Here is a 56,064-nt window from a genome sequence, read left to right as displayed (position 1 = left end):
AAGCCCCCAACCAATGTTTTCGGCGGTCCCGGGACGGGAAAGGAGGAGACCCCCTCGGGGCCCGCCGCGCTCACCGTCAGCCGTTCGCGGCGCGCCGCTTCCTGGCCGCGACCGCGAGGATCACGCCGGTGCCGATCGTGCCCGCAGCCGCCGCGAGCAGCGCCGTCAGTCCCGCACCGGTGACCGGCAAGCTCGGCAGCTTGGGACCGCCGGGGTAATTCGGCACGGTTCCCGTTGTGCCCGTGCCGGTTGCGGTCGGTTCCGGCATCGGGACCGAAGGCTTCGCGTCGTCGCTCGTCGGCTCCTCCCCAGGCTCCGAAGGGCTCTCCGAGGCCGGAGTCGAGGGCTCCTGCGAGGAAGGCTCCTGCGAGGAAGGCACCTCTTCCACCGTCACCCGCAGCTCGGCCGGTTCGGTCGCGATCGCCCCGGCCGCGTTCGTGAACACGGCCCGGAACAGCCAGCCGTCGTGCGCGGCACCGATCTCGGTGCGCAGCACGGTCGCGTCCGCGCCCTCGATATCGTGGAACGCCAGGTCGTCAGGGGCCTTCGTCTGCCACCGCACCGACGCTTCCTGGTCGGCCGCCGCCTCGAACACCGCCTCGGCGGTCCCGTCGGGGCCTTCGACCGGCACGGCCGCGTCGGCCGGATGCGCGGTCACACCGGGGGAGACGGCCGCCCGGTCGAACCGGGCCGTGCCCGGGACGCTCCCGGCGTCCCGCCACGAGGTGACGACCGCGTGGTCGGCGGTCACCGCGATCGGCGCCGTGAACCCGCCGCCGCTGAGGGTGAACCGCGACCGGACCGCACCCGTCTCGTCAACGGCCGCATGCGAACCCGCGCCGTAGTTCTTGACCCACAGCAGGTCCTCGTCGAACGCCGCCGTCAACGTGGCCGAGGCGATGCCCAGGTCCCGCCGCTCCGGCTCCAGCGCAAGCACACCGTCCTCAATGGAACCGAACTGCACCGACGAGGACTTGCCCGGGTCGCTCCGCACGACCGCGACCCGCTCGCCGGAGACGGCCAGCGCCACCGGCGACAGGTTCCCGACCTCGGCCGCAGGGCGGTTCGTGCCGCTGCCCGCGACCTCCTCGACCACGAGCTGCCCGTCAATGAACTTGAGCCGCAGCATCGTCGGGTCGTAGAGCGCCTGGTTGGCGGCGTTCCGCGCGAGCTTCCTGGCCAGCAGGAGCGAGCCGTCGCCGAGCGGCACGAACGCGCTGGCGCCCGCCTCGCTGTAGTACGCGTTGTAGTTCCAGCCCGCGACCTGCGGCAGCGCGTACTCGCTTCGGGCCCAACCGGTCTCGTCGCGCTGCCACGCGTACAGGTACTGGACGCCGCCGGTCCGCACCCGCAGGTACAGCCGCGAGGCCGCCGGGTCCCACACCAGCGCGCCGCCGAGGACGGCGTCCGCCGGGAGCGAGTCGACCTTCTGCGGCGCATAGGTTTCCGCATCCGGCTGCCACGTGAGCGCCCACATTTCCGGCGTGGTCCCGGTGGCCGCCGTGTACAGGGTCGCGCTCGCGGGGTCGAATGCGGCGAGCGAGGCGCCGGCGGTGAGGCCGGTCCCGAAGGCCCCGCTGTCGCCGACCGGCTGGAGCGTGTCGGCGTCGAGGGCCTTGGCGAAGGCCGTCCAGGTCGGCGGGATCTCGTTCACGGCGTGCACGATCCCGTTGGCCTCGTCGGGGAACAGGTAGTTCGCCTTCGCCCAGGACCCGGTGTCGGTGAGGGCCGCGGTCTGTTCCATGAGGACGGTGCCAGGTTCGGTCCACTCCTCGTCGAAGTCCGGCAGCCCGCCGGGGCCTTCGTAGGCCATGGTGACCGGGTCCATGACGGCCCCGGCCTGGTACGAGCCGAAGACGGGAACGCCTGCGGGGTCGAGGAAGGCGGGCACGGCGTCCCAGGCGGTCGTCCCATTGCCGGTGTCGGGGGTGACGCCGCGCAGGTCGAGGTCGACGAGGTCGACCACCCCGAGGTCGTCTATCGGCGGGACGTCGTCGCCGGTGCCGAGCGGGCGCTGGTGGACGTGCGCGGAGAGCGTCTGGCGCTCCTTGTCGATGACGAGCCGCACGTCGCTCAAGGTGAGGTCGAGGGCGCAGTCCTCGGGGGTGCCGTTCGGGTAGTGGCCGCAGTGGCCGACGTATCGCACCGTGCCTCCGAAGTGGAGGACGGTGGCGCCGGTCGCCTCGTCGAAGGTGCCGTCGGCCAGAGGGAACGTGATGATCCCGGCCGCGTCGGCGGTCGCGCCATCGGCCGTGGCCATGTTCTCGGGGCCGACGTAGGTGCGCCAGGACTGGCGCAGGCCCCACGTGAGGGAGCCGGTGCCGACGGCCGCCGGTTCGGCCTCGGCCGGGGCGGTGGCCAGGAGCAGCGGGGCGGCGAGCGCGGCGATGAGGGCCGGGATGGCAGCGGCACGGCGCAGGCGCCGGAACCGTTGGGCGGTGGTCGCTTTCATCTTGGTGCCGTTCAGAGGAGACGGGCGGGGCCCGGCCCGCGGGAGTGCTCGCGGGCCGGGCGGTGGGGGTGTTTCGCTAGAACTGCAGGTCGACGCTGTCGAAACCGACAGGGGCGCCCGCGGGCGGCCAGGAGGTGTACTCCGAGACCTGGATCTGGCACACGTCGGCGTAGCAGTCGGTGGTCGCCTGGGTCGGCGGGAGGCCGGAGAAGCTGGAGTTCGTGTAGGTGTCGTCCACCTTCACCGTGGCCGACCAGGTCCCGCTGGAGTTGACCTGGATCGGGTACTGGCTGCCCGCGGCGTTGCAGTCCGACGCGTTGTAGCCGCCCGAGGTGAAGTCGCACTGCGCGACGGCGACGAAGTTGCCGGGGGTGCCGGTGCCGGTGAGGGTGACGTTCTGGTCGTCGACCACCGAGAGCGGGGAGCCGGGGGTGGTGATGACGGTGGCGGCGTTGGCGGGGGTCGCGGCGCCGAGGACCAGGGCGGCCGCGGCGGCCGCGCTGAAGGCCCAGCCGGCGGCGCGGCGGTAGCGGGGGTTACGGGTGTCATGACGGAATGCCATGCGCTCCACTCTCTTCTATACAGTGGAGTCGGCCTTGCGGCCTCGTCCTCATCTGATGGGCCGGACGGCGGGTGCCGTCCGGTGGCGGAGCCGCGAGGCGGCCGGGGCGAGGTCTGTGGAAAGTGCTCGCCCCGGCGCTTCGAACCGTCGACTGCCAGGCCTCCGTTCGACTCCGGGCGCCTACCGTCCGCAGGGGACTGTGCGGGCGCCCAGGAAGACCATAGCGGCATCCGCATATTTAGGCAAGCCTTACCTAAGATTCCGATCCTGTGATGCGCAATGTGATTACGCCGCTGCGGAACGTGTCGGACTCGACCTGGCGGCGCACCCGCTGTACAGCGGATGCGGTACACCGGACGCCGCGCTGAGCCGACGCCGCCGAGCCCTCGCGGACGAAGACTTGAGACCTCCCACTGACCTTCAGAGAGGCCTGCTCATGTCTGCAATTGCCCGCTGGTGCTACCGGCGGCGGCGAACGGTCCTGACCGGCTGGATCGTCCTCCTCATCGGCCTCGCCGCCGCCGCGCTCAGCGCCGGTTCCGCGTTCACCGACGTCGCCGAGCTGCCCGACAGCGAGTCGTCCCAGGCGTACGCGCTCCTCGCCGAGGCCGGAGGCGGCACCGGCACCGAGAACGGCACCATCGTCTGGCGCACCGAGGACGCGGCGATCGACGACCCCGCCGTCCAAGCCGAAGTCGCATCGATGCTCGAAGCCGTCGCCGCCGAACCCGGCGTCGCGGCCGTCGTCAGCCCCTACGAAGCCGGGGCTGAAGCCCAGGTCAACACCGAAGAGAACACCGCCTACGCCACCGTCGCCCTCACCGAGGACGCCGACATCGACGCGATCCGCGCGACCGCCGAAGACCTCGGCGGCTCCTACGAGGTCGGGCTCGGCGGCCAGGCCTTCACCGAACTCCCCGAACCCTCCCAAGGCACCGAGATCGTCGGCGTCCTCGCCGCGTTCGTGCTCATGTTCCTGGTGTTCCGGTCCGTCTGGGCCTCCGTGCTGCCGATCATCACCGGCGTCGTCGGCGTCGGCGCCTCGCTCCTGACCGTCATGCTCGGCGCGCACCTCGTCGACCTCTCCGCCACCTCGCTGACCATGGGCGCGCTCATCGGCCTCGGCGTCGGCATCGACTACGCGCTCTTCATCGTCAACCGCTACCGCAAGGCCCTCATGGCAGGCGCCACGGTCCCCGATGCGATCGCCAAGTCGCTCAACACCTCCGGCCGCGCCGTCGTCTTCGCCGGACTCACCGTCGTCATCGCGCTGCTCGGCATGGTCGTCGTCAATCTCGGGGTGCTCACCGGCATGGCCCAGGCCGCCGCCGTCACCGTGCTCTTCACCGTCGCCGCCGCACTCACCCTGCTCCCGGCCCTGCTCGGCATGATCGGCCACCGCGCCCTGTCCAGACGCCAGCGCGCCCGCCTCCGCACCTACGGCAGCGCCGAAGCAGCCCCGCCCATCGTGGCCTCCGCCTGGGCCCGGATCGTCGGCTGGGCGCCGCGCGGCATCGCCGTCACCGGCCTGATCGTCCTCATCGCGCTGGCCGTTCCGGCCCTGAGCATGCGCGTGGGCAACTCGGACGCGAGCAGCGACCCGGCCGGGTCGCACGGCCGCGAGTACTTCGACCTGATGTCCCCGGCCTTCGGCGAGGGCTTCGACGCCACACTCGTCGTGGTCGCCGAGACCCCGGACGCGGCTTCGGCGGCGGCGTTCGACGCGCTGGTCGCCGACATGAGCGGCGTCGAGAACGTGGCGGCGGTGTCGGCCGCGCCGGTCCAGCCGGGGCAGACCGTCGCGGTCGCCGCGGTGACGCCGGAGACGAGCGCCCAGACCGAGGAGACGCAGCACCTGGTCGAGGCCTTGCGCGGCGAGGTCATCCCCGCTGCCGAATCCGGGACTTCGCTCGAGGTGTACGTCGGCGGCGAGGCCGCCACGAACCTCGACATCGGCAACGCCCTGATGGACCGGCTGCCGCTGTACCTCGGCCTGGTCGCCGTGCTCGGGTTCCTGCTGCTGGCCGTCGCGTTCAGGAGCATCCTGGTGCCGCTGATCGGCGCCTTGACCAACCTCGCGACCATCGCCGTCGGCCTGGGCGCGATCACCGCGATCTTCCAGTTCGGCTGGGGCTCAGAGCTGCTGCAGGTCGGCACGGGCGCGCCGGTGATGTACATCGTGCCGGTCGTCGTGGTCGGCGTCCTGTTCGGACTCTCGATGGACTACCAGGTGTTCCTGGTCAGCCGGATGCACGAGGAGTGGGGCCGCACGAAGGAGCACCACGGCTCCGTCGCAGTCGGGATGCGCGAGACCGGGCAGGTCATCGCCGTGGCCGCCGCGATCATGCTGTGCGTGTTCGCCTCGTTCGGGTTCTCCGGCGAGCGGATCGTCTCGGCGATCGGCATAGGCCTGGCGATCGCGGTCCTGGTCGACGCGTTCGTGGTGCGACTCGCGCTGGTCCCTGCGCTCATGCACCTGATCGGGCCCCGCACCTGGTCGTACCCTGGGTGGGCCGAACGCATCACGCCGCACCTGTCGGTCGAGGGCGCGCCCGAGCCGGGCCGCGCCGAGGCCGAGCGGCCGTTCGCCGCGGCCGGCGCCTACCGCGGCCGCCATGAGGAGACCAGATGACCGCACGCTCGGGCCTCGCCCGGCTGGCACGCTCCATCGCCGGGGCGGGACGCACTGCGCGTCCCGCCCCGGCGGGCCGTGCGCTCACCTTCGGGGTGCTGGCGCTGATGCTGGTGACCGCGTCGCTGAGGACCGGCGTGTTCGCGCTGCCCGGCCCGGACCTGGTCGCGATCACAGTGGCGGCCTGGCTGCCGCTGCTGCTCCGCGAGCGCTGGCCCCTGCCGGTGCTCGCGGCCACCGTCGCCGTCGAGGCCGTGCACCTGGTGTTCTTTGTCGACACGGCTTCGGTGGAGTTCATATCGATCGGTGCCTACCAGCCGGTGCCGTTGGCCACGATGACGGCGGCGTTCACCGTCGCCTCGCGGCTGCCGTGGCGCATCGGCTGGACGGCCGGGGGATCGGCCGGGGCCGTGCTGTTCCTCGTGGGGATCTTCAGCCAGTCGGGCCCGATCCTCACCACCGACCTGGCGGTGGTGAACCTCGTGTTCATCGCAACCGCAATCGGGGCGGCGGTCTACGGCCGCACCGAACGGCTCGAACGCGAAGCGGCCGAACGCGAGAACGACAAGCGCGAAGCCGTCGTGGCCGAGCGGATGCGCATCGCCCGCGAACTCCACGACGTGCTCGCCCACAACCTGACGCTGGTGAACGCGCAGGCCGGGGTCGCCGACTACCTCCTGCGCACCGACCCCGCCGCGGCGGCGACCGCGTTGCGCGACATCACGAAGCACACCGGCAACGCGATCGACGAGCTGCGCGCGACCGTGGGGCTCCTGCGCTACGGCGACGAAGGGCCCGAGGACCGGCCGGAGGCGGCGCTGCGGCCGGTGCCGGGGCTCGACCGGCTCGATGAGCTGCTGGCCTCGTTCCGGGGCACGGGCGCGTCGATCGGGGTTGTCGAGACCGGGACGGCCGTGCAGTTGGGCCAGCAGGCCGACTTCGCCGCGTACCGGATCGTCCAGGAGGCGCTGACGAACGCGGCCAAGCACGCCCCCGAAGCGCCCGTCACCGTCCACTTCGACTGGTCAGTGCACCGGCTCGACCTGCGCGTCACCAACCCCGCCGGGACCACCGGCGCACCGCCTACCGCCGGGACCGGGCACGGCCTCATCGGCATGCGCGAGCGCGTCGAGGCCGCGGGCGGCACCCTGACCGCCGAGCGCCTGCCGGGGGAGTGGTTCGAGGTCCACGCCATGCTTCCCATCGCCGAGAAAGGCACCGACACATGACGATCCGGGTCATCCTCGCCGACGACCAGGCACTGCTGCGCGCCACGTTCAAGCTCCTCCTCGACTCCACTGAGGACATCGAGGTGGTCGGCGACGCCGCGACGGGCGCCGAGGCGGTCGATATCGCGGGCCGCCTGCGGCCGGACCTGATCGTGATGGACCTGCGCATGCCCGACATGGACGGCATCGAGGCGACCGCGCGCATCACCGCCGACGAACGCCTCGCCGACGTGAAGATCCTGGTCCTCACCACCTTCGAGACCGACGACCTGATCCTCGCCGCGCTGCGGGCCGGGGCCTCGGGCTTCCTCGGCAAGGGCGCCGACCCCGAGACCCTGATCGCCGCGATCCGCACGGTCGCCGCGGGCGAGCGCCTGCTGTCCCCGAAGGCCACCAGCGCCCTCATCGAACGCCTCGTCGCCGACCCGGAACCGGTGGCGGCCAAACACATCCCCGGCATCGAGGACCTGACCGACCGCGAACGGGAGATCACCGTCCTCGTCGCCGCCGGGCTCTCCAACGCCGAGATCGGCGACCGCCTCTTCATCAGCCCGGCCACCGTGAAGACCCACGTCAACCGCGCCCAGGCCAAGACCCGCGCCCGCGACCGGGCCCAGCTCGTCGTCTTCGCCTACGAATCCGGCCTCGTCCGCTCCGGCGGGTCCTGACCAGCGCCAGAGCGACCGACTCGTAACACCTGGCCGCGGGCCCCTCCATCGACCTAGACTCGGCCCTGCGGCGGACCCGCAGGGCCGAGCCGCAATCTGACGAAGGAGTCAACCCGTGCCCGCCGACCAGCCGTCCCCCGCCACCGCGGCCCTGGGACGGCTGTTCGCGCTCCTCGCCGCCGACGCCTCCGAAGACCAGCTCGACGAACCCGCCCGCGACCTCCAAGGCGCCTCCGCCGCCGACCGCGCCGCGGTCGCCGAGGCCACGGCCGTGGCCCGCACGATCCGGCGTACCCTCGTGCAGCGCCGCCGCCGCGAAGCCGAACTCGCGGCCCTGTTCGACACCGCGGGCGACCTCGCGGCGCTGCGGAACCTCGACTCCGTCCTGCGCGCCATCGTCCGCCGCGCCAAGACCCTCCTCAACGTCGACGTCTCCTACCTGAGCCTCCAGGACCCCGCCGCAGGCGACACCTACATGCGGGTCACCGACGGCTCGGTCTCCGCGAAGTTCCAGCGCCTCCGCATCGGCCTAGGCGAAGGCCTCGGCGGGCTCGTCGCCGAGACCGCACTGCCCTACGCCTGCCCCGACTACCGGCACGACACCGTCTTCCACCACACCGGCCCCATCGACGAGGCCGTCACCGAAGAAGGCGTGCGCGGCATCGTCGGCGTCCCGCTCCGCGTCGGCGAAACGGTGATCGGCGTGCTCTTCGCCGCCGACCGCACCCCGCGCGACTTCACCCCCGACGACGTCGCCATGCTCGTCTCCCTCGCCAACCACGCCGCCGTCGCCATCGAGAGCGTCCGCCAGCTCGAAGAGACCCGCGAGACCCTGCGCGACCTGCGCGAAGCCGCCGAGACCTCCGCCCGGCTCAACCGGATGCTCCGCCGCGCCGAAGCCGCCCACGACCAGCTGACCGGGCTCGTCCTGCGCGGCGGCGACGTCGCCGACCTCGCCGCCGAAGCGGCCGGGCTCTTCGGCGGCCCCATCGGCATCTACGACGCCGCCGGAGCCGAACTCGCCCGCTCCGGAACCGGCCCGGTCCGCTTCGCCGCCACCGGCGTCGACGACTCCCAGTCCGGCCGCGGCGCCGTCCTCACCGACGGCATGTGGGTGTGCGCGGCCATGGCCGGACCGGAACGCCTCGGCGGCATCGTCCTCGGCGGCCGCGCCGACCTCAGCGGCGAGGACAAGCGCCTGTTCGAACGCACGGCGCTCGTCACCGCCCTACTCCTACTGCTCCGCCGATCCGTCGCCGACGCCGAAGACCGCGTGCGCGGCGAACTCCTCGACGACCTCCTCACCGAATCCGCCCGCCGCAACGGCTCCAGCCTCGCCCTGCGCGCCGGGAAACTCGACGTCGACCTCCACCGCTCGCACGCCGTCCTCACCCTCGACTGCGACGCCGCCGTCCGCCCCCGCCTCGCCTCCGAAGCGAAACGCCTGGCCCGCAGCGAACACGGCCTCGCAGGCAGCCGCGACGGCAGGCCCGTCCTCGTCCTCCCCACCGACGACCCGGGCGCGCTGGCCGACCGCCTCGCCGCCTGGTTCGAGCGCGCGGCGGGCGGGCGCATCACCGTGGCGGCCTCGGCCGCCGTCTCCGGCCCCGACCGCCTGCCCGGCGCGTACGACGAGGCCGCCCGCTGCCTCGAAGCGATGCTCACCCTCGGCCGGAAAGGCCAGGGCGCCAGCATGGAACAGCTCGGCTTCGTGGGCCTGCTCCTAGGCGAAGCGGACGGCGTCGCCGTGTTCGTGCGCCGCACCCTCGGCCCGATCCTCGACTACGACGCCAAACGCGGCACCGACCTGGTCGGCACCCTCGAGGCGTACTTCGCGTGCGGACGCAACCTCGCCAAGACCCGGACGGCACTGAACGTGCACGTCAACACCGTCTCGCAGCGGCTCGAGCGCATCGCTGCCGTCCTCGGCGAGGACTGGGCCGGACCCGAACGTTCCCTTGAGATCCAGCTCGCCCTGCGCGTCCACCGGCTCGCCGCGAACTGACCTACCTGGCGCGCAGCACCATCGCGTCGCCCTGGCCCCCGCCGCCGCACAGTCCCGCCGCGCCGACCGCACCGCTCGGCAGCCGCCGCGACAGCGTCTGCACCAGCCGGGCCCCGCTGGCCCCCAGCGGATGCCCGAGCGCGATCGCCCCGCCGCCCGGGTTGACCCGCTCCGGGTCGACGCCGAGCGCCTCGACCGACGCGAGCGCGACCGCCGCGAACGCCTCGTTGATCTCCACGACCTCCAAGTCGCCCAACGCGACCCCCGCGAGCCCGGCGGCCTTCGCGATCGCGTTCGAAGGCTGCAGCAGCAGCGAGGTGCCCGGCCCGGCGACGCTCCCGTACGACAGGATCTCCGACTCCCACTCCAGGCCCAGCTCCTCGGCCCTCGACCTCGTGGTGAGCACGAGCGCCACCGCGCCGTCGTTCATCGGCGACGAGTTCCCCGGCGTGAGCATCCCGCCCGGCGCGAACGACGACCGCAGCCCCGCCAGAACCTCCAAAGAGGACTCGCGCGGGCCCTCGTCGGCGTCCACGACCCCCTTGCGGGTCTCGACCGCGACGAGCTCCGCCGCCCGCGCCGCCGCGTCCTTGGCCGCCTTCTCCTGCGAACCCAGCGCGAACTCGTCCTGCGCGGCCCGCGTCAGACCCGCCTCGCGCGCGTCCCGCTCGGTCGCCGCACCCATCGCGATGCCCTCGTACGCATCGGTGAGCCCGTCGAACGCCGTATGGTCGAGCATGGTGACCTCGCCGTACTTGAACCCGCGCCGCGACTGCGGCAGCAGGTGCGGCGCCCGGCTCATCGACTCCATGCCGCCCGCGACGATGAACTCGCAGTCGCCCGCCCGCAGGAACCGGTCCGCGATCGCGATGGCCGTCATCCCCGACAGGCACACCTTGTTCACCGAGAGGCTCGGCACGTGCATCGGCACCCCGCCCGCGACCGCCGCCTGCCGGGCCGGGTTCTGACCCGTCCCCGCCGGGAGCACATGCCCCATGAGCACCTGCCCGACCCGCTGCGGCGCGACCCCGGCCCGCGCCAGCGCGGCCCCGATCGCGATGCCGCCCAACGCGGGCGCGCTCACCTCGGCGAGCGCGCCGTTGAACCGCCCGATCGGGGTCCGGGCGGCGGCGAGGATGACGGTGGTCTCGGTGCGGTTCACGGTTCCCATTCCCGCATAGTAGGAAAGCCGCCGCGAAATCGCCATAGACCGCGACCCCATAGTTCCGGGCCCCCTTGTGTGCGCGGGAGCCACTGCGCGAGCCTCCCGGGCCGGGCAATATTGCCTGCGACGCTACGATCTCCGGGCCGTTCGGCGGCCCGAACCAGAGGGAGGTGACCGGTGGCCAGCGATGTCCTCTGGGTTCCGAGCGGCGACGCCGCCAACATCGACCGGTTCGCCGCATGGCTGACCGCTCGCACCGGGGAGCACCTGCCCGCCTACCAGGACCTGTGGCGCTTCTCGACCGAGCACCCCGCGGCCTTCTGGGGCGCGGTCTGGGAACGCTACGGACTCGGCGGGCCCGTCCCCGAGGACCGCGTCCTCCCCGACCCCGCGATGCCCGGCGCCGCCTGGTTCCCCGACGAGCGGCTGAACTACGCCGAAGCCGTGCTCGCCGCGCCCGGCATGGCCGACACCGACATCATCGTCAAGGCCTACTCGGACACCCGCGAGACCTTCGAATGGTCCTTGGCCCGCCTGCGGACCGAGGTCGCCCGCCTCCGCACCGGCCTCCTCGACGCCGGAGTCCGACGCGGCGACCGCGTCGCCGCCTGGATGCCGAACGTGCCCGAGACGTATGCGCTCGCGCTGGCCGCCGCCGCGATCGGCGCGGTGTTCACCTCGTGCGCGCCCGAGTTCGGGGCGCGGGCCGTGATCGACCGGCTCCGCCAGGTCGAACCGTCGATCCTGTTCGTCACCGACGGATACCGCTACGGCCGCAAGGAGGTCAGCCGCGCCGAGGACATCGCGCAGGTCGTGGCCGCGCTCGACGTGCCCGTCACGGTGACCTTCCCCTATCTCGGCGACGGCACCGCGGTCGGCCAGCCCTGGGACGAGTTCGCCTCTGCTGCAGGCGGGCTCGCGTTCGAGCCCGTCCCGTTCGACCACCCGCTGTTCCTCCTGTACTCCTCGGGCACGACGGGCCTGCCGAAGGCGATCGTGCACTCCCACGGCGGGATCGCGCTGGAGCACGCGAAGATGCACGGCCTGCACCACGACCTCGGGCCCGGCGACCGGTTCTTCTGGTACTCCACCACAGGCTGGATGATGTGGAACTACCTCGCGTCCGCGCCCCTGGTCGGGGCCTCGATCGTCACCTTCGACGGCGCGCCCGATCCCGAAGGGCTCTGGCGGCTGGTCGAGGACTCCGGCGCGACCTATTTCGGCACCTCCGCGCCGTTCCTCATGGCCTGCCGCGACCGCGGCGTCGTGCCGAAGGACCTCGCGGATCTGTCACGCCTGCACGGCATCGGCTCGACCGGTGCGCCCCTGCCCGCCGCGGGCTTCGACTACGTCTACGAGTCGGTCTCCGCGACCGCGCAGCTGCAGTCCCTTTCCGGCGGCACGGACCTGTGCACCGGCTTCGTCGGCGGCGCACCCACGGTGCCGGTGCGGCGCGGTGAGCTGTCGTGCCTGTGCCTGGGCGCGAAGGTGGAGTCCTTCGACGCCGAAGGGAACCACGCGATCGGCCGCGAAGGCGAACTCGTCATCACCGCGCCCATGCCGTCGATGCCAGTGGGCCTGTGGGGAGACGAGGACGGGAAGCGCTACCGGGAGGCCTATTTCGACGCGTTCCCCGGCGTGTGGTGCCACGGCGACTGGATCACCGTCACCGAACACGGATCGGCGGTGATCTCCGGCCGCAGCGACGCGACCCTCAACCGGGGCGGCGTCCGCATGGGCACCGCCGAGTTCTACGCGGTCGTCGAGTCCGTTGCGGGCGTGGCCGACTCGCTCGTGGTGCACCTGGACGAGCAGGACCGGCTCATCGTCTTCATCGAAGCCGAGTCCGAACTGGACGACGACCTGCGGCGGATGGTCAACGCCCGCATCCGCGCCGAGCTCTCGCCGCGCCACGTTCCCGACGCGATCATCGCCGTCCCCAAGATCCCGCGCACGCTCACCGGCAAGAAGCTCGAAATCCCCGTGAAGCGCCTGCTCAACGGCGCGCCGGTAGACGAAGTGGTCGCCAAGGGCGCCCTCGCCGATCCGGCGGCACTCGACGCGTTCACCGGCATCCTGGAGCGCTAACGCGCGGAGGCAGTGTCACACCCTGGTCCTATGATCTTCAGGAACCCCGCTTCCGCGAAGGACCGAGATGACCGAACCCATTGCCGCGCAAGAAGATCAACTCATCCTGCCTGACAGCTGGGCCGCCCTGGTCCTGCCCAGGCGCGGCAACACGGTCCGCCGCCCCATTGAACTGAACCCTGAATCGCCCGCGCACATGGCCGCCCAGATCGAGGCCTCGCGCGCCGCCATCGAAACCGCCCTGGGCCTCGACGGCGGCGACCCGCGCCGCTCCGCCGCCGGGCTCGCGCACCTCAACGGCGAGCCGAACCCGGTGGGCGCGGCGGCCGTGGCCGCCCTCCTGCGCTACACCGAGCGGTACAGCGTCGTCTTCTCCTACGGCAAGGAGCGCACGCTCATGGGCCAGGAGCTGTTCGCCGCCTGGGTCATCGAGCACGGCCTGCCGTTCGCCGTCGCCGCCGCAGTCGAAGACATGTGCACCGAGATCGACTGGGAACCGGCGCGCCAGTCCGGGCACAACCTGCCCGCCATCGCCGAGAGCGGTGCGGACTCCTTCACCTGGAACCTGTGGTCCGACCCCGACGGCCCGCTGCTCCTCGCCCGCGGCCTCCTCGCCGAAGCCCCGGAAGGCGACTACCGCCTCGTCACCACCTTGGTTGCGGCCCACCGGGAAACCCCGCTCCAGCAAGCCGCCGCCGCGATCCTCCTTCCCAACGAGCTCGACTGGGTCGCCGACGCGTGCCGCGCCCGGCGCGACTTCTACGCGAACCCCCGGATCGAACTCGCGGTCTGGTCCATCGTCAGCACCGCCGAGCACCTGGGGCTGTGGATCTCCAGCCTGAGCCCCCGCTACATCAACCCCGGGACCGTCGCCGCGATCGTCGCCAACCTCGGGACCGGCGCCTTCGACCTGCTGACGGGCACGATCGAACGCGGCACGCGGGACGCCGAACTCCGGTCGCTGCTGTACGAGGCGATCGCCCTCCTGCCCGCCGACGCCGCCGCCTCCTACCTGGTCCGCCACGCCGACGAGCCCGAAGTCCTCGCCAGCCTCAAACGCGCGGCCGAACTCCACCCGCGCCACTTCGCGCGCGGCATCGCCGCTGAAGGCGCCGAGGCCCCTCCAACGGTCCGTGTCCGCATCGCGGGCATCCTCCACAATTCCGGCCACGACCTCCCCGAAGTCCTGAAGGGACTCGGCGACCTCGAACGCGCCGTGGTCGACGGCATCCTCGCCGAGGCCGCGCCGCCCGCCGCGAGTGCCGAAGACCTGCCCGCCGCGCTCCGCTCGCCCGCCTGGGCCGAACGAAAGCGCCGCCGCGCCCCCGCCCCCGTCGACGGCCTCCAAGCCCCCGAAGGCACTGAACTCGTCTGGGCCCCAGGCGAACGCGAAGCGATCCTCGTGAAGGAACCCGGATTCGCCTCCTGGGACGAGGACGCGTTCTGGGCCTCCGACAGCGACCACGGCTTCGGCCTCACCGAGCACCTGCGCGGCCGCCTCGCCCGCAGGGGCACCGCCGAAGTCCCGGCCGTGCTCGCGAAGCTCGCCACCGCCCCGAAGTACGCGAGCGCCCTCGTCCCGATCCGCAGCCGCGAGGCCGCCGCGCTCGCCGCCGACTGGTTCGCCCGCCTCAAATCCGCGCGCGCCCACGCCACGGACTGGCTCGACCGCCACCGCGAGCACGCCGTCCCCCTGCTCGTCCCCAGCGCGTTCGGCGCGGACAAGCGCCAGCGCGACGGCGGCGAGGCCGCGCTCCGCTACCTCGCCCGCCGCCTCGGCGACGACGCCCTCCTCGCGGCCGCCGAGCCCCAGGGCCCCGAAGCGCTCGCGCGCCTGCGCGAGCTCCTCGCCACCGACACCCGCATCCCCCTCGCCGCCGCATCGAAAACGGGCGAATGGGCCGACCCGCTGCTCCTCCCGCCGATCATGCTGCGCGGCAACGAACAGGCCCTGCCGACCGAGACCGTCCGGCACTTCGTCGCGGCCCTCGCGCTCTGGACGCCGCGCCTGCCGTTCCCCGGTGTCGACGACTTCGCCGAAGCCTGCGATCCGGCTTCCCTGCAACGGTTCTCGATCGCCCTGTTCGACCTGTGGATACGCTCGAACTCCCCGAGCAAGGACTCCTGGGTGGTCGACCAGCTCGGCGCGTTCGGCGGCGACGACGCCGTAGTGGCCCTCGCCCCGCGCATCCGGCAGTGGCCCGGCCAGAGCCAGACCGAGCGCGCCCTCCTCGGCCTCGAAGTCATCGCCCACATCGGCACCGACGCCGCGTTCCGGGAACTCCGCGCCCTCCACATGCTCGACAAGTTCCCCTCGGTCACCGCCCGCGCCAAGGTCCTCGCCGACCGCGTCGCCGCCGCGCGCGGCCTCGACTTCTGTCAGCTCACCGACCGGCTCGCCCCCGACCACGGCATGACCGACCCCGCGAACCTCGTCTTCGACTACGGCAAGCGGCAGTTCAGCCTCCGGTTCGACTCGCTCCTCACCCCGCAGCTCCAAGACGACGCGGGCAAGCTGCGCCCGCGCCTGCCCAAGCCCGGCCTCCGCGACGACGAGACGGTCGCCAAACCCGCGTTCCTCCGCTGGCGGACCCTCGTCAAGAAGGTCGAGGACACCGCCGACGAACGCGCGCGACTCCTTGAGGCGCAGATGCTCTCGGGCCGCGTCTTCACTCGCGACGACCTCCGCGTCCTCGACGCCCACCCGATCACCGGGGCCTTCACCCGCCGCCTCGTCTGGTTCGCGCGCGGCGCGGGCCTCCGCATCGCCGAAGACGGCGGTTTCGCCGACGTGGACGACCGCGAGTGCGACCCGGGCGACGAGATCCGCCTGGCCCACCCCGCACTCCTCGGCGACGACACCGCCGCCTGGATTCGGATCTTCGCCGACTACCTGCTCATCCAGCCGTTCGACCAGCTCTCCCGGCCGGTCCCCGTCTTCACGGCGGCAGAGCTCGACACCGGCCGCCTCACCCGCTTCGACGGCTTCCAAGGCGACTTCGGCACCCTCGGCGCCCGCTTCGGGTGGACCGAGCTCAACGGCTCACCCGAAGGCGGCGAAGGCTGGGGCTGGCACCTGCAACGTGAACTCCGCGGCGGTCACCTCCTCGCCGACGTCGACCCCGCGCCCGAGGCGTACACCCCCGACCGCGACACCGTCCACACCGTCACCAACGTTCGCCTGCAAGCGAACCGCAACCGCCACCCCGACCACGCCCAGCCACTCCCGGCACGCGACCTCGACCCCGTGACCGCAGCGGAACTCCTGGCCCGCCTCACCGGCCTCACGACCGCGTAGCGGCTCAGGCGGCGAGCAGCGTCTTCAGTTCGGGCGCTTCGACGTTCGCGCCGAACACGGGCGTGCCCGGCTCCATGCGGGCGCCCTCGGCGAGGGGACCGGCGATGACGGGATCGAATCCCAAGGCGTCGACCAGGTCCGCGACGGCGGCGAGGTCGGCGTCGTCGTCCCCGGCGATCGCGATGGCCTTGCGGCCCGGCGCACCGGAAGGGCGGGCGCCGTCCTCGAGATCGTGGTAGCCCATGTGGTTGAAGGCCTTGACGAAACGATCGACCGCGAGGTGCTTGCGCAGGAACTCGCTGGAGGACACGCCGGGGTCGAGGACGCGTTCGCGCGGGCCGTCGACCTCCCACCAGTGGTTCATGGCGTCGACGACGAGCTTGCCGCCGAGGCTGGCGGCCGGGATCGTCCGGTACTTGCCGAGCGGGAGCGCGAGGACCACGAGGTCCGCGCGCTCGGCGGCCTCGGCGGCCCGGACCGCTTCGGCGCCGGGCGTGAGGACTTCGACGGTGAGGGCGATCTTCTGCGGATCGCCCGAACCGGCGACGAGCACCTGGTGGCCGGCCTTGAGCGCGAGCCGGGCCAGGACGGTCCCGACCTTGCCCGCGCCGAGGATGCCGATCGTCTTGGCGTCCATCAGGACTCCTCGGCGAGGAGTTCGCGGACGAGCGGGATCACCTTGGTGCCGTAGAGCTCCACGGCACGGAGCCGGTCGCTGGCCTTGACCGAGCCGCCCGCGGAGTAGATGAGGTCGAAGCGGCCGACGTCGAGCCCGCGGATGGCCTTGGCGACCTTGCGGGCCACCGTCTCGGGCGATCCGATGTAGAGCGATCCGTGCTCGATCTCGTGCTCGTACTCGTCGCGGCGGACCGGCTGCCAGCCGCGCAGCTTGCCGATGCGGTCGCGGACCTCCTTGTAGCCGGGCCAGAACAGCTCCTTGGCCTGCTCGTCGGTGTCGGCGATGAAACCGGGGGAGTGGAGCCCGACCGGGTAGGCGGTCGTGCCGAGCTGCGCGGTCGCGCGCCGGTAGAGGTCGACGTAGGGCGCGAACCGCTCGGGCGCGCCGCCGATGACGGCGAGCATGAGCCGGAACCCGTACTGGGCGGTGCGCACGACCGACTGCGGCGACCCGCCGACGCCGACCCAGGTGCGCAGGCGCCCGGACTCGGTCTTGGGAAACACGTCCTGGTCGACGAGCGGGGCGCGCTGGGTGCCCTTCCAGGTCACTGGCTCCTCGTCGAGGAGCTTGTGGAAGAGGTCGATCTTCTCCTCGAAGAGCGCGTCGTAGTCGGCGAGGTCGTACCCGAACAGCGGGAACGACTCGGTGAACGAGCCGCGGCCGAGGATGATCTCGGCGCGCCCGTTCGAGAGCGCGTCGACCGTGGCGAACCGCTGGAAGACCCGGACGGGGTCGTCGGAGCTGAGCACGGTCACGCCCGAGGAGAGCCTGATGCGCGAGGTGCGCGTGGCGATGCCTGCGAGGACGGTTTCGGGCGTGGAGATCGCGAACTCGGGGCGGTGGTGCTCGCCGAGGGCGATGACGTCGATGCCGGTCTGGTCGGCCAGGACCGCTTCGTCGACGGTGGCGCGGATGGCCTGGGCGAATGTGGTGATGTTGCCCTGGTCGTCGCGGGGCAGGTCGCCGAAGGTGTCGATGCCGAACTCGATGTCGTTCATGTCTGCAATCGTAGGAACGTCTAGATGATACGTCAACTAAATGGTGCCGAGTGTGACGGACGACCGCCGCGGTACTGCCTCAATGTCCGTTTTCCAGGGCGTCCAGGCGTTCCCGGGCGGCGGCCGGGGCGGCGGCGTGGGCGTCCATGTCCGCCCAAGGGTCGGCCTTGCGGGCCAGGCGCCTGCTGATCGAGTCCGCGGTGTAGCCGTTCGGGGTGGAGCGGCCGAGCTCGCTCCAGTCGAGCGGGGTCGCGACGGCCGCGCCGGGCCGGGCGCGCAGCGAGTAGGGCGCGACGAAGGTCTGGCCGTGGCCGTTGCGGTTGACGTCGAGGAAGATCCGGTCGCCGCGTTTGTTCTTGCGCTGCGCGGTGGTGAGCCGGTCGGGATCGGCGTCGGCGAGGCGGTCGGCGAGGTCGCCCGCGAGGCCGCGCACGGACGCGAAGTCGGCCGAGCGGTCGAGCGGCGCGACGACGTGGTACCCGCGCCCGCCCGTGGCCTGCAGATACGGCGTCAGCCCGACCTCGCGGTAGAGGTCGCGGGCGCGCCGCGCGACCGAGTGGAGCTCGGCGACCGGGACCTCCCCGGGCGGGTCGATGTCGACCACGAGCCGGTCGGGGCGCTCGATGTCGTCGGTCGTGGCGGTCCAGATGTGGAACTCGATGGCGAGCAGGTTCGCCAGGTACAGGAGCGTCGCGGCGTCGTCGCACACCACGTACTGGACGTTCCCCTCTGAGCGGCGCAGCGGGACCTCGACGGTGCGCACCCATTCGGGCACGCGGCCCTGCGGGTGCTTCTGGAAGAACCCGTCGGACCCGATCCCGTGCGGGAAGCGCAGCAGTGTGAGCGGCCGCCCGGCCAGGTGGGGGACCATCGCTTCGGCCACGGTGGCGTAGTGGAGGAGCATGTCGCCCTTGCTGACGTGGTCCTCGGGGAACAGCTCCTTGTCGATGCTGGTCACGTTGATGTCGTGGTCGGCGACGTGCAGTGTCGGTGCCATCAGCTCGTCTCCTTGACGACGTCGCGGGCCGGTTTGTCGGTGCGCTCGCCCCGGTAGCGCGGGTGGCGCAGCATCCCGTCGGGGGTCCATTCGCTGAACCCGACCTCGACGACGGGCTCGGGGCGAATCCAGTGGGCGCCTTTCTCGCGCACGGGGTCGGCGAACGGGTTCTCGTGCTGCGCCAAGGCATCCATGCGCTTGCGCAAGTCCCGTAGCGTCCGCTCGTCGTACCCGGTCCCCACTTTCCCCGCGTACCGCAGCGTCCCGCCCCGGTCGTGGTACCCGACGAGCAGCGCCCCGAACCCGGCCCGCGTGCCCTGCGGGTCGGTGAAGCCGCCGACCACGAACTCCTGGTCGCGCACGCACTTGAACTTGAGCCAGTCCTTCGACCTGCCCGACCGGTACCGCGAGTCCGCGCGCTTGGCGATGACCCCTTCCCAGCCCTTCTCGCAGGCCTGCGCGAAGTACGCCTCGCCGTCGGCGTTGCGGTGCACGGAGAACCGCAGCGGGTCGCGGAACGCGAACGCGCGCCGCAGGAGCTGTTTGCGGTCCCGCAGCGGCAGCCCCGCGAGGTCGACGTCCGCATAGGACAAAAGGTCGAACAGGTAGTAGTAGACGCCGACGCCCGTGGCGGCGATGCGCTCGGCGCCGGTGAGGTGCATGCGGGCCTGGAGGCGCGCGAAGCTCATCGTCTTCCCGTCGAACGCGACGATCTCGCCGTCGGCGGTGAACGCGGGGGCGCCTTGCGCGTCGAGCGCGGCCACGAGTTCGGGGAACTGCTCGGCGAGCCGGTTCCCGTTGCGCGACCACAGCTCCGTGCTGCCGCCGTCCCTCACGGCCAGGGCCCGCATGCCGTCGAGCTTGCGTTCGAACAGCCATCCGGCGCCTGAGAAGCGGCGCTCGGTGAGCGTCGCGAGCATGGGCTCCCGGAAACCGGTCGGCATGCCTCGAAGGTACCCAACTCACGAGCAAATATCACGTATTGTGCTCTCATCGTGACCGTGGGTGTCATGCTGTGACCATGCCTGCGATCTGGACCGGAGTGATCGCGTTCGGGCTGGTGAGCATCCCCGTCAGCCTGCGATCGGCCACGTCCAACCACGACGTCTCCATGCACCAGTACCACGCGGCCGACGGCGGCCGCATCCGCTACCAGAAGGTCTGCGAGCTCGACGACGAGGTCGTGCCGGCCGGGGACATCGTCAAAGGCGTCGACCACGAGAGCGGCGAAGTCGTCCTCCTCGACGACGACGAACTCGAGGACCTGCCCGTCAGCTCCTCGAAGACCATCGAGGTCGTCCAGTTCGTCAGCAGCGACCAGATCGACCCCATCCACTACGAGCGGTCCTACTACGCCGACCCCGGCAAGGCCGCCGGGAAGCCGTACGTGCTCCTGCGCGAAGCCCTCGAGGAGTCCGGCAAGATCGCGATCGTCAAGGTCGCCCTGCGCCGCCGCGAAAGCCTCGCGGCCCTGCGGCCCCGCGACGAGATGCTCGTCCTGCACACCATGCTCTGGCCCGACGAGATCCGCGCCCCCGAGACCGGCGGCCTCGAGAAAAGCGAGGCCCGCAAGCAGGAACTCCAGATGGCCGCCACCCTCATCGACGCCATGACCGGCGACTTCGACCCCGAGGAGTACAGCGACGACTACCAGGAGGCCCTGCGGGCCCTCATCGACGCCAAGGCGCGCGGCGGCAAGCGGCCCGCCAAGTCCAAGGCCGAATCGCCCAAAGCCAAGGTCATCAGCCTCATGGACGCCCTCCAGAAGAGCGTCGAGGCGAAGGAGACCGGCCGCAGGCCCGCCAAGAAGACCGCGAAGAAAGCCGCCAAGAAGTCCACCGCGCGGGGGCCCGCTGCGAAGAAGACCGCGAAGCAGACCGCGGCCCGCAAGCCGAAGAGCGCCTGAGCCGTGAACAGCCTCGAATCCGCGCGCGACAGCGCCGCCGCAGACCGGTACCCCTTGCCGGACTGGAAGGTCGACACCAAGTTCAAGCAGGACCTGACGTTGGCGGTCGCCGACGCGATCGGCGACGCCCTCATGTCGTGGCCCGCGGACCTCACGGTGAAGTTCCACGCCGAGCGCGTCACCGCCGCCGTCCGCACCGCGCTCAACCCGCACCTGGACTGGCTGCACGACAGTGTGACTGACGGCTTCAGCTACCCCGGCGACGTGCTCGTCTCCTACGTCACCCAGCTGACCTTGACCCGCCCCGGCGAGCACCTGGACGTCGAGCACTACCGCGAACTGCTGCGCTCCTTCCGCGCCCACCTCGTGATGCAGGCCCACAAGTACTAGTCAGGTGCCTTGCGGCCGTTGACGATACGCGCTCGGCGTCAGGCCATGGTGCCGGTTGAACTGGCGCGAGAAGTACATCGGGTCGTCGAAACCCGTCTCGCGCGCGATCGCCGCCACGGCCAGATCCGTGCCGTCGAGCAGCTCCCGGGCCCGCGCCATCCGCAGCTGCACCTGGTACTGGAGCGGCGAGACGCCCAAGTGCTCGCGGAACAGCGCGCTCAACTGCGACTGACTCAACCCCACCATCGAAGCGAGCGCCGCCACCGACGTGCGCCTCGGCGCGGTCGCCCGCAGATGCTCGACCGCCCGCTCCAGAGGGCTCAACTGCGAACCGGGATTGCGGCGGCCCGTCGCGACCACATGCGCGAGCGCATGCCAGGCCGCCCCCGACCCCCGGATGAGCGCCGCGCTGGTCATTCCCGCGTCGAGCGCGTCGATGACCTGCGAAACCAGGCTCGCGACCGGCGCCGGGTCCCGCAGATGCGTCACCGGCCCGCCCGCCGCCTCATGCGCCGCCCGCACCAGGCCAGCCGCGTCGGCGCCCGCGAAATGCAGCCACCACAGCGTCCACGGATCGTCCTGGGCCGCACCGTACGCATGGGCCCGACCGGCGGGCAGGAGCACCACGCCCCCGCGCGACACCGGGAACCGCGCGCCCCCGACCTCGCACCAGCCCGCGCCGCCCGTGCACACCAGCAGCAGGTGCTCGGCCGCGCCCCCAGGCCGCGACCGCCCGTGCCGCGCGGCATGAGGGAAGTACCCGGCATCGGTGACCAGGAGCTTCCCCGTCACCGGGTGCCGCAGCGCCTGCTCGACAGCAGCGCGGGGGACCACGAGCATCCGCTGCCCCGCGAAACCCTCGCTGATCGGTGGTTCGTCCATACCCGCCATTGAAATGACCATAGGCACCGCATGTCAAGCCCGCATAAGGTCGAACACATGCCGAACGAAGAGTCGAGGATCGTCCTACCCCCAGCCCCGGCGGCCCTCGCGGACCGGCCGGTGAAGGCCTGGCGCGAACCCGTCGCCATCGACTCCTACGCCCCCGCCGCACCCGACCGGTACCCCGCCTACCTGGACCAGCGCGTCTACCAGGGCTCCTCCGGCGCGGTCTACCCGCTGCCGTTCATCGACGCCGTGGCGCGGGAGAAGGCCCCGCGCGACTGGGACGCCATCCACCTCGAGAACGCGTACGTGCGGCTCATGGTCCTCCCCGAACTCGGCGGCCGCATCCACATCGGCCTCGACAAGACCCGCGGCTACGACTTCTTCTACCGCAACGACGTCATCAAACCCGCCCTCGTCGGCCTCGCCGGGCCCTGGGTCTCCGGCGGCGTCGAGTTCAACTGGCCCCAGCACCACCGGCCCGCCACGCACCTGCCCGTCGAGACGCTGATCGAGTCCGAAGAGGACGGATCGGTCACCGTCTGGTGCTCCGACCACGACCCGTTCGCGCGCATGCAGGGCATGCACGGCATCAGGCTGCGCCCCGACTCAGCGCTCATCGAACTGCGCGGGCACCTCGTCAACCGCACCGACGAGGTCCAGACCTTCCTGTGGTGGGCCAACGTCGCCGCCAAAGCGGGGGAGGACTACCAGTCGTTCTTCCCCGCTGATGTGCGGGTCGTGGCCGACCACGCCAAGCGCGCCACCACCACTTTCCCTGCGGCCCAAGGGCATTACTACGGCGTCGACTATCCGGGGCGCGGACCCGGCGGCGACAGGCTCGACTGGTACCGCAACATCCCGGTCCCTACCTCGTACATGTGCCTCGGCACCGAGGACGACTTCTTCGGCGGCTACGACCACGGTGCAGGAGCCGGGTTCGTGCACTGGGCCGACCACCGGATCGCGCCCGGCAAGAAGCAGTGGACCTGGGGCAACGCTCCGTTCGGGTGGGCGTGGGACGCGCACCTGACCGATGACAGCGGTCCGTATGTGGAGTTGATGGCCGGGGTGTTCACGGACAACCAGCCCGACTTCGCGTTCCTGGCGCCGGGGGAGACGAAGACGTTCTCCCAGTACTGGTACCCGATCCAGGAGATCGGGCCGGCGCATCAGGCCACATTGGATGCGGCGGTGAGCTTGGAGGTCAGGGCCGGGGCCGGGGCCGGGGTCGAGGGATTGCGGGCACGGATCGGCGCGGCGGTGACTGCGCCGCGCGCCGGCGCGCGGGTGGTGCTGCGGGCCAAGGGTCAGGTGTTGCACGAGGTCGTGACTGATCTGGCGCCCGGCTCGCCGTATGTGGAGGAAGTCGAGTTGGCGGAGGGGCTCGCGGAGACGGACCTGGAGCTGGAGGTCGAGCACGGCGGGGAGGTACTGGTGGCTTGGCGGCCTAGGGCGGCGTCGGGGGAGTGGGGCGCGACGGAGTCGAAGGAGGCCCGGCCGGTCGAGGCTCGTGCGGCGGAGCCGAAAGCGCCCGCCGTCGAGCCCGCGACCGAACCGCCTGCGCCTGAGGCGATCCCGTCGACCGACGAGCTGTACCTGACCGGCCTCCACCTCGACCAGTACCGCCACGCGACCCGCTCGCCCGAGCCGTACTGGCACGAAGCGCTCCGCCGCGACCCCGGCGACGCCCGATGCAACACCGCGCTGGCGGCCCGTCTCGCCAGCGCCGGGCGACTCTCGGAAGCGGAGGCGCATCTGCGCACCGCTGTCGAGCGGCTGACCCGTCGTAACCCGAACCCGCGCGACGGCGAGGCGCACTACCGGCTCGGCGCGGTACTGGCCAGGCAGGGGCGTGAGGCCGAAGCCGTTGCGGCCTTCGGGAAAGCGGGCTGGGATAGTGCCTGGGCGGATGCGGCCGCCGTCGCGACCGCCCGGCTCGATCTCGCTGCCGGTCGCGACGCGGAACCCGGGCTACGAGAGGTCGTCGCCCGCAGCCCGCGCCATACGCAGGCCCGGAACCTCCTGGCCGTCGCGGTGCTTCGCCGCGACCGCGAGGACCGCAACGGCCGCGAGAACCGGGGCGACGGCGCCAGCGCAGCCCGAATCGTTCGCGACACCTTGCGCGACAACCCGCTCGACGCGTGGGCCCGCGACCTCGCGACGCGTTTCGGCCTTGACGCCGAGCAGACGGCGGACCCTGCGCCTGCTCCGCCGACGAGGCCGACTTCCGACCCGACGATCGCCCTCGACATCGCCCTCGAATACCGCGCGATCGGCGAGGACGAAGCCGCCATCGACTCCTTCGCGAACGCCGCCAGGCTCGCCCCCGCCGCCGGGCAGGTCAATGTCGCTCCTCTCGCATGGCTCCACCGCGCCGACCTCGCCTTCGAGCGCGGCGACGAGGCCGCCGCCGAGCTTGCGCTGCAAGTGGTTCGCGACCTCGACCGCACCTGGTGCTTCCCGACGCGCACCGAGGACGACGCCCTCGCCCGCTTGCGCGAGCGCCGCCCCGACGACCCGGTCATCGCCGGTCTCGCCGGGCACCGTCTCTACGCGGCGGGCCGTCAGCGCGAAGCGATCGCTGCCTGGGAGATCGCCGCTTCGACGGGCGATCCGGTGGTGCTCCGCAATCTCGGCGTCGCCGCCTACAACGTGGAAGGCGATCCGGAACGCGCCGCGCGCTGGTACGGGCGCGCCCGCGCCGCCGCGCCCGACGACGCGCGGCTGCTGTACGAGGCCGACCATCTCGACGCCCGGAGGGGCGTCAGCCCCGAGAAGCGCGTTGCAGCCCTGGAGGATCGGCGCGATCTGGTCGATTCGCGGGACGACCTCGCGGTGCAGTTCGCCGAGCTCCTCAGCGCGGTGGGCCGAGCAGCCGACGCGCTCGATGTGCTTACCGGCCACGCCTTCCAGCCGTGGGAGGGAGGCGAAGGCCGAGTCCTCGCGGCCTGGGAGGTTGCCCACGGTGACCTTGCGCAGCAAGCATTGACGGGAGCGGGAGCAGCCGCTGAGGCGGGCGCGATCGCCTCCGCCACGGCCACGCGTGCCCGCGCGGGCGCGGAGTCGGGCTCGGAAGAGGCAACAGCGGCGGAAACGAACCCGCCCTCGTACGCCGTCACCCACGCTCATGCCGCGCTCGCTCCGGTTCCGAGCCTCGGCGAGGCTCGCCATCCGCTCGCCAATACCGCCGACCTTCATCTCCTCCTCGGCGACGCCCTCGCCGCCAACGGTGACCAAACCGGCGCACGCCTCGCCTGGCAGCAGGCCGCCGCCCAGCACGGCGACTTCCAGACCATGCAGGTACAAACCCACTCCGAGCACACCGCCGCCTCGGTCACCGCGCTCCGCCGCCTCGGCGACACCAAAGCGGCCCAAGCGCTCCGCGACGACCTCGCCCGCTACATCGAAGCGCAGGCCGACACCGTCGCCACCATCGACTACTTCGCGACCTCACTCCCCGCCATGCTGCTCTTCACCACCGACCTCCAAGCCGCCCACGACACCCGGGTCCTCGTCCTGCGCGCGCAACTCGCGCTCCTCGACGCGGCACCCGAACGGGCCGCCGCCCTGGCCCTCGAAGCCCTCGACCGCGACCACCTCAACCCGGCGGCCCGCGCCGTCGCCGCCGAAGCCGCGAAGGAATGACATGAACAACCTCCAAGTCTTCAGGCCCACACCGCCCGTCCGCGACCACCTGCCGTACGGCGAGCCCGCCGGTGCGCCCGACCGCATCGCGGTCACCAGCCGCTACCTCGAGCGCGACGGCCGCCCGTGGATGCCGGTCACCGGCGAGATCCACTACTCCCGTATCCCGCGCGAGCGCTGGAGCGAAGTCCTCGGCCACGCCCGCGCGGGCGGACTCGACTCCGTCGCGACCTACATCTTCTGGGCCGCACACGAACCCGAGCCCGGCCGCTTCGACTGGACCGGCAACCGCGACCTGCGCGCGTTCGTCGAAACCGCAGCCGCCCACGGCCTCGACGTCATCGCCCGCCTCGGCCCTTGGGGCCACGGCGAGTACCGCAACGGCGGCTTCCCCGACTGGCTCCTCGCCCGCGACCTCAAACCCCGCACGAACGACCCGGCCTACCTCGAACTCGTGCGGCCCCTCTACGCCCAGATCGCCGCCCAGCTCCAAGGCCTGACCCACACCGAGGGCGGCCCGGTCCTCGGCGCGCAGGTCGACAACGAGCTGTACGACCAGCCCGAGCACCTGCGCACCCTGCGCGAGATCGCCGAGGCCGCCGGGCTGCGCGTCCCCATCTGGACCGCGACCGGCTGGGGCGGCGCCCAGGTTCCCGACAACCTGCTGCCCGTGTACGGCGCCTATGCCGACGGCTTCTGGGAGGACGAGACCACCGAGTGGCCCGCCTTCGCGCCCCTCCACTTCCGGTACTCCGAGGTTCGCGACGACCTCAGCGTGGGCGCCGACCTCCGCGAAGCCCTCGACGGCATCACCACCACTGAGACCAAAGAGGACAAGCTGCGGCCCTTCGCCACCTGCGAACTCGGCGGCGGCATGCACGTGGCCTACCACCGCCGACCCCTCGTCTCGCCCGAGGACGTCGCCAACCTCGCCCTCGCCAAGATCGGCTCCGGCTCGGCCTGGCAGGGCTTCTACATGTACGCGGGCGGCACCCAGCGCACCGGACCCCAAGGGACCGAACAGGAATCGCAGGCTACCGGGTACCCCAACGACGTGCCGCAGCTGTCCTACGACTTCCACGCGCCGATCGGCGAGCACGGCCAGATCCGCCCGCACCACCACCTGCTTCGCCGCCAGCACCTCTGGCTCCGCGAAGAAGGCCACCGGATCGCCGCCATGGACGCACATATAGGCGGCGGCAGCGAGGACCCCGGCGACCTGCGGTGGGCCGTCCGGTCGGACGGCACCAGCGGCTACCTGTTCCTGACCACCTACCAGCCGCCGAAGCAGCCCATCGCGGGTCAGAACGGCGTCCAGTTCACGGTCCGCTTCGAAGACGAGACCGTGACCGTCCCGACCGTCCCTGTCGACGTGCCCGCCGGGCACTCCTTCGCCTGGCCGCTCCGGTACGCGCTCACGTCTGACCTTGCACTTCGAAGTGCCACAGCGCAACTGCTCACCCGTCTGGACGACCTCGTCGTCTTCGCCGCTGCCGACGGCATCCCGGTTGAGATCGTCCTCGGCGACGGTTCCATCGTGGAGCTTCCTTCGCCTCCCGGCCCGGACTGTGTCGTGTCGCTAGACGGCGTGCGTCTCCTGGTGCTCGACGAAGCGAGTGCGAACCGCCTCTACCGGCTTCCGATCGCCGGGCGCGACCGACTCGTCGTTTCCGACGCGCCGGTCTACGCCGAAGCGGGCGACCTCGTCGTCCATACCGAGGCGCCGCAGGCGAGCATCGCGGTCTGGCCCGCTCCTGACGGCTTCACCGGCGCTGACCTCGACCTGCCTCGGGATCAGGATCTTTGGCGCATATGGACTCTGCGTGCGCATGATGCCGGGCCCGTTCCGGTCCCGGTCGAGGACAACCCCGAAACCGGACCCGCGCCCGCCCCCGCGCGCGGCGGCCCGATGCACCGCCTCAGCGCTCCGCGCGACTACGCGAACGCCGCCGTCGTCCACCTCGACATCCCCGACTTCGACACGGACCGGGCCCTGCTGCGTCTCCAGTGGACCGGCGACGTCGGCCGCGCCTACATCGGCGACCGCTTCGTCTCCGACCACTTCTGGCACGGCCGCCCCTGGGACATCGACCTCACACCGCACCGCGACGCCCTCGCCGAGCACGACCTACGTCTCGAACTCCTGCCCTGGCGGCGCGCCACGGGCGTCTGGGTCGACCCGTCCGTGCGCGACGCCGCAGACGGCGTCCACATTGCTTCAGCCACCCTGATCCGGGTCGGCAAGGCCCGCCTCGAACCCACGACCAACAAGGAGCACCAGTGATACCCGACCACCTGCCCGAACGCCTGGCGATCACCCTCTGGGACTTCTCCTGGTACGTGCGCACCGGCCCCGGCGAGCCGTTCGAGGACCTCGACGCCGCGTTCGCCCGCGCCGTCGACCTCGGCTACAACGCCGTGCGGATCTGCGCGATGCCGTTCCTGCTCTTCAGGTCCGGCATCGACACCACCGCGCTGCGCCTCGAACCCCTCGGCGGCGAGTACGGCTCGCGGGTCCGCTGGTACGACGTGCGCGAGCCCACCGTGATCGACGCGAAGGCCCACCTGCTCGACCTGTGCCGCGCCGCCGACCGCCACGGCGTCAAGGTCATCGCCTCCTCCTGGGAGTACCAGCAGAGCCCGGCCTTCGCCGACAATCCGGCCTGGTACGAGGCGCTGCACGCGGTCGACCCCGAAGACCGGCTCACCGTGCTCGCCGAGGCCCAGGCCGACTTGGTCGACTACCTGGCCGAACACGGTCTCGCGCATGTCATCGCGTGCGTCGAGCCGCACAACGAAGTCCAGATCGGACACCTCACGGCCCGGCTGCCCGGCATCGAGGACGCCGTGGTCGAACTCCAGGGCCGCCTCGAAGCCGGGATCGCCGCGTTCCAGGCCCGCCACCCCGAAGTCCTGTGCGCCCCGAACTACGGCGGCGTCCCGGTCGGGTCCCTGCGCGGCCTGCCGCGCAACGCGACCGCGCTCGCCTTCCACCCCTACGTGTACGGCGTCCTCGACGACCTGGTCGAGGAGTTCGGCCTCCGCCGCGATCCGGCGCTGTTCGATCAGGAACTCGCCGACGCCGAACTGCTCCGCCCCGGCGCCCCGCCGCTCGCCGAATGGCGGCTGCCCGAAGCGAACGCGTGGAAGCTGAAGGCCTCGATCATGCAGCCTGCCGAGATCTACGTCCACGACTGGTGCGACCCCGAGAAGTTCGACCGGTGGCTCTACGACCGCTATGGGGCCCACCGGATCGCGATGGCGAACCGCCTGCGCGACTGGATCGATACGGCCGCCGACCACGCGGCCCGCCTAGGCGTCCCGCTGTTCTTCGGTGAAGGCTGGGTCGGCTACACGCCCCGCGACGGCCGCTTCGAGGAAGGCCCGGTCGGCGCCCAGATCTGCCGCGACGCGATCGCCCATTCCGTGCGCGTCGGCGCGTGGGGCTCGATCGTCTGCTCTAACGCGGCCCCGCAGCATCCCATGTGGGCCGACGAGGCCCTGCAGCGCGAATGCAACGCCGCGCTCCTCGAAAAATAGCAGCGGGGCCCGGGTCAGACCCGGGCCCAACGCTTAAGAAAGGATCGCGAGCTCTCGCAGCTTCGCCTCGACCTCGGCGTTGCTCGGCTCGACGTGGTGCGTCCCGTCCGGGTAGACCACGACCGGGATGTTCGTGCGGCCCGAGATGGCCTGCGCCTTCCCGGCGGCGGCCGGGTCGGCCTCGAGGTCGACGTAGTCGAAACCGATCGCGAGCTCGTCGAGCTGCCGCTTCGTGCGCCGGCAGTCCCCGCACCACTCGGCCCCGTACACGCGGATCGCAGTGCTGTTCGCGGCGTTCGCCATGTCGTTTCCCCCTTCGGTCTCCTCCGCTAATGTAGGCGCCTGCGGGCGCGGGCGGTAGCGCCGGAGCCGGTGACTTCGCAGATAACAGGGGGACCAGGTGGGAACGGACAAGGCAGCGCACCGCGTCGGCGCGCACGTCCCGGTTGCGGGCGGGCTCGTCAAGAAAGGCCTGGCCAACGCGGACGAGTACGAGGTCGAGACGCTGCAGGTGTTCCTCGGCTCCCCGCGCGGATGGGCCCCGCCCCGCGTCGACCCCGACGTGGCCGCGGAGTTCCGCGAGCAGTGCGCCGAACGCGGCTGGCCGGTCTTCGTGCACGCCGCCTACCTGCTGAACCTCGCCTCGCCCGAGAAGGAAGCGGTCCAGAAGTCGGTCGAGCACCTGCGCCTCGCGTTGAGCGCTGCGGGGCAGATCGGCGCGGCCGGGGTCGTCGTGCACGCCGGTTCGTCGATCGACGGCGACCGGTCCGCCGCGCTCAAGCGGCTCCGCAAGGCCTACCGCGCCGCCCTCAAAGACGCGCCGCCGTCCGTGCGGCTCCTGGTCGAGCCCACCGCCGGAGGCGCCAACTCGATGGCGTGGACCTTCGCGACCGCTGGCGAGTACCTCGACGCCGTCGGCATCGCGGAAGTCGGCCTCTGCCTCGACACCTGCCACCTGCACGCCGCCGGGGAAGACCTCGCCGACCGGGACGGCCTCGAAGCCTCGCTCGAAGCCCTGAACGCCGCCGTCGGGCCCGGCCGGATCGGCCTGATCCACTACAACGACAGCAAGGACCCGATGGACTCGCGCCGCGACCGGCACGAGACGCTCGGCGAAGGCATTCTCGGCGACGACGGCCTCCGCTCCGTCGCCGCGAGCCCCGCGCTGGCCGGCATCCCGCTCATCGTGGAGACCCCGACCCAGGCCCGCGACGTCGCCCACGCGAAGCGGCTCGTCCAGGAGGCCGCCCGCCTCTGATCGTCCCGATGAATGGGACCTGTCCCTTATCGAATGCACTTTCCGGTGATAATCTGGGCGTGATCCCCACAAAGGACCCCTGCTGACGGTCCCCGGACTCGCTCGTCCCCGCGAGTTCCGTTGCAGCACTGCGCGTTCCTAGCGCTCACTCCGTCTTAGAAAGTAGGGTCATGACTGACTCCCGTCCGCTGAGGGTGTTGTTCGTCGCCTTCAGCCGCTCCAGCCTCGGCCACGTGACGCGCATGCGCACGGCCGCAAGGCGATTCGCCGACGCCGGGCACACCGTGGCCGTCGCCGTCCACGAAGAGGCCCGGCACCTCGTGGAACACGCAGGGCTGCAGTGGATCGGCATCGACGAGATCGGGCCCGCCCCGGCCTGGCGGGGCATGGACGACGTCGCGAGCCTGCGTGCGTTCGCGCGCACGCGGCTCGCCAGCCCCATCTACGTGCGCTCGTCCCTGCGCGACGAGCTGCGGGCGATCGACGAGTTCGCGCCCGACGCCGTGGTCAGCGACATGCGCAACACCGCCTCGGTGGCGGCTTCGATGCGCGGCCTGCCGAGCTTCACCTGCCACAACCTGCGCCTGTTCAAACACCCGATGCACGCGGTGCTCCCGGAGATCCTGGCGACCCTCGAAGCCGTCGAGGTCGAACCCGAGCACCGCAGGCCTCTGGGGGACGCGGTGCTCGTGCCCGACCTGCCGCTGCTCGACCCGCTCTCGGAGGTCCCGGCCGAGACCGCCGGGCTCGTGGCGGGCCTGACCGCCGAGATCCGCCACATCGGACCGCTCGTGCCCAGTGAGCTGCTGGCGCAACCGGTCCGGACTCAACGCGAGCCGGTCCTGAATATCACGCTCGGCGGCTCGGGCGCGGGGGACAAGGACCTGCTGCGCGTCGTCGCCGCCGCGAGCGGCCTCGGCGTGCGCCTGGCGGTGACGCTCGGTGCAGAAGGGCCCGAGAGCGACGCGCTCGCCGACCAGGTCCGGGCCGCCGCCGGTGACGCGGAGATCGAGGTCGCGGGGTTCCGGCACGACGCGGTCGACCTGATGTCCCGCAGCGTCGCCGCCGTCATCCACGGTGGACACTCCTCGATGGTCGAGGGACTGCTGTGCGCGACCCCGCTCGTGTTCACGCCCCACTCCGCCGAGCAGCGCGGCAACGCCGCCCGCGTCGCCGGGATCGGCCTCGGCACCGTTGCAGGCGAAGACGATCCGATCGAGGCCCTGACGCAGGCGATCCAGGCCGCGCTCGATGCCGACCGCGAACCGCACACCGCGTTCGCCGCGGTCCTGCGCTCGGCCGACGGCGCGGGCGCGATGCTCGAACTCGTCGAACGCGCGGTCGCCCTGCGCCGCTTGCAATAAGCGCACTCCGCGCACAGGCGAGGCCCGGGGCGACCGCCCCGGGCCTCGCCTGTGCGTTCCCGTCAGAAGTCCGCCGGGGACAGTATCGGGCTGCCGACCTTCCCCATGAGGTCGTTCGCCGGGTGGTTCCGCTCGGTGCCGAGGAAGAACCCGAAGATCGCGCCGCGCCACTCGTCCGGCGAGATCCGGTTGTCGTGGTCGGCGTCCAGGTACTCGAACACGCGGTGGCTCTCCTGGTAGTCCACGCCGTTCCAGTTGCGCAGCAGCTGCACGAACTCGCCGGAGCTGATGAGGCCGTCGCCGTCCGCGTCGGCGATCGCGAAGTACGCGTCCGCGATCGAGGCGAGCTTCGCCGCCGCCACGATCTGGTCGGTGAGCATGTGCTCGGCGAGCGCGGCCCGCAGCTGCCTGCGCCCCACGCGGCCGTCCTCGGCGTCGGCCTTCGGCGCGATGAACTCGGCCCACAGCCGCTGCGTGGCCTCGCGCAGCTCCAGGCCCATGGGGCTCTCGACCGGGACGCCGCGGGCGCCCAGGACGCGGGCGGCCGCGTCGTTCAGGTTCGCCTCGGTGATGTAGTCGTTCCCCTCGGTGTCGAGGGTGTCGAACCAGCGGTCGAACTTGTTCACGCGGACCCTGCCGATCGGCGCGGCCCGCCTGGACCGGACCGCCACGATGACCGCCGCCCCGGCGGCGACCGCCGTAGCCGCGGCCCCGACTGCAAGTGCTCTGGATTTCGCCTTCATGGATCTCCCGTTCCTCTTCGGTGGCCGGTTCCCACGCGGGAAAGTCCGGTTTCCTGTCCAGGTCGGATCGTGCCACGGCAGGCGCGGGCCGGGGCCTGAACGGGCGATCCGGCCCCAGAGCCGGGACCGGTCCCGAGCGACCGGTGCTCCACTGGGACGGTCCCGACGCCCCGAGGAGCGCCACCATGTACCCCCAGGCACCGACCGCGCCGCCCGTCCCCCCGCCTCCGCGACCCAAGCGCCCGGAGACCGATCCCGTCGTCGCCGTCGCCGGGAACGCCACCATGCTCGGCCTCGGCTACATCGCGATGCGCCGCCCGATCCTCGCGGCGCTCGCCCTGAGCGGCACCGGGTTCCTGCTGTGGTCTGCCGCCGTCCAGACCGAGAACCCGCTGTGGCGGTACCTGCTCCCGGCCTGGGGCCTGGCCATGATCCTCCACGCCTGGTGGCTCACCCGCCGCTCCCGCCCCGTTCCCCTCGTCGACCTCTTCGAGCCGGACCCGGCCCGCCGCCCCCGGGTCTTCGCCGTCACCGCCGCCGCGCTCGTCCTGCTCACCGTCGCGTGGTTCCGCTTCGACGCGTGGTGGATCGCCAACGACGCCGAGACCGCCCACGCCACGGGCGACTGCGAGGCGGCCACGGCCGAACTCGACCAGTTCGACGCGGTCCACCGGGTCGCCTACGGCCCCGCCGTCCTGCGCGGCGAAGAGCAGCGCGAGGCCTGCGAACTCATCCTCGCCGCCGCGGCGGACGAATCACCCACCGAAGCCGCCGCGACCATCGAGACCTACCTCGAACACCCCGGCGCGCTCTGGGACGGCGCGGGCGCCGAACGCGCCGAGTACCTGTTCGACGCCGCGCTCCTGGACTCGAACCCCCTGGCCACCGTCGAAGCAGCGTTCGCGCAGCTCACGACCACCCTCGAGGAACACCCCGACCAGTCCGGCGCCGTGCGGGCCACCGTCGAGGGCTTCATGGCCGGCCTCGCCGAAGCCCCGCCCTGCACCGGCTACCTCGTGGACGACTGGCTCGCCGCCCGGACCTGGGACGCGAAGGCCGTCACCGACCCGATCGCGGCCGCCGCAGACGGCGTCCCCGTCCGGCTCCTCGCCTGCGCCCAGCAGCGCGACGAGTCCGGCGACGCCGAAAGCGCCGGCATCCTCTTCCGCGAGTTCCTCACCGGATACCCCGACCACGAACTCGCGGGCGAAGCCGCCGACAGCATCCTCGCCTCAGGCACCTACTGCACCAACCCGGTCGCCTACACGGGCGCCCCCGACCCCGGCGGCCCCGGCCCCCACCCGATGCAGCTGGTCGGCACCTGGGACGCCGAAGGCTTCGGCTTCCCCGACTCCTGGCTCGCGGCCACCGCCGCCGAGACCGCGCTGGCCGTCTGCGTCGACGCCGAAGTGGGCGAGTTCCAGGAGTCCTGCCAGTACCGGCGGCCCGACGGGAGCACCTACTTCGCCGCGTTCTTCGCCCACCGGTTCACGATCAAGGCCTACGCGCTCCAGACCGGGGAGCTCGTCGAGGACTACGCCCGCGAGATCGGCAACCCGTGCCCCGATCGGCTCGACGGCACCTTCTCCACGATCTACTTCTCCATCTCGGACACCGCCATGACCATGGCGTCCGAATATACGGACGAGCAGTTCCGGAATATGTTCACGCCGCTCCAGGACTGAACCGGGTTCGTGCGAACGCGTCCGCCGCGACCCCGCGAGCCCTTACGTTCGAGCGATGGCGAAGCTCAACCGGCCCGTGGCGGTCGCGGCGTTCGGCACCGTCCTGGAGTGGTACGACTTCAACCTGTACCTGTACATGACGCCGATCCTCAGCGTCGTGTTCTTCGGCGACGCCGAGCAGTCCGTGCTGTGGACCCTCGGCACGTTCGCCGCCGCCTACCTGCTGCGCCCGGTCGGCGCACTCGTCTTCGGCTGGATCGGCGACCGGTACGGCCGCCGCTTCGCGCTCCTGGTCTCCGTCACCCTCATGACCCTCGTCATGTTCGCGACCGCGCTCCTGCCCACCGCCGCCACAGCCGGAGCCCTCGCCGGGGGCCTGCTCATCACCGTCCGCTGCTTCACCTCGCTCTCGGTCGGCGGCGAGTACACCGGCGCACTCACCTACGTCGTCGAGAGCGTCTCCAGCCGCCGCCGGGGCCTCGCCGCCTCGGTCACCGCCGGAGCCAGCGGCCTCGGCGCGCTCGCGGCCGCTGGTGTCACCGCCGCCTGCACGCACGCGTTCGGCACCCCCGCCATGCAGGACTGGGCCTGGCGCATCCCCGTCCTCACCGGCGCCGTTCTCGGCATCGTCCTGTTCGTCCTGCGGTTCTTCCTGCCCGAGACCGAGGCCTTCGACCGCATCAAGACCGCCGCGCAGGAACGCCCCGCCACCCGCGTCGTCGCCGGGCAGGGCTCCGCAGTGTGGCGCACGTTCGCGATCTCCGCGCTCGGCTCGGTCACCTACTACGTGGGCGTCACCTACCTGCCGACCTATCTGGACGGCGTCACCGCCATCGGCGAGGCCCGGATCCTCGACATCGCCACCGTCGCGGCCTTCGGCATCGTGCTCGTCTCGCCCGTCTTCGGCTGGCTCTCCGACCTCTTCGGACGCCGCCCGGTCATGACGGTCCTCGCCGCCGCCACCGCACTCGCGTCGATCCCGCTGTTCCTGTTCTCCGGCAGCGGCTCCGTGCCCTCCGCGATCACCGGCTCGATCGCCCTCGCGGTCCTCGCAGCCGGAGTCAGCGCGGTTGCCGCCGCCATGATCCCCGAGCAGTTCGCCGCCATGGGCCGCATGACCGGCCTCGCCCTCGGCTACAACCTCGCCGCCGCGCTCGTCGGCGGGTTCGCGCCCGTGATCGCCCAACTCCTGCTCGAAGCCACCGGCCTGCGCGCGTCCCCGGCGTTCCTCGCCGTCCTCATCGGCGTCCTCGTCATCCCGGTCGTCCTGCGCTGCCGCGAGACCGCCCGAGGCGACCTCCACGACTTCGCGCCCGCCCCCGCGCTCGGCAAGACCAGCGTGTAGCTGCGGCGGGACCCATACCGAACCCATAATCGATCCACCGGCCACAGGGGAGGCGACGTGGGGGAGCAGCGCACGGCGGGCAGTTCCGGCAGGGCGATGCTCTCGCTCGCGGCCATCTGCATCGTCGCCACCGGCGTGAAGTTCGCGGCCTGGATCATCGCGCCGCTCGTGCTCGCACTCGTCCTGGTCGTCATCGCCAGCCCCGCCCGGCGGTTCCTCGTCGCGCGCGGCTGGCCGCGCTGGGCCGGGACCCTCGCCGCGCAGGCCGTGCTCGTCGCGATCGTCCTCGCGTTCGCCCTCGTCCTCACCATCGCCGTCGCCCAGCTCTCGGCCCTCGCCCTCGACTACGGCGACGAGGCCGCCGCCGCCCGCGACGCCCTCGAAAAAGACCTCGCCTCGGTCGGCATCGGCGGTGGCGAAGGCGCCGAACTCGCCTCCCAACTGGACTTCGGCACCCTCGTGAACGCCGTGACCACCCTCCTCGGCTCCGTCACCTCCCTCGCCGCCAGCCTGTTCCTCATCCTCGGCGTGCTCCTGTTCATGGCCCTGGACGCGGGCGGCTTCGGCTCCCGCCTCGACGCGGTCGCGCGCACCTGCCCCGCGCTCGCGGACGGCCTGCGCGCCTTCGCCTCCGGCACCCGCCGCTACCTCCTGGTCGCCACTGTCTTCGGTTTCGCGGTCGCCGTGCTCGACGGCGCGGCGCTGTGGCTGCTCGGCGTCCCGCTCCCGCTCCTGTGGGCGCTGCTCGCCTTCATCACCAATTACATCCCGAACATCGGGTTCATCATCGGCCTCGTCCCGCCCGCGCTCCTCGCCCTCCTCGACGGCGGCTTCGGGACGTTCCTGTGGGTGGTCGGGATCTACTGCGCCGTCAACGTCGTCCTGCAGGTCCTGGTGCAGCCCAAGGTGGTCGGCGACAGCGTCGACCTCTCAGCGACCGTGGCCTTCGTCTCGGTGATCGGCTGGGCCTGGCTCCTCGGCGGCATCGGCGCGATCCTCGCCATCCCGCTCACGCTCCTGGTGAAGTACACGCTCATCGACGCCGACCCCCGCACCCTCTGGATCGGCGCCCTCATCGACGCGAACACCCCGAAGCGCCGCCGTTGACGCCTTAGCCGCGCCGCAACCTGACCGGGGCCCTGCCGCGAATGCGGCCGGGCCCCGGGTTTCCCTGCCTCCTAAGTGATCCGGCGTTCGCTCGGGAGGGTCGCCCTCGTGAACAGGAGCGCGCCGATCGCGGCGGTGAGCGGCACCGCCAGGAGCATGATCGCGAAGCTCGCCCACGGCAGCTCCCAGCCGTACAGCGACGGGAACGGGTACTGGACCTGCAGCGGCCGGTTCAGGGTCTCGCGGATGAGCGCGTAGCCGATGAACCCGGCGAGGGTGCCGAGCCCGGTGCCGAACACCGCGATCACCACCGTCTGCCACATCGCGAACCGCTTGCGCAGGCTGGGCGCCGCGCCGATCGCGCCGAGCGTGGACATGTCGCGCCGCTGCTCGGCCACGATCAGGCCGGTCGACACCGCAGTGGCACCGAGTGCGACCAGGGCGCAGAGCCCGGTCACGGCGATCACGAAGTAGGTCATGAACGGGTCGGTGTAGTCGACGACCACGAAGCTCGCCATCGCGTCGCCGTCGGCGATCTCCTGGTTCAACGCGGCCGCCAGCCATTCCAGGTCCTCGGCCTCGGGCTCGGTCGAGCTCGACACCAGGAACAGCCGCTGCCACGGTGAGAAGTCCATGCCCATCGACTCGGCCGCGCCGGGGCTCAGGAGCATCCGGTTGAAGCCGAGCTGTCCCTTCTCGACGGCCATTGCGGGCAGTTCGAGGCGCGTCTCCTGCGGTTCGGTCGAGCCGCCCTCCTCGTCCCAGATCGTGATCTGCTGCTGGAGGGTGACGGTCCCGGCGTCGGTGACGGCCCATTCGTCGGCGACGATCACGCCGCCCTGCTCCAGCACGGCCACGGCTTTGTCGAGTTCGGCGCCTTCGAGATCGGTGTAGGCGGCGACGACGTCGGGGTCGGTCGATCCGGCGACGTTGTCGGCGTACGCCCACGCCGGGTCGAGGGTCTCGTCGCAGCGGGGGTCTTCCCGCGCGGCCTCGATGGCGGCCTCCGCGGCCTCGTCGGTCGAGGTGTCGGCGCTCCAGTAAGGGCACTGGTTCGCCTCGGGCCGGACGGCCGTCCACTGGCAGTCGACGTCCTGGCCCGGTCCGGGCTCGACGGCGCCGCACCCGCCCCAGCCGGAGTACTCGGGCACGGGCGTCAGCTCGAGGTCGTTCAGCCGCGTCTCGAGCTTCGGTTCGACCTCCGCGAGGGCCGCGTCCCAGTCCAATTCGACATCGCTGCCGCCGTTGTTCATCAACGTCAGCGTCATCGTCCCTTGGGGGAGGTCCGTCTCCTGGTCCTGGGCGAACCGCACCGATTCGGCGGTGGCGATCATCGAGAAGGCCATGCCACCCGCGACGACGCCGAGGACGGCGGCGATCGCGGGGGCGGCCGAGCCGCGGTTGCGGCCCGCTTCGCGCAGCGCCAGGCGGGGCGAGAGCGGCATCCACCGGCCGAGTCTCGCTGCAAGCGCGAGCAGCGCGGGCGTGCAGGTGACCAGGCCGAGCTGGGCCAGGACGATCGCGGTTGCCATGAGCGGCAGGCTCCACAGCGCGACGCCGCCGATACCAGCCGCGATCCCTGCGGCCACCATCGCGAGTCCGACGGCCATCCAGCGCTTGGAGCCGCCGTGGAGGGGCGTGCGTCCCATGAGGGCCGCGATGACGTTGACGCGGGAGGCGCTGATCGCGGCGGCGAGCGCCGAGAGCAGGCCGGTGGCGACGGCGACGCCGACGAGCGCGGCCTGCAGCGCGGGCAGGATGCGAAGGCCCGCGCTGCGGTGGCCGATGAGCTGTTCCAGCCACGGCATCCCGGCGGCGACGAGGCCGACGCCGAGCGCGACCGCGGCGACGGCCGCGATGACGCCGAAGAGGACGCCGCCCGCGAGGACCGTGGCGCGGATCTGCGCCGGTGTCGCGCCGTTGGCGCTCATCAGCGCGAACTCGCGGGTGCGGCGGCGGGCGCTGATCGCGAAGGCCGGTCCGGCGAGGAGCACGACCTCCATGACGACGGCGACCACGATGAGCCCGTAGATCATGAGCTGGGCCTGGTCGACCTGCATTGAGGACTCGGCGTACCCGGGCCCGGGCGGCTCGTTCAGGAGCGATCCGGCCCAGACCGTGACGCCCAGTTCGTTGAGCGCCAGCGCGTGGTCCATGGTGAGCGTCTCGGGGGTGTCCAGGAGCCACCCCATGGGCTCGGACGGGAACGACTCGGCGATCGCCAAGGGCTCCTTGAGGTTCCACGGGATCTCGACGATGCCGCTGACGGCCAGGGTCTGGGGGCCGTCGCCGCCGTCCACGACGAGGTCGTCGCCGACGCCGATGCCGAGCACGTCGGCGGCGGCCGCGTTGACGACGGTCTCGCCCTGTTTCGGCGCGCCGCCTTCGAGGTACTCGATGCCCGCCGCCGCGTACAGCTCGTCGCCGAGGTCGTAGCCGTAGCCCTGCAGCGGTGCGAGCCCGTCGTCGGTCTCGGCCTGGAGGGCGGCGCCCGTACCGGTCTGGTGGCTGTAGGGCGCGATCCGCGACCCGGCCGGGAGCGCGGCGAGGAGGTCGGTGTCGGACACGGGTTGTTCGGGGATCTCCTCGGTGCCCTCCTCACCGGGCACGTCGTAGGTGATCCAGGGGGAGTTCCAGTTCATCTGCTCGATCGGGACGCCGGGGACGGCGATCTCGATGTAGGCGTCGTTCGCCCCGAGGTACTGCTCCGCGGTCTCCTCTTCGGAGAGCTGGGACGTGTCGAACGCGGTGGCGCCGATGGCGACGCCGAGGAGCGGCAGCCCTAGGAGCGTGATGGAGAGGACCGACCGTCCCTTGTAGCGCCATGCCTCGCGGCGCGCGATCCTGAAGGCGAGTCGTTGGCTGGCGAGCATTACTGCGCCCCTTCGAGAAGCGTTTCGGCTCCGGCGGGAGCGGCGGAGTCGACGATGCGTCCGTCCTGGAGGTAGACGACGCGGTCGGCCCAGCCTGCGTGGCGGGCGTCGTGGGTGACGAGGAGTCCGGCGGCGCCGGCGTCGCAGCGGCGGCGCAGGAGTTTCAGGACTTCTTCGCCGGTGTGTGAGTCGAGGGCGCCGGTGGGTTCGTCGGCGAGGACGAGGCGCCGTTCGCCGATCAACGCGCGGGCGATGGCGACGCGTTGTGCTTGGCCGCCGGAGATCTCGTCGGGGAACCGGTCGGCCTGTTTGGTGTCGAGGCCGACTTCTTCGAGGGCGGCGAGCGCGAGCTTGCGGGCTTTGCCGGCGGAGAGCCCGTCGAGTTCCAAAGGCAGGGCGGCGTTCTCGGCGGCGGTGAGGCTGGGGACGAGGTTGTAGTCCTGGAAGACGTACCCGACGCTGCGGCGCCGGAGTGCGGCGAGTTTCTTCTTGTTGAGCGAGGCGAGGACGGTGCCTTCGACGAGGACTTCGCCCGTGGTGGGGGCGTCGAGGCCTCCGGCGAGGTTGAGCAGGGTCGACTTGCCGGACCCGGAGGGGCCCATGATGGCGACGAGTTCACCGGCATTGATGTGGAGCTCGGCGTCGACGAGGGCGTGGACGAGGTTCTCGCCGGTGCCGTGGGTACGGCTCACGCCTTTCAGATACAGCACGGTCATGGGACATCACCGATTCTGTCGGAGGGTGGTTGGAGGTGTGCTGCGAGAAGGATACGCAGTAGGCAATATCGAGTATGCATCCGGGTTGCCCGCGTCGTCAATTACGGGTTGGATCGAGGCGTGGACAAGGGTCTATGTTTTCGAAAACATTTCTGTTAGGTTGAGCCACGGAACAAGACCGAGGGACGGCCCGGGGGTTGCCCGCGCCGCGCTCGACGACCCCTGTGAGGAGTGGCGATGAAGCCCAGGAGACAGATGTGGTGGAGGGTCCTTGCGGCCCTCGTCGCGGCGGCGGCGCTGGTGCTCGCGCCGTCGGCGCCCGCCCAGGCGTACAACCCGATGGGCGGGGTCCTCTACGACCTCGGCGACCGGGACTGCCTGAAGGGCCTGGGGAACTGCGCGGTCTACCCGAAGGCGGCGCAGCTGCCGAGCGGCAGACTGGTGGCGGCCTTCGAGAACGCGGTCGTCGCGCCCTCCGGCAGCGCCGACGGCGAGACGCTCCCGGTCTACAAGAGCGACGACCTCGGCACGAGCTGGCAGCACCTCGCCGAAGTGCCCGCCCCCGCCTACCTCTCGAGCGACCCCGCGTACGACAAGTACATCAGCCACTGGGGCAGCCCGTACCTGTACGCGCTCCCGCAGCAGGTCGGGAACCTCTCCTCCGGAACGCTGCTGCTCGCGAGCATCGTCACCGGCGACGACCACTACTACCTCGAACGCAAGGCCGCCGACCCGAACTGGGTGCCCTCCAACGACGGCGACCGCTCCGACATGGCGCTCGCGCTGTACGCGAGCAGCGACCAGGGCGCGACCTGGCGGGTCGTGAACATCATCGCCACGGGCGGCTGGCAGGGCGGCAGCGCCGGGGCCACCGGCGTGAACGTGGCTGCGGCGAACACGTACCGGCAGGTCGACCCCATTTGGGAGCCGTTCCTGATGGTCTACAGCAACCAGCTGGTCGCGTACTACTCGGACGAGAACGACTACATCGGGATCGACGCGAACGGCGTGCCGATCCTCGACCCCGCCAACGCGACCGCGACCGACTCGCACGGGCAGATCCTCGTCCACAAGACCTGGAACGGGTCCAGCGCGGCCTGGTCGGCGCCGGTCGTCGACGTGGCCGGCCTGAACGTGAACATGGGCGGCGGCAAGACCGAGATCGGCGGCGGGCGGCCGGGCATGACCACCGTGGCGCCCACGTCGGACGGCAAGTGGCTCATCACCTACGAGTACTGGGGCGGCGGTTCGAACATCCGCTACAAGGTCGCGAACAGCCCGCTCGAATTCAGGAACGTCGGCGGCCAGGCCGGTGCCGAGATCGGCGGCCTCCCGGTCACGGCCGGGTCGCGCGCGCTGTCGACCGGCGGCAGCCCGGTCCTCATCGGACTCCCCGACGGCCGGATCGTCTACAACGCCGCTGGCAGCGGCAGCGTCTGGGTGAACGAGACCGGTTCGAGCACGGGCGCCTGGACCGAGCACCAGACGAACATCGGGGCGGGCTACAGCCGCACGCTCCAGTACGTCGAGGGCTCCGGCCGGGTCGTGATCCTGCAGGGCACGTGGGGCGGGGCGACGAGCGCGGCGATCATCCGCTTCGGCGAGGTCGACCTCGGCGACTCCGACGGCGCGTACTTCCAGCTCGTCAACCGCCAGAACGGCCAGGTCCTCGGGACCGGCGGCAACACCACGGACGCCAACCTCGGCAACGGCGACGTCCCCGATGTCGTGCTGGAGGACGCGGGCGCGACGCCGGTCCCGGACACCCAGTTCTGGCACCTGCAGACCAAGGGCGGCCAGTCGGTGACGCTGCTGAACAAGTCGGGCGGCCGCGCGGCGGGGATCTGGACCGGCAGTGCGACCGCCGGGCAGCGCATCGGGCAGTGGGTCGACGACACCGCCACGGGCACATGGAACCTCGTGGCGACCAGCGGCGGGTACTACCGCCTCCAGTCGACGGCCAACACGAGCCTGTACCTGACCGGCGGCAGCGAAGGCGCGGCGGCGACGCTGCAGCCCTTGAACACCGACGGGTCCCAGGAATGGCTGCTGTCCGGGGCCGCGCCCTCAGGCGCGGTGACCCTGGCGGCCAGGCACTCCGGCAAGTGCGCCGACGTGCTCAACGCGTCGACCGCGAACGGCGCCGAAGCCGTCCAGTACACCTGCAACGGGGGAGCGAACCAGCAGTGGACGTTCCAGAGCCTCGGCAACGGCTACTACCGGATCGCGGCCGGGCACTCGGGCAAGTGCCTCGACGTGAACGCCGCTTCCACGGCCGACGCCGCGCGCGTCGTCCAGTGGACCTGCGGGAGCGGCCTGAACCAGGAGTGGGAGGTGCGCGACGCGGGCAGCGGCTACGTGCGGCTGGTGGCCCGCCACAGCGGCAAGTGCCTCGACGTGCCGTCCAGCTCCACCGCTGACGGCACCCGCCTGCAGCAGTACGCGTGCAACGGCGGCCAGAACCAGCAGTTCACCTGGGCCGCAGCCTAAGTAGCGGCGCCTCCTGTCTTGCACCGCAAGGCAGGAGGCGCTATTCGCGCTTCGCGGCCCAGGCCGTCGAGGCGCGGATGACCAGTTCGGTCTGCAACGCGGGGACCCGGGGCGGCTGCGTGCCGTCGATGCGGCTGAGCAGTTCCTGCACCGCCGAGCGCCCTTGCGCGGCGAAGTCGACGCGCAGGGTCGTCAGCGGCGGCGAGAAGTACGCGGCCTCGGGGATGTCGTCCACGCCGGTGACGCTGACGTCCTCGGGGACGCGGAGGCCTAGTTCCTTCAAGGCGAGCATCGCGCCCAGCGCGGTCTGGTCGTTCGCGGCGATGATCGCGGTCGCGTCGAGCCCGCGCCCCAGGCGCATGACCGCTTCGTAGCCCGACTGCGCGGACCAGTCGCCGTGGAGCGTCCCCGTCGAGGCCAGGCCCCGGTCGGCGAGCGCGCGCTCATAGGCGCGGGCGCGGTTGCGCGCGGCCGAGTAGGCGCTGGGCCCGGCGATGTGGAGGAACCGCTCGTGGCCGAGCCCGGCCAGGTAGGCGATGAGCGAGGGGAACCCGAGGTCGGTGAGCTGGGTGGTGTGCCCGGTGAGCGCGTCGTCCTCTTCGGCCGCGATATGGGCCGGGACGCGGAAGTCGGTGCGCTCGAACACCTCGGTCATCGCGTCGGTCGAGGCCAGCGCCAGGATTCCGGCGACGTCCTGGGAGGCGGCGAGGCGGACGGCCTCGTCGACGGCGTCGGCGTCGCTCATGTCGAAGGTGATGATGTCGAGCAGGTACCCGGCCTGGCGGGCGGCGGTGCTGGCGCCCTGGACGATGCGGCTGGGGCCGACCTGGTCGATCTCGTGGGTGAGGGCGGCGAGGCGGTGGGGGCGGCCGCTCTTGAGGGACCGGGCGGTGAGGTTCGGCCGGTACTTCAGCTCGTCGAGGGCCTTGGCGACCTTCTCCTGGGTCTGGGGCCGGATGCCCTTGTAGCCCTTGAGGTAGCGGCTGACGGTCTGGTGGGAGACCCCTGCAGCGCGGGCGACGTCGTAGATCGTGGGCGGTTTCGCCGGGGTGCCCGGCTCCGGGGCCCCTGCGGGGGCCGCCGTCTCGCCGACCGCGTCCACTGCCATCCGTACCTCCGAAGTCCGGCGCCGGGTGCGGCGCTCCACCTGATTGTCCCGTGCTGCCCGCTGTGTCGTTCAGTGTGGCTCGCGCGAGCGAGTTTATCGAAAACATCTTGGTAAACTCGTCTTGTTTTCGAAAACATTCTGGGTTAGCGTACACACCTGCCCCACCCGACCGTCCCGTCACTGCAGCAATGGAGCGATCACGTGATGCCCCCTCAAGCCCCTCGGAGCGCCCGGCCGGACTGGCGCGGCTGGCAGTTCGCCGGCCCCTTCGCCGCCGTGTTCGCGTTCGTCTTCATCGCCCCGCTCGCCTACGCGCTCTGGCTGAGCCTCTTCCAGAACCGGCTCGTCGGCGGCAACCGGTTCGTGGGGCTCGAGAACTACCGGACCGCGCTCACCGACCCCCAGTTCTGGGACGGGGTCCTGCGGGTCGGCCTGTTCCTCCTCGTCCAAGTGCCGCTCATGCTCGCCCTCGCGCTCATCGCGGCCCTCGCCATCGACAGCGCGAGGCTCTACGCCACCGGCCTGTTCCGGCTCGTGGTCTTCCTGCCCTACGCCGTGCCCGCCGTCGTCGCCGTCCTCATGTGGGGGTTCATCTACGGCGACCAGTTCGGCCTGACCGCCGACCTCAACGCCGCCTTCGGCACCCACCTGCGGCCCTTCGCGCCCGACTGGGTCCTCGCCTCCCTCGGCAACATCGTCACCTGGGAGTACGTCGGCTACAACATGCTCATCTTCTACTCCGCGCTGAAGACGATCCCGCACGAGCTGTACGAGGCCGCCGAGATCGACGGCGCGCGGGGCCTCCAGGTCGTCAAGGCCATCAAGCTCCCCGCCGTGCGCGGCGCGGTCGTCATCGCCACCATCTTCTCGATCATCGGCAGCTTCCAGCTCTTCAACGAGCCCAACGTCCTCAAGCCCCTGGCCAACAACGTCATCAACAGCTACTTCACGCCCAACATGTACGCATACAACCTCAGCTTCGCCGGCCAGCAGTACAACTACTCCGCGACTATCGCCATCGTCATGGGCCTGCTCACCGCCGCGATCGCCTACGCGGTCCAACTGCGCGGCACCCGCCGAGAGGACCGCTAGATGCGCACCGCACACCGCACGATCAACCCCCGGGCCCGCCGCCCGCGCCACTCGGTCACCCGCCCGCGCAAGTCGCTCACGATGACACTCCTCATGGGACTGTTCCTCGCCTACGCGCTCGTGCCCCTCGCCTGGCTCCTCATCAACGCCTCCAAGACCCAGGCCGACCTCTTCGACGGCTTCGGCCTCGCCTTCGGCGACTCGTTCGCCCTGTGGGACAACATCGTCGGGACCTTCACCTACAACGACGGCATCTTCCTGCGCTGGCTCGGCAACACCCTCCTGTACACCGTCCTCGGCGCGGGCGGCGCGACCCTCCTCGCCACCCTCGCCGGGTACGGGCTCGCCAAGTACGACTTCCCCGGCCGCAAGGCCTACTTCGCCGTCATCCTCGGCGCGATCGCCGTGCCCGGCACCGCCCTCGCCGTCCCGACCTTCCTGCTGTTCAGCAAGCTCGAACTCACCAACACGCCGTGGGCGATCATCGTGCCGTCCCTCATCAGCCCCTTCGGGCTCTACCTGATCTGGGTCTACACCCTCGAATCGGTGCCCAAGGAGATCCTGGAGGCCGCCCGCATCGACGGCGCCAGCGAGATGCGCACCTTCTTCACCATCTCCGTGAAGCTCCTCGCCCCCGGCATCGTCACCGTCGCGCTCTTCGCGATCGTCGCCACCTGGAACAACTACTTCCTGCCGCTCATCATGCTCTCCGACCCCGACTGGTACCCGCTCACCGTCGGCCTCAACCAGTGGAGCGAGCAGGCCTCCGGCGTCGCCGCCGAACCGATCTTCAACCTCGTCCTGACCGGATCGCTCGTCACGATCATCCCGATCGTCGCGATCTTCGTCCTCCTGCAGCGCTTCTGGCAGTCCGGCCTCAGCGCCGGAAGCGTCAAGGGCTGACCGGACCCCTCCGCCCACCACACAACGAAGTGAAGGAACCAACGATGTCCAACCTGAAGCGCCGCACCCTGATCGGCACCGTCCCCTCCGCCCTCGCGGTCGCCGCGCTCGCCGCCTGCGGCGACGACACCGAAGCCGCCGCCACCGGCAAACCCGAAGACCTCGACGCCGCCCTCGAGAAAGGCGGCAAGCTCACCTACTGGACCTGGACCCCCTCCGGCCAGGCCCAGGCCGACGCCTTCACCGCCGCCTACCCGAACGTCGAGGTCGAAGTCGTCAACGCGGGCACCGCCACCGACGAGTACACCGCCCTCCAGAACGCCGTCGCCGCCGGTTCCGGCGCGCCCGACGTCGCCCAGATCGAGTACTACGCGCTCCAGCAGTTCGCGCTCTCCGACTCCCTCGTGGACCTCGCCCAGTACGGCTTCGGCGACCTCGAAGCCCAGTACACCGCCTCCACCTGGGCCGCCGTCAACCTCGGCGGGATCTACGGCCTCCCGCAGGACTCCGGGCCCATGGTCATGCTCTACAACCAGGCGGTCTTCGACCAGTTCGGACTCACCGTCCCCGCCACCTGGGACGAGTACGTCGCCGCCGCCGAGGCCCTCCACGCCGCCGACCCGAACCGCTTCCTCACCAACGACGCCGGCGACCCCGGCTACGCCCAGCCCCTCATCTGGCAGGCGGGCGGGCGCCCCTACACCGTCGACGGCACCACCGTCGGCATCGACCTCCAGGACGAAGGCTCCAAGCGCTGGGCCGACCTGTGGAACCGGATGCTCGGCCCCGGCCTCCTCGCCCCCATCCCCACCTGGAGCGACGACTGGTGGAAGGCCCTCTCCAACGGGACGGTCGCCAGCCTCATCATCGGCGCGTGGATGCCCGGCATCCTCGAAGGCTCCGTGCCCGAAGGCGCCGGGAACTGGCGCGTCGCCCCCGTCCCCAGCTACGACGGCACCCCCGTCACCGCCGAGAACGGCGGCAGCGCCCAATCGGTGCTCAAGCAGTCCGCCAACCCGGCGCTCGCCGCCGCGTTCCTCCGCTGGCTCAACAGCTCGCCCGAGAGCATCGCCGTGTTCCTCGAGAGCGGCGGCTTCCCTTCCACCACCGCCGAACTCGCCTCGGCCGAGTTCACCGGCAAGGCCCCCGAGTACTTCGGCGGCCAGCTGATCAACGAGGTCTGCGTCGCCGCCTCCGCGAACGTCGCCACCGGTTTCCAGTACCTGCCGTTCCAGGTCTACGCCAACAGCGTCTTCCCCGACACCGTCGGCACCGCCTACACCGAGCAGTCCGACCTCAACGCCGGACTCGAAGCCTGGCAGGCCAACCTCGAGGACTACGGCTCCACGCAGGGCTTCGACGTGCAGTAACACCCGGACTCCGTGCGGCCGCCCCCGCCTCGTCTCCGGGGCGGCCGCGCGGCCGGAACCGCCGATCCGGGCGCGATTGTCACACCCGGCGGGCACCATTGACCCCATGGAACCCCACCCGCACCCGGCGCTGGCCCGGTTCTCGCCCGCGACCGCCGCGTGGTTCACCGGGGCCTTCGGCACGCCGACCAGCGCCCAGACCGGCGCCTGGCAGGCCCTCGCCGAAGACAAGGACGTCCTGGTCGTGGCCCCCACCGGCTCGGGCAAGACCCTGGCGGCGTTCCTGTCCGCGCTCGACGGCCTCGCCGCGACCGAGCCGCCGGACGAGGCCAAACGCCGCTGCCGCGTCCTCTACCTCTCCCCGCTCAAAGCCCTCGGCGTCGACGTGGAACGCAACCTCCGCGTGCCCCTGGGCGGCATCCGTGCCGAGGCCGCGCGGCTCGGCCTGCCCGAACCGGACATCCGGGTCGCGGTCCGCTCGGGCGACACGCCGCAGTCCGAGCGCCGCTCGATCGCGCTCCGCCCGCCGGACATCCTCATCACCACCCCTGAGTCCCTGTTCCTGATGCTCACCTCGGCGGCGCGCGAAGCGCTCGCCGGAATCGAGACGGTGATCCTCGACGAGGTCCACGCCGTCGCCGGGACGAAACGCGGCGCGCACCTCGCGCTCTCCCTCGAACGCCTCGACGCGCTCCTTCCGAAACCCGCCCGCCGGATCGGGCTCTCCGCCACCGTCCGACCCGTCGACGAGGTCGCGCGGTTCCTCTCTCCACAGCGGACTGTCGCTGTCGTGCAGCCCCCGTCGGAGAAGGTCTTCGACCTCTCCGTGGTCGTCCCCGTCGAGGACATGGGCGAGCTCGGCGCGACCCCGAACACCGCGTCCGCCTCGGCCGCCGAGGCCCGCGCCACCAGCTCCATTTGGCCGCACGTCGAGGAGCGCGTCACCGACCTCGTCGAGCAGCACCGGTCCACGATCGTGTTCACCAACGCCCGCCGCGTCGCCGAACGCCTCTCCAACCGGCTCAACGAGATCGAGTACGAGCGCCAGACCGGCCGGAGGCTCGGCGAACACCACGGCCCCGCCGAGATGATGGGGAACGCCTCGGCCGCAACGGGAGCGCCGCCGGTCCTCGCCCGCACCCACCACGGCTCGGTCTCCAAAGAGCAGCGCGCGCAGGTCGAAGGCGACCTCAAAGCCGGGCGGCTGCGCGCCGTCGTCGCCACCTCCAGCCTCGAACTCGGCATCGACATGGGCACCGTCGACCTCGTCGTCCAGGTCGAGGCCCCGCCGTCCGTCGCCTCCGGCCTCCAGCGCGTCGGCCGCGCCGGACACCAGGTCGGCGCCGTCTCCCGCGGCGTGTTCTTCCCCAAGACCCGGGGCGACCTCATCCAGTCGGCGGTCGTCGCCGAACGCATGCGCGCCGGGCAGATCGAGGCCCTCACCATCCCGCAGAGCCCCCTCGACGTGCTCGCCCAGCAGCTCGTCGCGATCACCGCGATGGACGACTGGGACGCGGGCGACCTGCTCGACCTCGTCCGCCGCGCCGCCCCCTTCGCGTCCCTCCCCACTTCGGCGTTCAACGCCACACTGGACATGCTCGCCGGGCGCTACCCGTCCGACGCCTTCGCCGAGCTGCGGCCCCGCGTCGTCTGGGACCGCGAGACCGGCACCGTCCACGGCCGTCCCGGCGCCCAGCGGCTCGCCGTCACCTCCGGCGGCACCATCCCCGACCGCGGCCTCTTCGGGGTCTTCCTCGCCGGGACGGACCCGAAGCGCGGCGGCGGCCGCGTCGGCGAACTCGATGAGGAGATGGTCTACGAATCCCGTGTGGGCGACGTGTTCTCGCTCGGCACCTCCTCGTGGCGGATCGAGGAGGTCACCCGCGACCGCGTCGTCGTCTCGCCCGCGCCCGGCGTGCCCGGCCGCCTCCCGTTCTGGATCGGCGACAACCTCGGCAGGCCCCTCGAACTCGGCCGCGCCATCGGCGCGTTCGTGCGCGAACTCGGCTCCCTGCAGGACGACGCGGCACACGAACGCCTCCGCGCGGCGGGCCTCGACGAGTTCGCCGCCCGCAACGCCCTCGCCTACCTGGCCGAGCAGCGCGAGGCCACCGGCCGCGTCCCCGACGACCGGACCATCGTCGTCGAGCGCTTCCACGACGAGCTCGGCGACTGGCGCGTCGTCGTCCACTCGCCCTTCGGCGCGAAGGTCAACGCCCCCTGGGCACTCGCCCTCGGCGCGCGCCTGCGCGAACGCTACGGCGTCGACCCGCAGCTCATGCACCACGACGACGGTATCGTCCTGCGCCTGCCCGACCACTTCAATGAAGACGAGCCGAGCGGCCACCCGCTCGACGCCGCCGACCTCGTGTTCGACAAGGACGAGATCACCGGCCTCGTCACCGAGGCCGTCGGCGGATCCGCGCTCTTCGCCTCCCGCTTCAGGGAAGCCGCCGCCCGCGCCCTGCTCCTGCCCCGCCGCCAGCCCGGCAAACGCCAGCCGCTGTGGCAGCAGCGCCTGCGCTCCGCGCAGCTCCTCGAAGTCGCCGGGGAGTTCCCGTCGTTCCCGATCATCCTCGAAGCCGTCCGCGAAGTCCTCCAAGACGTGTACGACGTGCCCGGCCTCGCCGAACTCATGGGGGACATCGCCTCCCGCAACGTGCGGCTCATCGAGACCACCACTGCCGAGGCGTCCCCGTTCGCCCGCTCGCTCCTGTTCGGCTACGTCGCCCAGTTCATGTACGCGGGCGACACCCCGCTCGCCGAGCGCCGCGCCGCCGCGCTCTCCCTCGACTCCAAGCTCCTCGCCGAACTCCTCGGCCAGGCCGAACTGCGCGAACTGCTCGACCCGGACGCGCTGGCGCAGCTCGAACGGGAACTCCAGTGGCTCACCGAGGACCGCCGCGCCCGGGACGCCGAGAGCGTCGCCGACCTCCTGCGCCTGCTCGGCCCGCTCCACGACGACGAACTCGCGGCGCGGGGCGCCGACCCGGCCTGGGCGCGGGAACTCGCCGACGCCCGCCGCGCTGTCCGCGTCGACATTGCGGGGCAAGCGCATTGGGCCGCGATCGAGGACGCGGGCCGCCTGCGCGACGCCCTCGGCACGGCCCTGCCGGGCGAGATCCCGGCGGCCTTCACCGAACCGGTCGCCGACCCGCTCGGCGACCTCCTCACCCGCTACGCCCGCACCCACGGCCCGTTCACCTCAGGGGAGGCCGCCGCGCGCTTCGGCCTCGGCACGGCCGTCGCCGAAGGGGCCCTCGGTCGCCTGGCCGCCTCCGGCCGCCTCGTCGAAGGCGAGTTCCACCCCGACGGGCAGGGCCAGGAATGGTGCGATGCAACGGTGCTGCGCCGACTGCGCCGCCGCTCGCTCGCCGCGCTCCGGAAGGAACTCGAACCGGTCCCGGCGGCCGCGTTCGCGGAGTTCCTGCCGCATTGGCAGCACGTCGAGACCGGGGAGCTCCACGGCATCGACGGCCTCGCCCGCGCCGTCGAGCAGCTCGAAGGCGCGGCCGTACCCGCCTCCGCGCTCGAAAAGCTCGTCCTGCCTGCAAGAGTCGGCGACTACACCCCGGCGCTGCTCGACGAGCTCACCGCGTCCGGCGAACTGATCTGGGCGGGCGCGGGCGCGCTCCCCGGCAGGGACGGCTGGATCGCGCTCTACCCGGCCGACGCCGCCCGCCTGCTCCTGCCCGAACCGCAGCCCCTCGAACTCGACGCGGTCCACCGGGCCTTGCTCGCGGCCCTCGCGGGCGGCTACGGCCTGTTCTTCCGCCAGCTCGCCGAACGCGTCCGTACCGAAACTGAGGTTGCCGACTCGCGGCTCGCCGACGCCCTCTGGGACCTCGCCTGGTCCGGGCGCGTCACGAATGACACGCTCGCCCCGCTGCGGGCCTTCCTCGGCTCGGGCCGCACTCCCGGCGCGACCGCCCACCGCGCCAAGCGCGCCGCGCCGCGCGGCCGCTACGGCGCGCCCGTCGGCTGGCGCGACATCCGCAGTGGCAGTGCGCCGCTCGCGAGCACCGCCACGGTGGCCGGGCGCTGGTCCCTGCTGCCTGAACCGGAGACGGAGCCGACGGTCCGCGCACATGCCTTGGCCCGCACGCTCCTCGACCGGCACGGTGTCGTGACGCGCGGAGCGGTCGGGGCCGAAGCGGTCGAAGGCGGCTTCGCGAAGGCCTACCGGGTGCTCTCGGCGTTCGAGGAGACCGGGAAGGCCCGCCGCGGGTATGTCGTCGAAGGGCTCGGTGCGGCCCAGTTCGCGATGGACGGCGCGGTTGACCGCCTGCGCGCCAGCGCCTCCCGGCTCGAACGCGACCCGGGAGGCGGCGCGGTGGTGCTCGCCGCCGCCGACCCCGCCAACGCCTATGGCGCGGCCCTGCCCTGGCCCGAGTCCGGTTCGAGCCACAAGCCCGGCCGCAAGGCCGGGGCGGTGGTCGTACTGGTCGACGGCCGACTCACGCTGTACCTCGAACGCGGCGGCAAGACGCTCCTGGCATGGCCCGCAACGGAAGACTGGGACGACGACCGCCTCAAGGCCGCCACCGCCGCGCTCGCCGAAGCGACACTCGCGGACCGCACCGGCAGCCTCGCGATCGAACGCGTCAACGACGACTCCGCCCTCGCGACCCCGCTCGCCCCGCACCTTGAGGCGGCCGGGTTCCGCCCGACCCACAAGGGCTTCCGCCTGCGCCCCTTACAGCTGCGGGGTCACGCCGATCGTGAGCAGCAGGTTCGCGTAGGCGCGGCGGTCGCCCGAGGCGATCACGAGCGCCACGTCCTCGCCCCGGGAGGCCGCGTAGAAACCGTGGCGGTCCAGCTCGGTGAACGGCACGTCCGGCATCGCGGCCCTGAAACCGCCGTGCGCGGCGATCCGCCCCTCCGGCGGCACCATCACCGTCGCGGACTCGACCACGACGGCCGTCAGCAGCGGCTCCAGGATCTCATCCACATTGAGCACACCCGGGCGCAGATTGAGGTGCACCAGCCGGGCGTTCGGGTGCTTCGCCGTCGCAGCCGGGTAGTTCCCGTCCGCGATGAGCACCTGCGAGCCGTGCCCGGCGGCGGCCAGCGCGGCGAGGATCGGCGGGTGGACGAGCTCGGTCTTCAGCACGGGGGCATCCTGTCTCTCAAGTGGTCAGTCGTGCATCTGCGCGACCGAGGCGCCGACGACGAGCCGGCTGCTGAGGGTCCTGATCCGCGGCGCTGCTTCGGCCGTGCCGTCGAGCCGGGAGCGGATGAGCGCGGCGGCCTCGGTCGCGATCGCGTCCGTGGGCTGCTCCACGATCGTCAGGCGCGGGCGCACCACCCGGGCGAGGTCGAAGTTGTCGAACCCGATGATCGAGAGGTCCGCAGGGATGCGCAGGCCCGAGTCGCCGAGCGCGATGAGCGACCCCACCGTCAGCTCGTAGTTGCCCGCGAACAGCGCGGTCGGGCGCTTCGGCATCGCCAGGACGCGCTCGACCGCGTCGATCCCGGTGTCCACGGTCAGCGGCCCGCGCAGGACGTGCTCCTCCGGCAGGTCGATGCCGCGGTCGGCAAGCGCCGCACGGAATCCCGCGGTCCGCTCCCGGGTCGTGGAGATGGCCGGGTCGCCGCCGATCACGGCGAAGCTGCGGTGCCCGTGGTCGGCCAGGTGCCGCGCGGCGGCCGCTCCGGCGCCCGCGTTGTCGAGCACGACCCGGTCGGACTCCAGCTCGGTGTCCGTCCAGTCGACGGACACGACCGGGATGCCCTGCTCCACGGCCCGGCGCAGCGCCTCGACGTCGCCCGGGGACGGCACCGCCACGATGCCGTCGACCATCCTGGAACGCAGGAACTCCACGGCCTCACCGGGTTCGGGGCGCGTGGCGCACACCAGGACGCTGATCCCGTCGGGCCGCAGCGCCGCTTCGAGCCCGGAGATGATCGCCAGGTGGAACTCGTTGTCCAGGGCCGGAAGCAGCACGCCGACGGTGCGCGAGCGGCGCGAGCGGAGCCCCCGCGCGAACGCGTTCACGCGGAACCCGAGCTCGGCGGCCGCGGCCTCGATGGCCTCGCGGTTCTTGGCGCGGACCGGGAGCCCGTTGTAGTGCTTCGAGATGGTCGAGAGCGACAGCCCGGTCAGGCGCTGGATGTCCTTGTACGTCGCCACGCTCGGTCCCCTCGATACGAAATGTTTCGCACCAATCTACGGTGCGGCCGTTCGCGACGTCAACCGCCCTTGTCTTGACAACTGCGGGCTGAGGCGGCTAGCTTGGCAACGTTCAACACGTAACGTTTCGTTTTGACTGCCGCAGCTCTAGAGGAGCCGTCATGACCGACCGCCTGCCGCCGCTGGACCTCGACGCCCTGCCCGACCCCGTCGACGTCTCCGACAACACCGGGGCGCTGGCGGCCGTGCGCGCCGTCATCGACGCCGGGCCCTACACCGACACCTGGGAATCCCTGCAGCAGTGGACCGTCCCCGAGTGGTACCGGGACGCCAAGCTCGGCATCTTCATCCACTGGGGCGTCTACAACGTCCCCGCCTTCAGCAGCGAGTGGTACTCGCGCCACATGTACGAGCAGGGCTCCGAGGCGTTCACCCACCACATCCAGACGTACGGCGACCAGAAGGACTTCGGCTACAAGGACTTCATCCCCTCCTACAAGATGGAGCGGTTCGACCCGGCCGCCTGGGCCGAGCTGTTCCGCAAGGCCGGCGCCCAGTTCGTCGTCCCCGTCGCCGAGCACCACGACGGCTTCACCCAGTACGACACCGACCGCTCCCGCTGGAGCGCCGCCAAGATGGGCCCGGAGCGCGACGTGTTCGGCGACCTCTCCGCTGCCGTCGACGACGCCTGGATGGTCAAGGGCGCCTCCTCCCACCGCGCCGAGCACTGGTTCTTCATGAACGGCGGCACCAAGTTCGACTCCGACGTCCTCGACCCCCGCACCCAGGACTTCTACGGCCCCGCCCAGCGCAAGGAGACCGCCCCCAACGCGCGCTTCCTCGAGGACTGGCTCCTGCGCACCGTCGAGATCATCGACAAGTACCGCCCCCAGGTGCTCTGGTTCGACTGGTGGATCGAGCACCCCGCGTTCAAGCCCTACCTCGCCCAGCTCGGCGCCTACTACTACAACCGGGCCGCCGAATGGGGCCGCGAGGTCGTCATCAACTACAAGTGGGACGCCTTCGCCGAGGGCTCGGCGGTCTACGACATCGAGCGCGGCGCCATGGGGGAGATCCGGCCCTTCGTGTGGCAGAACGACACCTCCGTGTCCAAGAACTCCTGGTCTTGGATCCCGAACCACGACTACAAGAGCCCCGACGACCTCATCGTCGAACTCGTCGACGTCGTCGCCAAGAACGGCGTCCTCCTCCTCAACATCGGCCCCAAGGCCGACGGCACCATCGCCGACGAAGAGCGGGAACTCCTCCTCGGCCTCGGCGAATGGCTCAAGACCAACGGCGAGGCGATCTACGGCACCCGCCCCTGGACCGTCTCCGGCGAAGGACCCACCACGATCCAGGCGGGCTCCTTCGTGGACGCGGCCGACCGCGTCTTCACCGGCGCCGACTTCCGCTTCACCTCCCGCTCCCACCTCGGCGCCGAGCACCGCTACGCCGTGCCCCTCGGCGACCCGATCGACGGCGCGTACACGATCCGCTCCTTCGGCACCGGGGCCGGACTGCTCTCCGCCAAGATCAGAGACGTCGCCCTCTTCGGCGAACCCGAACGCCCCGAATGGGAGCAGACCGCCGAAGGCCTCGTCGTCCGCACCGGCAAGCGCGCCGTCGTCAAAGCGACCCTCGAACCCGAGACCACGCACCCCCGCTGGGACTTCTTCTAGGCCCGCGCGCCGCCGCGCGACTACACTGTGGAGCGAGGACGGTCCGGCCGCCCTCGCCGAACCGGAGGTGCGCATGGCGGTCGTCGAGACGAACCGAGGATGGTTCCGGACGTTCATGGCACGAGGCGGCTGGTGGCGGGCCGTCGCGTTCACCGCCGCCTACCTCGTGCTCTACAGCGGCGCCGGCCTGCTCGTGAGCGCCTTGTGGGGCGACCATATCGCCGACACCATGTTCGCGGATACCGCCACCGTGTTCCTCGCCCTGTTCCTCCCGCTCCTCGTCGGATCGGCGCTGCTGGCCGGAACGGTCGCCCTCCTCGGCTGGGCCGGCCCCCTGTTCGGACGGCAGCCGGTCCCCGGCCGGGCGTGGATGTGGATCGCACCGCTGATCGTGGTGCTCGCCGCGCTCCTGCGGATCCTCGGCACCGACTACAGCCGGTACACCGCGGGCGTCGTCGCCATGACCTACGCCGCCGGGCTCCTCATCGGCTTCGCCGAGGAGGTGCTGGCCCGAGGCATCGTGATCCACATGCTGCGCCGCCGCGGATACGGCGAACTCGCCGTGATGCTGCTGTCCTCGCTGCTGTTCGCCCTGATGCACGCCACGAACCTCCTCTCCGGGCAGCCGCTGACCACAGTGGCCGCCACGATGGGGTTCACCTTCGCGTTCGGCGTCGCCATGTACCTGACCCTCCGCGCCACGCGGTTCCTGATCTGGCCCGTGCTGCTCCACGCCGTCACCGACCCGTCGACGTTCCTGGCGACCGGCGGCATCGACGAAGCCGCCGCCGGCGGCGCCGACCCGCTCGTCACCCTCGCCGGGACCTCGGTGCTCCTGTACGCCCTGCTGGCGGTCGCCGCGCTCTTCCTCATCCGCGACCGCACCGACCCCGATACCCTGCAGGCACGACGCTGACGAGACCGGTGACGGGGGGGGGGGGGGGGGGGGGGGGGGGGGCGGGGGGGGGGGGGGGGGGGGGGGGGTTTTTTTTTTTTGTCCTCCTTGGGGGGTGGGTTCCTCCGCCCCCTTAGACCCTCTTCCTTCCCACACTA

Annotated in this window: 36 protein-coding genes and 1 pseudogene; 23 read left to right on the top strand and 14 right to left on the bottom strand. The window is 71.6% G+C overall.

The genetic code is table 11. The features are described from left to right. Positions 1-76: 76 nt before the first annotated feature. Together ACZ60M_RS20505 and ACZ60M_RS20500 are read right to left on the bottom strand one after the other, a co-directional pair. A complete protein-coding gene (locus tag ACZ60M_RS20505; RefSeq protein WP_465420337.1) occupies positions 77-2,452 on the bottom strand; it encodes an HtaA domain-containing protein in 2,376 nt (791 codons plus the stop codon). A 76-nt stretch (positions 2,453-2,528) separates the two neighbouring features. Continuing rightward, the gene (locus ACZ60M_RS20500; protein WP_465420335.1) at positions 2,529-3,014 is read right to left on the bottom strand and encodes a neocarzinostatin apoprotein domain-containing protein; all 486 of its coding nucleotides are present in this window, start codon (positions 3,012-3,014) and stop codon (positions 2,529-2,531) included. Positions 3,015-3,450: 436 nt separating this feature from the next. Between ACZ60M_RS20500 and ACZ60M_RS20495 the strand changes: the two genes are divergently transcribed. From ACZ60M_RS20495 to ACZ60M_RS20480, 4 genes are all read left to right on the top strand, one after another. After that, positions 3,451-5,646 (top strand): MMPL family transporter, encoded by a 2,196-nt coding sequence (locus tag ACZ60M_RS20495; protein ID WP_465420333.1) that lies wholly within the window; start codon positions 3,451-3,453, stop codon positions 5,644-5,646. Continuing rightward, a complete protein-coding gene (locus ACZ60M_RS20490) occupies positions 5,643-6,875 on the top strand; it encodes a sensor histidine kinase (RefSeq protein ID WP_465420331.1) in 1,233 nt (410 codons plus the stop codon). The genes ACZ60M_RS20495 and ACZ60M_RS20490 overlap by 4 nt, the downstream gene beginning before the upstream one ends. Further along, entirely contained in the window at positions 6,872-7,543 is a 672-nt protein-coding gene (locus ACZ60M_RS20485; RefSeq protein ID WP_465420329.1) for a response regulator, read from the top strand. Before ACZ60M_RS20490 ends, ACZ60M_RS20485 begins: the two co-directional genes overlap by 4 nt. Positions 7,544-7,658: 115 nt before the next feature. After that, positions 7,659-9,548, top strand: coding sequence for a helix-turn-helix domain-containing protein (locus tag ACZ60M_RS20480; RefSeq protein ID WP_465420327.1), 1,890 nt, complete (start codon positions 7,659-7,661; stop codon positions 9,546-9,548). A 1-nt stretch (position 9,549) separates the two neighbouring features. Here ACZ60M_RS20480 and ACZ60M_RS20475 read toward each other — a convergent pair whose 3' ends face one another. After that, a complete protein-coding gene (locus tag ACZ60M_RS20475; RefSeq protein ID WP_465420325.1) occupies positions 9,550-10,719 on the bottom strand; it encodes an acetyl-CoA C-acyltransferase in 1,170 nt (389 codons plus the stop codon). Positions 10,720-10,890: 171 nt separating this feature from the next. On the opposite strand from ACZ60M_RS20475, the gene ACZ60M_RS20470 reads away from it, so the two are divergent. Both ACZ60M_RS20470 and ACZ60M_RS20465 read left to right on the top strand, forming a co-directional pair. Continuing rightward, the gene (locus ACZ60M_RS20470; RefSeq protein ID WP_465420323.1) at positions 10,891-12,801 is read left to right on the top strand and encodes an acetoacetate--CoA ligase; all 1,911 of its coding nucleotides are present in this window, start codon (positions 10,891-10,893) and stop codon (positions 12,799-12,801) included. 67 nt (positions 12,802-12,868) lie between these two features. Further along, positions 12,869-16,099 carry a DUF4132 domain-containing protein gene (locus ACZ60M_RS20465; protein ID WP_465420321.1) on the top strand — a complete coding sequence of 1,077 codons (3,231 nt, stop codon included), beginning with the start codon at positions 12,869-12,871 and terminating at the stop codon, positions 16,097-16,099. A gap of 4 nt (positions 16,100-16,103) precedes the next feature. On the opposite strand, the gene ACZ60M_RS20460 is transcribed toward ACZ60M_RS20465, so the two are convergent. The 4 genes from ACZ60M_RS20460 to ligD (ACZ60M_RS20445) all read right to left on the bottom strand — a co-directional run bounded on the left by ACZ60M_RS20460 (position 16,104) and on the right by ligD (ACZ60M_RS20445) (position 19,717). Further along, entirely contained in the window at positions 16,104-16,736 is a 633-nt protein-coding gene (locus ACZ60M_RS20460; protein WP_465420319.1) for an NADPH-dependent F420 reductase, read from the bottom strand. After that, positions 16,736-17,776, bottom strand: a complete 1,041-nt coding sequence (locus ACZ60M_RS20455) for an LLM class flavin-dependent oxidoreductase (RefSeq protein ID WP_465420317.1) — start codon at positions 17,774-17,776, stop codon at positions 16,736-16,738. The genes ACZ60M_RS20460 and ACZ60M_RS20455 overlap by 1 nt, the downstream gene beginning before the upstream one ends. A 79-nt stretch (positions 17,777-17,855) precedes the next feature. Beyond that, the gene (gene ligD, locus ACZ60M_RS20450; protein ID WP_465420315.1) at positions 17,856-18,773 is read right to left on the bottom strand and encodes a non-homologous end-joining DNA ligase; all 918 of its coding nucleotides are present in this window, start codon (positions 18,771-18,773) and stop codon (positions 17,856-17,858) included. Then, positions 18,773-19,717: a non-homologous end-joining DNA ligase gene (gene ligD, locus ACZ60M_RS20445; protein ID WP_465420313.1), complete on the bottom strand. Its 945-nt coding sequence runs from the start codon at positions 19,715-19,717 to the stop codon at positions 18,773-18,775. The genes ligD (ACZ60M_RS20450) and ligD (ACZ60M_RS20445) overlap by 1 nt, the downstream gene beginning before the upstream one ends. A 77-nt stretch (positions 19,718-19,794) precedes the next feature. On the opposite strand from ligD (ACZ60M_RS20445), the gene ku reads away from it, so the two are divergent. Continuing rightward, complete coding sequence (ku, locus tag ACZ60M_RS20440) at positions 19,795-20,679, top strand: non-homologous end joining protein Ku (RefSeq protein WP_465420311.1); 885 nt, start codon at positions 19,795-19,797, stop codon at positions 20,677-20,679. 3 nt (positions 20,680-20,682) lie between these two features. Then, on the top strand, positions 20,683-21,069 hold the full coding sequence (locus tag ACZ60M_RS20435) for a hypothetical protein (protein WP_465420309.1): 387 nt from the start codon (positions 20,683-20,685) through the stop codon (positions 21,067-21,069). On the opposite strand, the gene ACZ60M_RS20430 is transcribed toward ACZ60M_RS20435, so the two are convergent. Next, on the bottom strand, positions 21,070-21,951 hold the full coding sequence (locus tag ACZ60M_RS20430) for an AraC family transcriptional regulator (RefSeq protein WP_465420307.1): 882 nt from the start codon (positions 21,949-21,951) through the stop codon (positions 21,070-21,072). A 57-nt stretch (positions 21,952-22,008) separates the two neighbouring features. Between ACZ60M_RS20430 and ACZ60M_RS20425 the strand changes: the two genes are divergently transcribed. Genes ACZ60M_RS20425 through ACZ60M_RS20415 form a run of 3 tightly spaced genes read left to right on the top strand, consistent with a single transcriptional unit; the run spans position 22,009 to position 29,142 of the window. Beyond that, the gene (locus tag ACZ60M_RS20425) at positions 22,009-25,602 is read left to right on the top strand and encodes a DUF5107 domain-containing protein (protein WP_465420305.1); all 3,594 of its coding nucleotides are present in this window, start codon (positions 22,009-22,011) and stop codon (positions 25,600-25,602) included. Position 25,603: 1 nt separating this feature from the next. Further along, positions 25,604-27,886 (top strand): beta-galactosidase, encoded by a 2,283-nt coding sequence (locus ACZ60M_RS20420; RefSeq protein ID WP_465420303.1) that lies wholly within the window; start codon positions 25,604-25,606, stop codon positions 27,884-27,886. Then, positions 27,883-29,142 carry a cellulase-like family protein gene (locus tag ACZ60M_RS20415; protein WP_465420301.1) on the top strand — a complete coding sequence of 420 codons (1,260 nt, stop codon included), beginning with the start codon at positions 27,883-27,885 and terminating at the stop codon, positions 29,140-29,142. Before ACZ60M_RS20420 ends, ACZ60M_RS20415 begins: the two co-directional genes overlap by 4 nt. 33 nt (positions 29,143-29,175) lie before the next feature. Here ACZ60M_RS20415 and ACZ60M_RS20410 read toward each other — a convergent pair whose 3' ends face one another. Further along, positions 29,176-29,445 carry a glutaredoxin family protein gene (locus ACZ60M_RS20410; RefSeq protein WP_465420299.1) on the bottom strand — a complete coding sequence of 90 codons (270 nt, stop codon included), beginning with the start codon at positions 29,443-29,445 and terminating at the stop codon, positions 29,176-29,178. Positions 29,446-29,542: 97 nt separating this feature from the next. Between ACZ60M_RS20410 and ACZ60M_RS20405 the strand changes: the two genes are divergently transcribed. Continuing rightward, the gene (locus tag ACZ60M_RS20405) at positions 29,543-30,400 is read left to right on the top strand and encodes a deoxyribonuclease IV (protein ID WP_465420297.1); all 858 of its coding nucleotides are present in this window, start codon (positions 29,543-29,545) and stop codon (positions 30,398-30,400) included. Positions 30,401-30,570: 170 nt separating this feature from the next. Beyond that, positions 30,571-31,764, top strand: coding sequence for a glycosyltransferase (locus ACZ60M_RS20400; RefSeq protein WP_465420295.1), 1,194 nt, complete (start codon positions 30,571-30,573; stop codon positions 31,762-31,764). 62 nt (positions 31,765-31,826) lie between these two features. On the opposite strand, the gene ACZ60M_RS20395 is transcribed toward ACZ60M_RS20400, so the two are convergent. Then, positions 31,827-32,507, bottom strand: coding sequence for an EF-hand domain-containing protein (locus tag ACZ60M_RS20395; RefSeq protein ID WP_465420293.1), 681 nt, complete (start codon positions 32,505-32,507; stop codon positions 31,827-31,829). A 185-nt stretch (positions 32,508-32,692) separates the two neighbouring features. Here ACZ60M_RS20395 and ACZ60M_RS20390 point away from each other — a divergent pair, with 185 nt between their 5' ends. Genes ACZ60M_RS20390 through ACZ60M_RS20380 form a run of 3 tightly spaced genes read left to right on the top strand, consistent with a single transcriptional unit; the run spans position 32,693 to position 36,644 of the window. Next, on the top strand, positions 32,693-34,192 hold the full coding sequence (locus tag ACZ60M_RS20390; RefSeq protein ID WP_465420291.1) for a hypothetical protein: 1,500 nt from the start codon (positions 32,693-32,695) through the stop codon (positions 34,190-34,192). 55 nt (positions 34,193-34,247) lie between these two features. Next, complete coding sequence (locus ACZ60M_RS20385; RefSeq protein ID WP_465420290.1) at positions 34,248-35,537, top strand: MFS transporter; 1,290 nt, start codon at positions 34,248-34,250, stop codon at positions 35,535-35,537. A gap of 57 nt (positions 35,538-35,594) precedes the next feature. Beyond that, complete coding sequence (locus ACZ60M_RS20380) at positions 35,595-36,644, top strand: AI-2E family transporter (RefSeq protein WP_465420288.1); 1,050 nt, start codon at positions 35,595-35,597, stop codon at positions 36,642-36,644. 71 nt (positions 36,645-36,715) lie between these two features. Here ACZ60M_RS20380 and ACZ60M_RS20375 read toward each other — a convergent pair whose 3' ends face one another. Together ACZ60M_RS20375 and ACZ60M_RS20370 are read right to left on the bottom strand one after the other, a co-directional pair. Then, on the bottom strand, positions 36,716-39,517 hold the full coding sequence (locus ACZ60M_RS20375) for an FtsX-like permease family protein (protein ID WP_465420286.1): 2,802 nt from the start codon (positions 39,515-39,517) through the stop codon (positions 36,716-36,718). Next, the gene (locus ACZ60M_RS20370; protein ID WP_465420284.1) at positions 39,517-40,233 is read right to left on the bottom strand and encodes an ABC transporter ATP-binding protein; all 717 of its coding nucleotides are present in this window, start codon (positions 40,231-40,233) and stop codon (positions 39,517-39,519) included. Before ACZ60M_RS20370 ends, ACZ60M_RS20375 begins: the two co-directional genes overlap by 1 nt. 255 nt (positions 40,234-40,488) lie before the next feature. Here ACZ60M_RS20370 and ACZ60M_RS20365 point away from each other — a divergent pair, with 255 nt between their 5' ends. Then, positions 40,489-42,723, top strand: coding sequence for an RICIN domain-containing protein (locus ACZ60M_RS20365; RefSeq protein WP_465420341.1), 2,235 nt, complete (start codon positions 40,489-40,491; stop codon positions 42,721-42,723). A gap of 40 nt (positions 42,724-42,763) precedes the next feature. Here ACZ60M_RS20365 and ACZ60M_RS20360 read toward each other — a convergent pair whose 3' ends face one another. Then, positions 42,764-43,831 (bottom strand): LacI family DNA-binding transcriptional regulator, encoded by a 1,068-nt coding sequence (locus ACZ60M_RS20360; protein WP_465420282.1) that lies wholly within the window; start codon positions 43,829-43,831, stop codon positions 42,764-42,766. Between the two features lie 204 nt (positions 43,832-44,035). On the opposite strand from ACZ60M_RS20360, the gene ACZ60M_RS20355 reads away from it, so the two are divergent. From ACZ60M_RS20355 to ACZ60M_RS20340, 4 genes and pseudogenes are all read left to right on the top strand, one after another. After that, positions 44,036-44,923, top strand: coding sequence for a carbohydrate ABC transporter permease (locus ACZ60M_RS20355; protein WP_465420280.1), 888 nt, complete (start codon positions 44,036-44,038; stop codon positions 44,921-44,923). After that, positions 44,924-45,826: a carbohydrate ABC transporter permease gene (locus ACZ60M_RS20350; protein WP_465420278.1), complete on the top strand. Its 903-nt coding sequence runs from the start codon at positions 44,924-44,926 to the stop codon at positions 45,824-45,826. It begins immediately after the preceding gene. 44 nt (positions 45,827-45,870) lie between these two features. Beyond that, positions 45,871-47,196 carry an extracellular solute-binding protein gene (locus tag ACZ60M_RS20345; RefSeq protein WP_465420276.1) on the top strand — a complete coding sequence of 442 codons (1,326 nt, stop codon included), beginning with the start codon at positions 45,871-45,873 and terminating at the stop codon, positions 47,194-47,196. 106 nt (positions 47,197-47,302) lie between these two features. After that, positions 47,303-51,889 (top strand): annotated as a pseudogene (locus ACZ60M_RS20340) (ATP-dependent helicase); the annotation flags it as partial. Between the two features lie 444 nt (positions 51,890-52,333). Here ACZ60M_RS20340 and ACZ60M_RS20335 read toward each other — a convergent pair. Continuing rightward, complete coding sequence (locus tag ACZ60M_RS20335; protein ID WP_465420339.1) at positions 52,334-53,143, bottom strand: substrate-binding domain-containing protein; 810 nt, start codon at positions 53,141-53,143, stop codon at positions 52,334-52,336. A gap of 347 nt (positions 53,144-53,490) precedes the next feature. Here ACZ60M_RS20335 and ACZ60M_RS20330 point away from each other — a divergent pair, with 347 nt between their 5' ends. Together ACZ60M_RS20330 and ACZ60M_RS20325 are read left to right on the top strand one after the other, a co-directional pair. Further along, positions 53,491-55,011: an alpha-L-fucosidase gene (locus tag ACZ60M_RS20330; protein WP_465420274.1), complete on the top strand. Its 1,521-nt coding sequence runs from the start codon at positions 53,491-53,493 to the stop codon at positions 55,009-55,011. Positions 55,012-55,084: 73 nt separating this feature from the next. Next, positions 55,085-55,927 carry a CPBP family intramembrane glutamic endopeptidase gene (locus tag ACZ60M_RS20325; RefSeq protein ID WP_465420272.1) on the top strand — a complete coding sequence of 281 codons (843 nt, stop codon included), beginning with the start codon at positions 55,085-55,087 and terminating at the stop codon, positions 55,925-55,927. Positions 55,928-56,064 lie beyond the last annotated feature (137 nt).

The organism is Glycomyces sp. NPDC050141 (assembly GCF_055586545.1).
Note: the sequence above shows the minus strand (reverse complement) of the source record. Positions and strands in the feature narration are given on the sequence as shown.

Excerpts from the sequence above, each read along its gene's own strand:
- ACZ60M_RS20505 (WP_465420337.1), bottom strand. The coding sequence starts at position 2,452 with ATGAAAGCGACCACCGCCCAACGGTTCCGGCGCCTGCGCCGTGCCGCT.
- ACZ60M_RS20500 (WP_465420335.1), bottom strand. The coding sequence starts at position 3,014 with ATGGCATTCCGTCATGACACCCGTAACCCCCGCTACCGCCGCGCCGCC.
- ACZ60M_RS20495 (WP_465420333.1), top strand. The coding sequence starts at position 3,451 with ATGTCTGCAATTGCCCGCTGGTGCTACCGGCGGCGGCGAACGGTCCTG.
- ACZ60M_RS20490 (WP_465420331.1), top strand. The coding sequence starts at position 5,643 with ATGACCGCACGCTCGGGCCTCGCCCGGCTGGCACGCTCCATCGCCGGG.
- ACZ60M_RS20485 (WP_465420329.1), top strand. The coding sequence starts at position 6,872 with ATGACGATCCGGGTCATCCTCGCCGACGACCAGGCACTGCTGCGCGCC.
- ACZ60M_RS20475 (WP_465420325.1), bottom strand. The coding sequence starts at position 10,719 with ATGGGAACCGTGAACCGCACCGAGACCACCGTCATCCTCGCCGCCGCC.
- ACZ60M_RS20465 (WP_465420321.1), top strand. The coding sequence starts at position 12,869 with ATGACCGAACCCATTGCCGCGCAAGAAGATCAACTCATCCTGCCTGAC.
- ACZ60M_RS20460 (WP_465420319.1), bottom strand. The coding sequence starts at position 16,736 with ATGGACGCCAAGACGATCGGCATCCTCGGCGCGGGCAAGGTCGGGACC.
- ACZ60M_RS20455 (WP_465420317.1), bottom strand. The coding sequence starts at position 17,776 with ATGAACGACATCGAGTTCGGCATCGACACCTTCGGCGACCTGCCCCGC.
- ligD (WP_465420315.1), bottom strand. The coding sequence starts at position 18,773 with ATGGCACCGACACTGCACGTCGCCGACCACGACATCAACGTGACCAGC.
- ligD (WP_465420313.1), bottom strand. The coding sequence starts at position 19,717 with ATGCCGACCGGTTTCCGGGAGCCCATGCTCGCGACGCTCACCGAGCGC.
- ku (WP_465420311.1), top strand. The coding sequence starts at position 19,795 with ATGCCTGCGATCTGGACCGGAGTGATCGCGTTCGGGCTGGTGAGCATC.
- ACZ60M_RS20430 (WP_465420307.1), bottom strand. The coding sequence starts at position 21,951 with ATGGACGAACCACCGATCAGCGAGGGTTTCGCGGGGCAGCGGATGCTC.
- ACZ60M_RS20425 (WP_465420305.1), top strand. The coding sequence starts at position 22,009 with ATGCCGAACGAAGAGTCGAGGATCGTCCTACCCCCAGCCCCGGCGGCC.
- ACZ60M_RS20420 (WP_465420303.1), top strand. The coding sequence starts at position 25,604 with ATGAACAACCTCCAAGTCTTCAGGCCCACACCGCCCGTCCGCGACCAC.
- ACZ60M_RS20410 (WP_465420299.1), bottom strand. The coding sequence starts at position 29,445 with ATGGCGAACGCCGCGAACAGCACTGCGATCCGCGTGTACGGGGCCGAG.
- ACZ60M_RS20400 (WP_465420295.1), top strand. The coding sequence starts at position 30,571 with ATGACTGACTCCCGTCCGCTGAGGGTGTTGTTCGTCGCCTTCAGCCGC.
- ACZ60M_RS20395 (WP_465420293.1), bottom strand. The coding sequence starts at position 32,507 with ATGAAGGCGAAATCCAGAGCACTTGCAGTCGGGGCCGCGGCTACGGCG.
- ACZ60M_RS20390 (WP_465420291.1), top strand. The coding sequence starts at position 32,693 with ATGTACCCCCAGGCACCGACCGCGCCGCCCGTCCCCCCGCCTCCGCGA.
- ACZ60M_RS20385 (WP_465420290.1), top strand. The coding sequence starts at position 34,248 with ATGGCGAAGCTCAACCGGCCCGTGGCGGTCGCGGCGTTCGGCACCGTC.
- ACZ60M_RS20375 (WP_465420286.1), bottom strand. The coding sequence starts at position 39,517 with ATGCTCGCCAGCCAACGACTCGCCTTCAGGATCGCGCGCCGCGAGGCA.
- ACZ60M_RS20370 (WP_465420284.1), bottom strand. The coding sequence starts at position 40,233 with ATGACCGTGCTGTATCTGAAAGGCGTGAGCCGTACCCACGGCACCGGC.
- ACZ60M_RS20365 (WP_465420341.1), top strand. The coding sequence starts at position 40,489 with ATGTGGTGGAGGGTCCTTGCGGCCCTCGTCGCGGCGGCGGCGCTGGTG.
- ACZ60M_RS20360 (WP_465420282.1), bottom strand. The coding sequence starts at position 43,831 with ATGGCAGTGGACGCGGTCGGCGAGACGGCGGCCCCCGCAGGGGCCCCG.
- ACZ60M_RS20355 (WP_465420280.1), top strand. The coding sequence starts at position 44,036 with ATGCCCCCTCAAGCCCCTCGGAGCGCCCGGCCGGACTGGCGCGGCTGG.
- ACZ60M_RS20350 (WP_465420278.1), top strand. The coding sequence starts at position 44,924 with ATGCGCACCGCACACCGCACGATCAACCCCCGGGCCCGCCGCCCGCGC.
- ACZ60M_RS20345 (WP_465420276.1), top strand. The coding sequence starts at position 45,871 with ATGTCCAACCTGAAGCGCCGCACCCTGATCGGCACCGTCCCCTCCGCC.
- ACZ60M_RS20330 (WP_465420274.1), top strand. The coding sequence starts at position 53,491 with ATGACCGACCGCCTGCCGCCGCTGGACCTCGACGCCCTGCCCGACCCC.
- ACZ60M_RS20325 (WP_465420272.1), top strand. The coding sequence starts at position 55,085 with ATGGCGGTCGTCGAGACGAACCGAGGATGGTTCCGGACGTTCATGGCA.